The following is a 55,833-nucleotide window of genomic DNA, read 5'->3' as shown; positions in this document are numbered from 1 at the left end:
CGGCGTGTTCGTCGGCGCCCTCGACGTGCTCGTCGGTGAGGGCGGGGGCGACGCCGCCGCCCCGCTGGCCGGCCTCGAGGTGTCCCGCCGGCCGCGCACCGCGACCGTGCGCAAGACCGCACTGGCGGTGATCACCGAGATCGACGAGCGCACCACCCGCATGCTCGGCTGGACCCCGGCGCAGATGGTCGGCCAGCGTTCCTCGGAGTTCGTCCACCCCGACGACCAGGAGCGCGCGATCGCCAACTGGCTGGAGCTGCTGTCCCGCCAGGACGCGCAGCGGGTGCGGCTGCGGCACCGCCGGGCCGACGGCACGTGGGCGTGGCTGGAGCTGGAGAACCAGTACGTCCCGGCCGACGACCCCGCCGACGCCACCGTCGTCACGCAGATGAGCGACGTCTCCGACGAGATGGCCGCCCACGAGGCGCTGCGGCAGCAGGAGCGGCTGCTGCGCCGGCTCACCGAGTCGCTGCCGCAGGGCATCGTGCAGCTGACCGTCGACCGGGAGGTCGTGCACAGCAACTCCCGCCTGCCGGTCGTGCTGGGCCTGCCCGCGGTCCGCGGCTGGGACGACGTCGCCACCGTCCTCGACGAGACCGGCCTCGCGCTGCTCGACGCCGCGCTGACCCGGGCGCTGACCGACGGCGAGGACGGCTCCCTGGAGCTCGCCGTCCGCACACCCGCCGGCGAGGCGCGGGTGTGCGCGGTGAGCCTGGTCGCGCTCGGCGACCGCGAGGGCGCGCCCGGCGCGCTGGTCTGCGTCTCCGACGTCACCGACAGCGCCCGCATGCGCGAGGAGCTGACCGCGAAGGCCACCTTCGACCCGCTCACCGGCTGCCACAACCGCGCCTCGACGATGGCGGTGCTCGAGGCGGCGCTGGCCGCCGACAGCACCGCGGTGGTCTTCGTCGACCTCGACGAGTTCAAGCCGGTCAACGACACCCTCGGCCACGACGCGGGCGACGAGTTGCTGGTCACCACGGCCACCCGGCTGGCCGGCGTGCTGCGCCGCGACGACATCGTCGGGCGCATCGGCGGCGACGAGTTCCTCGTGGTGAGCCGCGGCGTCGACGGCCCGGAGGCGGCGGCCGCGCTCGGCGCCCGCATCCGCGCCGCGCTCGCCGTCCCGGCCGAGATCACCGCCGGCACCGTGCCGCTGCAGGCCAGCCTCGGCATCGCGTGGGCGGGTCCGGGCACCGACCCGGCGGCGCTGACCAAGCGGGCCGACCAGGCCATGTACGTGTCCAAGCAGGGCCGCCGCGGCGAGCCGGTGCTGTGGCGGGAGGAGCCGGTCCCGGTCTGAGCGGCCGCTAGCGTCGTCCGGGTGTCCGTGCGCGACGCCACCCCGGCCGACGCGGCCGCCTGCCGCGACGTCTACGCCCCCTACGTCACCGGCACCGCCGTCTCCTTCGAGACGGATCCGCCGACGGCGGAGGAGATGGCCCGCCGGATCGCCGCCGCCCAGGAGCGGCACGCCTGGCTGGTCCTCGACGACGGCGACCTCGGCGGCGGCGTGCGCGGCTACGCCTACGGCGGCCCGTCCATGGCGCGCGACGCCTACCGCTTCGCGTGCACGGTGAGCGTCTACCTGGAGCCCGGCCGGCGGCGCACCGGCGCGGGCCGGGCGCTCTACACCGCGCTGCTGGACCGGCTGGCGGGGCGGGGGTACCGGCGGGTGCTGGCCGGGGTGACGCTGCCCAACGAGGCGAGCCTCGGCCTGCACCGGGCGCTCGGGTTCACCGACGCCGGCACGTACCGGCGGGTGGGCTGGAAGGACGGCGCCTGGCACGACGTCGCCTGGCTGCAGCGCGACCTCGGCCCGGGGCCCGCCGACGCCCCGCCGTCGGACCCGCCGTCCGCCGAGCCGTCCTGAGTTCGCGCCCCTAGCCTCCCGATCGTCGGACCGGACGGGGAGGGACCGTGCGCACGCTGCTGACCAACTTCAAGAACTTCGCCTTCTCGGGCAGTCTCGTGGACCTGGCCGTGGGGCTCGCCATCGGCGCCGCCTTCGCCACGGTGGTCGAGTCGCTGGTCGGCGACGTGATCCTGCCGCTCGTGGCGGCGGTCTTCGGGCAGCCGGACTTCACCGCCCTGACGCTCACGGTGAACGGCGCGGAGATCCGCTACGGCTCGTTCCTCACCGCGCTGGTGTCGTTCCTGCTCCTCGCCCTGACGATCATGTTCCTGGTGCAGGCCATCCGGCGGGCGACCGGCCGGGAGACCGCGGGCGCCCAGGGGAACCGGGAGTGCGACCACTGCAAGAGCTTCATCCCGGTCGACGCGTCGGTGTGCATGTTCTGCACCCGCGACGTGGAGCCGGTCGTCCCCTGACCGCTCAGCCGCGGTCGACGGTGAGGAACGGCGGCAGGTCGGCCGGGACCGCGCCGGTGCGCGCGACGTGCGCCCACACGCGGCGGACCTCGCGGCCGGCGGCGACGACGTCGTCCCACGGGATGCCGGCCAGCAGCGGCGAGTGCTCCCAGCTGCGCCGGTGCGGGAAGAGCAGCGGCAGGTCGACGGCGTGGGCGCCGGTGAGCGCGCCCGCGCCGAAGGACAGCACGTAGGAGGCGGCGCGGCCGCCCGCGGCCCGGTGCCGTCGCGCGAGGCCGACGGCGTCGCGGGCGTAGATCCGCCGGCTCAGCCCGCGGACCAGCGCCTCGACGGCCCGGCGGGTGCCCGGCAGACGGGCCAGCCGGGCGGCGGGCGGCAGCAGCGCCACGAACAGGGCCACCTCGCGGCTGTTCGTGCCGACCAGCAGGTCGACCTCCGGCGCCCGCTCCGCCCACGCGGCCGCGAGCGCGTCCTCGGCCGGCAGCGGCGCGAACCCGTACTGGGTGCCGAACGGCATGGCGCCGGCGAGGCCGTGGCGCCGCGCCCGGGCCGCCACCCGCGCCTGCGCGCCGACGACGTCGGCCACCGGTGCGGCGGCGTCCAGGGTCCGGGCCGCGGCGGCCATCGCGGCGCTCATGCGGGCGCGACCGCGGGACAGCCCGAGCGGCGCGCTGGAGACCACGGCGCGGCGGAACAGCCCGCGGGCGCCGTCGGCGGCCATGAGGTGGGCGATCGCGTCGCCGCCCGCGGACTCGCCGAACAGCGTGACCGCGTCCGGGTCGCCGCCGAAGGCCGCGACGTTCGCCTGCACCCAGCGCAGCGCCTCGATCAGGTCGAGCAGGCCGAGGTTGGCCGGCCGCCCGCCGTCCCCGGGGACGCCGAGGAACCCGAGCAGCCCGAGCCGGTAGGTGACCGCCACGACGACGACCCGCTGCTCGCGCACCAGGGCGGCCGGGTCGTAGGCGGGCGCGTCCCCGGCGCCGCTGACGTAGGAGCCGCCGTGCACCCACACCATGACCGGCAGGCGATCGGTGTGGGATCCGCTCCCGGGGACGCAGCCCTCCGGCGCGGTCACCGACAGGCGCAGGCAGTCCTCGTCGGCGACCAGCTCGCCCATCGGGTCGGTGACCATCAGCTCGAGCTCCGGCGCCGGCGGCTGCGGGCAGGCCGGCGACCACGCCGTCGCGTCGACCACGCCGTCCGCGGGCGGTTCGGGCACCGGCGGGCGGAACCGCTCCGCGCGGGCGTAGCGGATGCCGGTGGCCCGCACGACGCCGTCGTCCCACCGGCCGAGGACGGTGCCCGCGGGGGCGTCGAACCGCGGCGCGGGGCGGGTGCTCGTCACCGGCGGACGGTACCCGCGGCGGGGGCGGCGCCCGGGCCGGGGGCTACCGTGCGCGCGTGACGAGACACGGTCAGGGGACGCTGCCCACGGGGCAGTACTGGCAGGGTTGGTCGGTGCCCGGCGCGGTCGGCGTCGTCGTGCTGGTGCACGGCGCCCACGAGCACGGCGGCCGCTACGCGCACGTCGCCGAGCGGCTCGGGGCCGCCGGCTACGCCTCCTACGCCCCCGACCACCCCGGCCACGGCCGCTCGCCCGGCCGGCGCGGCGACATCCGGGGCCTCGACGCCGCCGTCGAGGGGGTCGCTGCGACCGTGCGCGCCGCGGGGGACCGGCACCCCGGCGTCCCCGTGTTCGTCTACGGCCACAGCCTCGGCGGCCTCGTGGCGCTGCAGTACCTCACCGGGGAGCCGCACGGGCGGGTCGCCGGCGGAGTCATCTCCGCGCCGGCCCTCGACACGAGCACCGCCACCCCGGTGCAGCGCGCCGTCGCCCCGCTGCTGTCCCGGCTGGCCCCGGGCCTGGGCGTGCTCACCCTCGACCCCGAGACCGTCAGCCGCGACCCCGAGGTGGTGGCCGCCTACCGGGCCGACCCGCTCAACCACACCGGGAAGATGGTCGCCCGCACCGGCTCGTCGATCATGCTCGGCGCGGCGGGGATGCCGGAGCGGCTGCGCGGGCTGCGGCTGCCGCTGCTCGTGATCCACGGCGGCGAGGACCGGCTCATGCCGCCGTCGGCCAGCGAGGTGGTGCGGGAGCACGCCGGCTCGCCCGACCTCACGGTGCGGGTCTACGACGGGCTGTACCACGAGCCGCACAATGAGCCGGAGAAGGACGAGGTCCTCGCCGACGTCGTCGCCTGGCTCGACGCGCACCGCTGAGCGGCGCCCGCACCGCCGTCGTCACCGGCGCCTCCAGCGGCATCGGGGCGGCGGCGGCCCGGCTGCTGGCCGCCGACGGGTGGCGGGTGGTCGTCGTCGGCCGCGACCCCGCGCGCACCCGGGCGGTGGCCGCCGAGGTCGGCGGTGAGCCCGAGGTGGCCGACTTCGCCCGCCTCGACGACGTCCGGGCGCTCGCGTCCCGGCTGCGCGACCGGCACCCGCGCATCGAGGTGCTGGCCAACAACGCCGGCGGGGTGTTCGGCCGACCGCGCACCACCGCCGACGGCAACGAGACGACGCTGCAGGTCAACCACCTCGCGCCGTTCCTGCTCACCGCGCTGCTGCGGGGGCCGCTGGTCGCCGGACGGGCCACCGTCGTCGCCACCTCCAGCGCCGCGGCCCGCATGTACGGCGTCCTCGACCTCGCCGACCTCGACAACGCCCGCCGCCACTCCGCCGACAAGGCGTACGGCGACAGCAAGCTCGCGCAGATCCTGACCACCCGGGAGCTGCAGCGGCGGCTCGGCCCGGCCGGCGTCTCCGCGGTGGCCTTCCACCCCGGGGTGCTCGCCACCCGGCTCACCCGCGGCTCGACCAGCCGGATGCGGGTGGCCTACCGGACGCCGCTGCGCTGGCTGGTCATGGGCCGCCCGTCGGCCGGGGGCGCCGAGCTGGCCCGGCTGGCGACCGGCACGCCCGGCGTCGACTGGGAGCCCGGGGAGTACCACGAGCGCGGCGTCGCCGTGCGGGACAGCCCGCAGGCCTTCGACGACGACCTCGCCGTCGCGCTGTGGGAGGCCAGCGCCGACCGGGTGGGCCTGTCGGGGGCCGACCGGTTCTGACCCTCAGGCGGGCCGGGAGGGCAGCAGGTGCTCCTGGTGGTCGAGCTCGCGCTCGAGCGTGCGCAGCCCCTCGTCGGGCAGCCGGCCGGCGTCGCGCCAGCGCAGCAGCTCCTCCCGCTCGGCGTCGATGACCGCCCGGCGCACCCGCAGCGCCGCCTCGTACTGCGGCGACATCGGGATGTCGCCCTCGGCATCGGTGAGCACCTCCAGGCGCCGCTCGTAGCGGTCCCGCCGGGTGCGCAGCGCGGCCCGGATGGTCTCGATGGCGGCGTCGTCGACGTGGTCGTGCTGCTCGGCCTGCATCTCGTCGAGCCGGGTCAGCCCCGCCTCGACGGCAGCCACCCGCGCCTGGTTGCGCAGCCGGGCGGCGTCGGCGGCATCGGCGCGCAGACCCAGCCGGCGCACCAGCGGCGCGAAGGTGGCGCCCTGCCCGACGAGGGTGACCAGCACGGCGAGGAAGGCGCAGAACAGCAGCAGGTCGCGGTCGGGGAACGGGTCGCCGGCGTCGGTGGTGAGCGGGATGGTGAAGACGGCGGCCAGGCTGATGACGCCGCGGGTGCCGGCCCAGCTGAGCGCGGTGATCTCCCGGCCCGACAGCCGCGGCGCCATCGGCGAGCGACCGCCCGGCGGGCTGGTCTCGGCCTCGATCGGCGAGCCGCCCAGGCGCATGTGCAGGGCCTGCGGGGCGTGCTCGGTGAGCCACAGCCACAGCGGCCGGACCAGCAGCACCGCCCCGACGGTGATGAGCGACGCGATCACGACGGTGGACGGCGCGTACTGGCCGAGCCCCCGGATGACGGCGGGCAGCTGCTGGCCGATGAGCAGGAAGACGACGCCCTCGAGCAGGAAGTCGACGAGCTTCCACACGGCGTCGGTCTGCAGCCGGGTGGCGCCGGACTGCCAGTAGGGCGCGTTGTGGGAGATGACCAGCCCGGCGACGACGACGGCGAGCACGCCGGACACGTGCACCGACTCGGCGAGCAGGTAGGCGACGAACGGGGTGGCCAGCGACACCGCGTTGGACGACAGCGGGTCGCGCCGCAGCCGGCGCAGCGGCCGCACCCCGTAGGCGACGACGAGGCCGGCGGCCACCCCGCCGGCGGCCGACACGGCGAACGAGCCCAGCGCCGACCAGGTGGAGTACCCGTCGCCGACGGCGGCCGCGATCGCGACGCTGAGCAGGGTCAGCGCGGTGGCGTCGTTGAGCAGGCCCTCGCCCTGGATGAGGGTCACCAGCCGCGGCGGCAGCCCCACCCGCCGGCCGACGGCGAGCGCGGCCACGGGGTCGGGCGGCGCGACGGCGGCGCCGAGCGCGATGCCGGCGGCCAGCGTGGCACCGGGCACCCACAGCGCGAAGCCCACCCCGATCACCAGCGCGGTGACCACGACGAGCAGCACCGAGAGCCCCACGACCGTGCGCATGTTCGCGCGGATCGCGATGAGCGAGGAGTCCAGCGCGGCGCTGTAGAGCAGCGGCGGGAGCAGGACGGTGAGCACGATCTCGGGGTCGAGCTCGAGGTTGGGCCCCGGCAGCAGCGCGTAGACCAGCCCGGTGACGGTCAGCAGCGCGGCGGCGGGCAGGCCGGTGCGCCCGGCCAGCCACCGGGCCGCGACGATGACCGCCACCGCGGCGAGGACGAGCAGGAGGACGGTCTCGGCGTGCACCGAGTCATCCTCGCGGACCGCCCCGTGCCGCAGCCCCCCGACGCCCCGGTACCGCCTTCCGCGCGCGACCCGGGGTGGGCCTTTGTAGCGCTGTCGGCCCCTGGGTCGGCCTCGCGCGCGACAGGCGGACCCCGGGGTGGGCCTTTGTCGCGCACATGGCCCGTCAGGCGGGGACGGACTCCATCGCCTCGGCGGCCAGGGTGACCGAGCGCAGCCGGGCCTCGGTCGTGGGCGCCTGGTGGGCGGTGATCAGCTCGTCGGCGTCGGCCAGCCGGGCGAAGGCGGTCAGCTGCTCGCGCACCTCGTCGGGGGTGCCGGCGGCGGTGTGGGTGAGCATCGAGTCCACGTGCCGGCCCGCGCCGGAGGACAGCAGCAGGTCGGCGGCGTCGTCGTCGAGGTCCCGGCCCTGGCCGAACAGGCCGACCGCGAGCCGGCGGCGGGTGGCGGCGAGCATCTCGCGCGCCTCCCCGGTGCTGTCGGCGGCGAGCACGTTGACGCCGGCGATGACGTACGGGGCGTCGAGCTGCTCGGAGGGCCGGAAGTCGCGGCGGTAGGCGGCGACGGCGGGCTCGAGCATCTGCGGCGCGAAGTGCGAGGCGAAGGCGTAGGGCAGGCCGAGCGCGGCGGCGAGGCCGGCGCCGAACATCGAGGAGCCGAGCACGTACAGCGGGACGTCGGTGCCGCGGCCGGGGACGGCCTGCACGCCGGGCACCCGGGAGTTGCCGGTGAGGTAGCCCTGCAGCTCCAGCACGTCCTGCGGGAAGCGGTCGGCGGAGGCGGGGTCGCGGCGCAGCGCGTACATCGTGTTCTGGTCCGAGCCGGGCGCGCGGCCCAGGCCCAGGTCGATGCGGCCGGGGTGCACCGAGGCCAGCGTGCCGAACTGCTCGGCGATGGTCAGCGGGGAGTGGTTGGGCAGCATGACGCCGCCGGCGCCGAGCCGGATGGTGCCGGTGTGCGCGGCGACGTGCGCGATGAGGACGCTGGTGGCCGACGAGGCGATGGTCGGCATGTTGTGGTGCTCGGCGTACCAGACCCGGCGGTAGCCGGCCTCCTCCGCGCGCTGCGCCAGGGCCACGCTCGCGGCGATGCTGTCCCCGACGGTCTCCCCACGGGCGACGGGGGCGAGGTCGAGCACGGACAGCGGGATGCGCACGGGGTTCCTCCAGGGGCGACGACGTCTTCCTCCTGGTTGCCAACGCGGCGGGGACCCGGGTGCTTCCGCCGCTTGGCGGGACGCAAGTCACCGGCAACCGGGCCGGGGGAGCGTCCTCCCGTGACCGCACCGCTGCCCTTCCCCGTCACGCCCCGCCGGCCCGGCGATCCCGAGGCCGACGTGGCGCGCCTGGCGCTGGCACACCGGGCGCTGTGCGACGGCGTCCGGCTCCTCGCCGGCGCCGCCGCCCTGGCGGAGGAGGAACCGCTCCCGCCGCCGCGCCGGCGTGCGCTCGCCGCCGTCGGCCGGGTGGTGCTGCGCGAGGTGCGGGCGCACACCGAGCGGGAGGACGCCGTCCTCTGGCCGGTCCTCGCGGCCTGCGCCGGGGCGCACGCCGCCGACCTGGAGCCGCTCGTGGAGGACCACACGGTGCTGCGGGAGCTGCTGGACCGGGCCGGCTCGGCGCTCGCGGCGTCGGCCGCCGGCGGGTCCGGGCAGGCGGCCGCCGTCCTCGGCGAGCTGGCCGTCGCCCTCGACGAGCACGTCGCCGAGGAGGAGCGGGAGGTGTTCCCGCTGCTGCGCCGGTGTGTCTCGGCGCGCGACCTCGCCCGCTACGAGGCGGTCTGCGTGCGCGGCCCGGGCCTGCGGCACGCGGCCGCCGTCCTGCCGTGGCTCGCCGGCGCCTGCCGCGACGACGCCGAGCGAGCCGGCCTGCGCGCCGTCACCCCCGTGCCGCTGCGGCTGCTCGGCCGGCTGACCGGCCCCGGCTGGCGCCGCCGCACCGCCCTCCTGGCCGGCCCGGGGGGCCACTAGCGCGACGAGGGCCCCTCGGCGACGGTCGGACGGCGGTCCCGGGAGGGCGGGTCAGTCCAGGGCGGCGCGGGCCGCGGCGATCCAGCCGGGGTGGCCGGTACGCCCGGCCACCGCGACGGCGACGTCCCGGTGGGCGCGTGCCGCGGCGTCGTCGCCACGGGCGGCGGCCAGCCGCGCCAGCAGCGTGGCGGTCGGGCCGAGCGCGAGCAGCGCCGTCTCCACCCCGCACACGGTGTCGCGGTAGGGGGCCAGCTCGGCCTCGGCCTCGGCCATGCGCTCCGCGTCGCCCAGGGCGAGGCCGACCTCTCCGCGCACGAAGGCGAAGAAGGGCGTGAACAGGTCGCGGGTCGTGCGCTCCCGGCGCGGGCAGGAGGCCCGCGCCTCGTCCACCCGGCCGGCCAGCACCAGCGTCAGCGCCCAGGTCTCGCCCGCGATCTCGGGCGAGACGGGCACGAGCGCGGCGAACTCCTCGGGGCTGACCGGCCGCGCCTCCGGCGACCCCAGCTGCAGGCACAGCTGGGTGTTCAGGCGCAGCGCGCGGGCCACCGCGGGGTAGTAGCCGGCCGCGAGGAGGGCCTGCTCGGCGGCGTCGTACACCGCCTCCGCCTCGGCGACCCGGCCCACGACGGCGGCGCGCAGCCCGGCGTAGCACCGCGCGATGCCGTGCAGCAGCGGCAGCCCGTGGGCGGCGGCGAGCCGCTCGGCCTCCGCGGCGTGCCCGTCGGCGGCGTCGAGGTCGAGCACGGCGCAGGTGTCCTGCAGCAGCATGAGCCGGGCGACGGCGGCGAACACGCCCCAGCCCTCGCGCTGCGCCAGCTCGAGCAGCTCGGTGCCCAGCGCCAGCGCCTCGGTGCGGTCGACGTCGCGCATGGCGTGGAAGTGCCGCGCGGCCAGCGCGTGGGCCAGCGCGTGCGGGTCGCCGCTGAGCCGGGCCTCGGCCACCGCCCCCGCCGAGGCGGTCACCGCCCGCTCGTCGTGGCGTTCCTCGAGCTCGGTGGCCAGCATCGCGAGCAGGCGCGAGCGCTGGGCGTCGCCGTGCGGCAGCCCCGCGACGGTGCGCTCGGTCCGCGCGACGAACCGGTCGTCGACGGGGTCGACCCAGGCGTTCCAGAAGGTCGGCACGTCCGAGGACAGCAGCACGCCCGCGGTCAGCGTCGGCGGGGCGTCCTCGGGCAGCACCTCCAGGGCGCGGCTGCGCAGGGCGCGGGCCTCCCCGACGGCGCCGGCCAGCGCGGACGCGTGCGCCTGGGCGCCCAGCAGCCAGGCCAGCTCTCCCGGGTCGTCGGGCCGGGCGGTGCGCAGGGCCTCGGCGGCCCGGCCCCACATGACGGCGGCGTCGGCGTAGGCGAACCGCCGCTGCGCCAGCTCCGCCGCCGCCCGCGCCCAGCGCGCCGCCGAGGCCGCCGCGCCGGGCCCGGCCGCGGCCGCGTGGTGGGCGAGCGCCGTCACGTCGTCGGGGCGCAGCCGCTCGAGGACGGCGGCGACCCGCCCGTGCAGCCGGGTGCGGCGCAGGGAGGAGAGGTCCTCGTAGAGGGTGTCGCGCACGAGGGCGTGCACGAAGCGCAGCCGGCCGGGTCCGGGCTCCACGAGCAGGCCGCTGACCAGCGCGGTCTCCAGCGCCTCCACCAGGGCGTCGTCGTCGGCGCCGCCGGGCAGGCTCCCCGGTCCCTCGGCCGGTGCCGCGGCCGCCAGCAGGAGGTCGGCGTCGACGTCGCGGCCGATGACGGCGGCCAGCCGCAGCAGGGTGCCGGTGCGGGCGGGCAGGCCCGCGAGCCGGTGCCGGACGACGTCGCGCACGGTGCCGGGCACGGCGTCGACGTCGGCGCCGGAGTCGACCAGCCGCAGCAGCTCGCGGACGTAGAAGGGGTTGCCGTCGGCGCGCGCGGCGATGGCGGCACGGGTGCGCCGGTCGACGGGGGTGAGCGCCCAGTCACCGACCAGCTCGTCGACGGCGGCGCTGTCCAGCCCGCGCAGCGCCAGGCGCGTGGGCGAGCGGCGGGCCAGCGCGGCCAGCACGTCCGCGAGCCCCGCGCTCTCCTCCGGCCGGTAGCCCGCCACGACCAGCACCGGCGACCCGGCGAGCGCCGGCAGCAGGTCCAGCAGCAGCGCGGTGGTCTCGCGGTCGGCGCGGTGCAGGTCGTCGACCGTCACGACCAGCGGCGCGCGCGAGGCCACCCGCGCCAGCCAGCCCGCGACGGCGCGGTGCAGCCGGAAGCGGCTGCCGAGCGGATCGCCCGCGCCCGACGGGGCGTCGTCGGTGAGCAGCGTCGCCAGGGCGCCGGGGTCGGGAGGCGGGGAGGCCGCGGCCAGCGAGCGCAGCGCCGCCGACCAGGGCCAGGCCGGCGGAGCGCCGTCGGTCTCCGGGCAGGACACCGCCAGGGTCGTCCACCCGCGGCCGGCGGACTCCGCGCGCGCAGGTGGTCGAGGACGGTGGTCTTGCCGCTGCCGGCCTCCCCGGCGAGGAGCACCACCTCGACGCGGCCGCCGGCGGCCCGGCGGGCCGCGGCCTGCAGCGCGCGGAGCTCGGCCTCGCGGCCGACCGGCCGGGGCGCCTCCGGAGCGGGCGACGCGGGGGAGGGAGGAGGGAGAGGCGCGGCGGGCGCCGGGGAGCCGACGACCGGCGCGGGGGTGCGCACCGGCAGCAGCGACGGCGCCTGCGCGAGCACCGCCTCCTCCAGCGCCCGCAGCTCGGGGCCGGGGTCGACGCCGAGCTCCTCGGACAGGCGGGCGCGCACCTCGCGCAGGGCCGCGAGCGCCTCGCCCTGCCGTCCGGCGCGGTAGAGCCCGAGCGCCAGCAGCCGCCAGCCCTCCTCGCGCAGCGGGTGCTCGGCGACGTGCGCGCGCAGCTGCGGCAGCGGGTCGCGGCCGCGCGGGTCCTCGAGGGCCACGGCGGCGCGCCGCTCGACGGCGGTCAGCCGCAGCTCGTCCAGCCGGCTGGCCTCGGGCGCGGCCCACGGCTCGTCGGCGTACTCGGCGTAGGCCGGCCCTCGCCACAGGTCGATGGCCGCGGTGTAGCGCTGCCGCGCGGCCGCCGGGTCGGTCGGCGCCAGCCGGTCGCCCTCGTCGACGAGCTGCCCGGCCAGCCGCGCGTCGACGTCCCCGGCGGCCGGGCGCAGCGCGTAGCCGGGCGGGACGGTGACCAGCAGCCGTGCCGGCGTCCGCGGGGCGCGGCCGGGCTCGAGCACCCGGCGCAGGTGGCTCACGTGCGCCTGCAGCGTGCCGAGCGCGTCGGCCGGTGAGGCACCGCGCCACAGGTCGGCGACCAGCACCTCGGCCGGCACGACGTGGCCGCCGGCGACGAGCAGCCGGGCGACGACGGAGCGCTGGCGCCGGCCGCCGAGGTCGAGGGGTGCGCCGTCGCGGGTCGCCGACACCTCACCCAGCACGCGGAACACGACAGTTCCGGCACCCGCGTCGACCATGGCGGCGAGAGCATAGGCCGCCGTCAGGCCGCCGGTCAGCCCGCTGCGACGAGGCGCACACCCGCGGGTCACGGGCCGGTCACGCGGCGTGCCATGCGGCTCACAAGTCGCCGCCAACCGGCCGGCGCGACCGTCCCGGCATGACCTCGACCAGCCCCGCCCTGCCCTTCCCCGTCACCCCGCGCCGTCCCGGCGACCCCGAGCCCGACCTGTTCGGCTTCTCCCTCGTCCACCGCGCCCTGCGTTCGGGCTGCCGGTTGCTCGCCGACGCCGCCACCGCGATCGCCGCCGGGGACCCGTGCCCGCCGGACCGGCAGCGCGCCGTCGTCCGGTTCGGGGAGGCGGTGCTGCACGAGGTGCACGTGCACCACTCCCGCGAGGACGACGTCCTGTGGCCGGTGATCGTGGCGTCGGCCGGCGACGCCGTCGACCTCGGCCCGCTCTCCGACGACCACACCGCGCTGCAGGGCGTCCTCGACCGGGCGCGGTCAGCGCTGGCCCGATTCGCGGAGGCCGGTCCTGCCTCGGCCGCGCCGCTGGCCGCCGTCCTCACCGAGCTCGCCGACGAGCTCGACGAGCACATCGGGGAGGAGGAGCGCGAGGTGTTCCCGGTGATGCGTCGCTTCGTCTCGGCCGGTGACTTCGCCCGGGTGGAGACGCGCTTCCGGAAGGGGACGAGCCCGCGGCACATGGTGTTCGTGCTGCCGTGGATCGTCGACTCCTGCCGCACGCGCGAGGAGCGCGCGCAGCTGTTCGCCGGGGCGCCGGCGCCGCTGCGCCTGCTGCTGCGCGTGGTCCAGCCGGGCTGGCTGCGCCGCCGCGACCTGGTCCGCGGCGCCTGAGTCAGACCGCGGCGCGGGCGGCGGCCAGCCAGCCGGGGTTGCCCGACGCCGTGGCCACCGCCACGGCCACCCGCTGGTGGGCCGCCGCCGCGGCCCCGTCGCCGCGCGCGGCGGCCAGCCGCGCCAGCAGCGTCGCCGTCGGGCCCAGCGCCACCGACGCCGACTCCGCCGCGCACACCCCCGCGGCCCACGGCGCGAGCCCGGCCTCCGCCTCCGCGGTGCGCGCCCGGTCGCCCAGCGCCAGTCCCACCACGCCCCGGAAGTAGAGGAACACCTGGGTGTAGGGGTCGCGGCCGTAGCGCGGGAGCGCCGGGCCCAGCGCGCGGGCGCCCTCGGCGTCGCCGGCGAGCACCAGCGCCAGCGCCACGCTCTCCCGCAGGTCGTCGGGGGCGGCCGACAGCACCCGCTCGACGTCGGCGCGGCCCACCGGCGGCACGCCCGTGCCGGCGCCGGAGGCGTGCAGGCACAGCCGGCCGATCACCCGCACCGACTCCGCGACGTCGCGGTACCAGCCGGCGTCCAGCAGCTCCTCGACGGCGTCGCCGTAGACCCGGTCGGCGTCGGCCCCGCGGCCCGCGCAGGCCAGCCGCATCCCCCCGTAGGCGCGCGCGATCCCGCGCAGCAGCCGCAGCCCGTGCCGGCCGGCCAGCTCCTCGGCCGCGGCGGCCTGCCCGTCGGCCGCGGCGAGGTCGAAGCGGGCGCAGGCGTCCTGCAGCAACACCAGCCGGGCCACCGCCTCGAAGACGCCCAGGCCGTGTCCGCGGGCCAGGTCGAGCAGTTCGGTGCCCAGCGCGGCGCGCTCGTCGGGCGCGGAGTCGCGGTGGGTGTGCACGGCGCGGGCGGCCAGCGCGTGCGCCCGCGCCACCGGGTCCCCGGCGCGGCGGGCCGCATCCAGGGCCGCGCGCGACACCGGCGCGGCGCGCTCGTCGAGGCGCTCCTCCAACTCGGTGGCCAGCAGCGCCAGCAGGCGGGGCCGCAGCGGGTCGTCGTCGGAGAGGGAGGCGGCCAGCGCCTCGGTGCGCGCGAGGAACCGGTCGTCGACGGGGTCGACCCGCGGGTTCCAGAAGGTGGGGACGTCGGAGGACAGCAGGACCGCGGCGGTCAGCGGGGCGGGCGCGTCGTCGGGCAGCGCCGCCAGCGCCCGTGCCCGCAGGGCCCGCGCCGGCCCGACGGCGCCGGCCAGCGCGGTGGCCGCGGCCTGCGCGGCCAGCAGACGGGCGAGCTCCGCGCCGTCGCCGGGCCGGGCGGTGGCCGTGGCGTCCGCCGCCCGGCCCCACATGACCGCGGCGTCGGCGTGCGCGAACCGCCGCTGCGCCAGCTCCGCCGCCGCCTCCGACCATCGGGCCGCCGCCGCGGCCGACCCGGGCCCGGCCGCGGCCGCGTGGTGGGCGAGCGCGGTCACGTCGTCGGGGCGCAGCCGCTCGAGGACGGCGGCGACCCGCCCGTGCAGCCGGGTGCGGCGCAGGGAGGAGAGGTCCTCGTAGAGGGTGTCGCGCACGAGGGCGTGCACGAAGCGCAGCCGGCCGGGTCCGGGCTCCACGAGCAGGCCGCTGACCAGCGCGGTCTCCAGCGCCTCGACCAGCGCTTCCTCGTCGTCCTCCCCGGCCGCGGCCAGGAGGACCTCCGCGTCGACGTCGCGGCCGATCACCGCGGCCAGCCGCAGCAGCGTGCCGGTGCGGGCGGGCAGCGCGGCGAGCCGGTGGCGGACGACGTCGCGCACGGTGCCCGGCACCGCGGCCACCTCGGCGCCGCCGCCCACCAGCCGGACCAGCTCGCGGACGTGGAACGGGTTGCCGTCGGCGCGCTCGGCGATCGCGGCGCGCGTGCGGCCGTCGACGGGCGTGATCGACCAGCGGGCCACGAGGGCGTCGACGGCGTCGCGGTCCAGGCCGCGCAGCCGCAGCGTCTCCGGGGAGCGGCGGGCGAGCGCGGCGAGGACGTCGGCCAGCGCGGCGCTCTCCTCGGGGCGGTGCCCGGCGACCAGCAGCACCGGCGAGCCGGCCAGGGCGGGCAGCACGTCGAGCAGCAGGGCGGTGGTCTCCCGGTCGGCGCGGTGCAGGTCGTCGACGGTGACCAGCAGGGGCGCGGTGGCGGCTGCCCGCGCGAGCCAGGCGGCGACGGTGCGGTGCAGCCGGAACCGGTCGCCGGCGGGGTCGCCGCCGGCCGGGGTCGGCGCGTCGTCCGTGAGCAGCGCCGCCAGCGGGGCGGGGTCCTCCGGCGGGCAGGTCGCGGCCAGCGCGCGCAGCGCCTCGGCCCACGGCCAGCCGGGCGGGGCGCCGTCGGTCTCCGGGCAGCACACGGCGAGCGTCGTCCAGCCACGGGCGGCGAGGGTGGCGCGCAGCGAGTCCAGCACCGTCGTCTTGCCGCTGCCGGCCTCCCCGGCGAGCAGCGCCACCTCCAGCCGGCCCCCGGCCGCCCGGTCCGCGGCGGCCTCCAGGGCGGCGAGCTCGGCGTCGCGGCCCACCGGGCGGGGCGGTCCCGCGGCGGCCACGGGCGCCGGGCGGCCGGCGGCGCGGGCGGGCGCGCGGACGGGCAGCAGGTGCGGTGCCTGCGCCAGGACGTCGTCCTCCAGCGCCCGCAGCGCCGGCCCGGGGTCGACGCCGAGCTCCTCGGCGAGCCGGGCGCGCACCTCGCGCAGCGCAGCGAGCGCCTCGCCCTGCCGCCCGGCGCGGTAGAGGCCGAGCGCCAGCAGTCGCCAGCCCTCCTCGCGCAGCGGGTGCTCGGCGACGTGCGCGCGCAGCTGCGGCAGCGGGTCCCGGCCGCCGGGGGCGGCGAGGGCGGCGGCCGCGCGGCGCTCGACGGCGGTCAGCCGCAGCTCGTCGAGGCGGGCGGCCTCGGGCGCGGCCCACGGCTCGTCGGCGTACTCGGCGTACGCGGGCCCGCGCCACAGGTCGATGGCCGCGGTGTAGCGCTGCCTGGCGGCGGCGGGGTCGGCCTCCAGGAGGCGGTCGCCCTCGTCGAGCAGCCGGGTGGCCTCGCCGACGTCGGTCGCGTCGCCCTCGGCCCGGATCGCGTAGCCCGGCGGCACCGTGACCAGCAGCCGCGCGGGGGTGCGGGGCGCCCGGCCCGGCTCGAGGACCCGGCGCAGGTGACTGACGTGCGCCTGCAGCGCGCCCGTCGCGTCGGCGGGGGAGGCGCCCTGCCAGAGGTCGGCGACCAGCAGCTCGGCGGGCACCATCCGCCCGCCCGCGACCAGCAGCCGGGCGACGACGGAGCGCTGCCGGCGGCCGCCGAGGTCCAGCGGGGCGCCGTCGCGGTCGGCGCCGACGGAGCCGAGGACCCAGAACCGGACCCGCCCCGTCTCGCCGCTCATGACGGGCGCAGCGTAGGCGGCCGGAGAGGCCCCGACCAGGTCGGATCCGGGGCCGCGCGACGTGGCAGCGGCCCCGGACCCGGGCTCAGGCGCTCTTCGGGCGGCGCGGGCGGGCGGGGGCCTTCGGCGCCGCCGGGGCGGTCGCGACCGGCGCGTCGTCTCCGGGGACGCCGAGGCGCCGCTCGAAGCCGGGCGGGACGACGACGTCGTCGCGGGACAGGTCGGCGGCGGACTCGCGGGCCAGGCCGGTGAGCGCCGAGCCGAGGCCGTCGCGGAGCAGGTCGAGGACGTTCTCGACGCCGGCCTGCCCGTTGGCCGCCAGGCCCCACAGGTAGGCGCGGCCGATCATCACGGCCTTGGCGCCCAGGGCCAGGGACTTGGCGACGTCGGAGCCGCGCCGGATGCCGCCGTCAAGCAGGACCTCGACCTGGTCGCCGACGGCCTCGACGATCGCCGGGAGGGCGCGGATGGAGGCCGGGGTGCCGTCGAGGTTGTTGCCGCCGTGGTTGGACACCGAGATGGCGGTGACGCCGGCGTCCACGGCCCGCTTGGCGTCGTCGACGCGCATGACGCCCTTGAGCATGAACGGCTTGTCCGTGCCCCACAGCTCGCGCAGCCAGGCGACGTCCTCCCACGTGGGCATGGGCGACTGCATCCACGCGCCGTAGGCGCCGAAGAAGGTCGGCGGGGTCTCCGAGGGGTCGCCGACCATGTTCGGCACGCTGAGGTCGGGCAGCTTCATCGTGCGGGCGAACTGCAGCAGCCAGCGCGGCCGGAGCGCCACCTGCGGGGCGTAGCGGCGGACGGCCTCGAGGTCGATCTTCTCGGGGATGAAGGGGGAGCCCCAGTCCCGGCCGTAGGCGAAGGACCAGTCGAGGGTGGCGATCAGCCCGGCGGCGCCGGCGCGGCGGGCGCGCTCGACCTTGGCGGCCATGGTGTCGCGGTCGCCGACCCAGTAGAGCTGGAAGAAGGTCTTCGGGTTGGCGGCGATGACCTCCTCCATCGGCTTGCTGGCCATCGACGACAGGCCCATGGCCACGCCGCGGGCAGCGGCGGCGCGGGCGACGGCGACCTCGCCGTCGGGGTGCACCGCCTGCACGCCGGTGGGGCTGATGAGCACCGGCATGGAGACCTCCTGCCCCATGACGGTGGTGGCCATCTGCCGGGCGTTGGCGAGGCCCGCGGTGTGCGGGGCGAAGCCGAGCTCGTCGAAGGCCCGCAGGTTGTCGTCGACGGTCAGGCCCTTCTCGGAGCCGGCGACCAGGGCGCCGTAGACGCCCTTGGGCAGCCTGCGCCTCGCCCGCCGCTGGGCCTCGGCCACGGTCTCGAACCACGCGTTCGCCACTGTCGTCTCCGTCCGCTCGGCCCCTGACCCACCGCCGGTGGCACTGAGTGCCACCCTAGCGCCGCGGATGTCGCGCAGGCCACACCCCGGGACGACGCGACCCCCCGGCCGGAGGGCCGAGGGGTCGTGGGGAGCGGCCGGCGCGGGGCCGGCCGGGCTCGGTGGCGGGTGCTCGGTGGCGGGGCTCAGCGGCGCGCGGCCAGCGCGGCGATCTCGTGCGCCGACTCCAGCGTCGGGGCGGAGGCGAGGGCGCGGGCGATCTCGCGGTCGTCACGGCGACGGGCGCGGGTGGCGCGGGCGGAGTCCAGGGCGGAGCGCAGGCGGGTCATGACGGGTCCTCCTCGTGCGACGGTCGACGGCGACGGTCGCTCCCGGCCGTTGCCGGCGGGCCCCGCGGTGTCGTCCCGGTCACAGAAAACCGGCTCCGACCTGCTGGGTCTGCAAATCCAACTGTCCTCCTCCCGAGGCCTCCGCGCCAGTCCCCGGGACGTGATCCGCGCGTCACCCGGCCCGGTGGGACGACGGTCACACCCCGGCGCTAGCGTCGGCCGCGCCGCACCGTCCGCGACCCGGGAGGCCGTCCTGCCCAGCACCGTCGTCCCCGGCGGCGTCAGCACGCCGCAGCTGTCCGCGCACCTCGCCGTCCCGCCGGTGGGGGAGGGGCCCTGGCCGGGCGTGGTGGTCGTGCACGAGGTCTTCGGGCTCACCGACGACGTCCGCCAGCACGCCGACCGGCTCGCCGCCGCGGGCTACCTCGCGGTCGCCCCCGACCTGTTCAGCGCCGGCGGGAAGCGCCGCTGCCTGCGCTCCACCTTCCGCGCGCTGAACCGGGGCGAGGGGCCCGCGTTCGGCGACCTCGAGGCCGCCCGCCGCTTCCTCGCTGACCGCGACGACTGCACCGGCCGGATCGGCGTGCTCGGCTTCTGCATGGGCGGCGGCTTCGCGCTCATGGGCGCCACCCGCGGCTTCGACGTCGCCGCGCCCAACTACGGCTTCCTGCCGAAGGACGCCGAGCGGGTGCTCGCCGGCGCCTGCCCGGTCGTCGCCAGCTACGGCCGGCGCGACGTCGCGCTGCGGGGCACCGCCGCCCGGCTGGAGCGGATCCTCACCGACGCCGGCGTCCCGCACGACGTGCACGAGTACCCCGGCGCCGGGCACTCCTTTCTGAACCACCACAACGCGGGGCCGTTCACCGCGTTGGAGAAGGTCGTCGGCGTCGGCTACCACCAGCCCTCGGCCGAGGACGCCTGGGGCCGGATCCTGCGCTTCCTCGACCGGCACCTGCGGAGCGCGGCGTGACCGGCCCGCTCGCGGGCCTGCGCGTCGTCGAGCTCGGCGGCATCGGCCCCGGCCCGCACGCGGCGATGGTGCTCGCCGACCTCGGCGCCGACGTCGTCCGGGTGGAGCGGCCCGCCGGCGGCCTGCGGATGTCCGAGGGCGGCCGCGACGTCGTGATGCGCGGGCGGCGCCCGGTCGCCGCCGACGTCAAGACCGACGAGGGCCGCGAGCTCGTGCTCTCCCTCGCCGCCCACGCCGACGTGCTCGTCGACGTCTTCCGGCCCGGCGTCGCCGAGCGCCTCGGCCTCGGCCCCGACGCCTGCCACGAGCGCAACCCCGGGCTGGTCTATGCGCGGATGACCGGCTGGGGCCAGGACGGGCCGTGGGCGCAGCGGGCCGGCCACGACGTCAACTACCTGTCGCTCACCGGCACCCTGGCGGCCCTCGGCCACCCGGGCGAGACGCCGCGGGCGCCGCTGAACCTCGTCGCCGACTACGCCGGCGGCTCGATGCTGCTGCTGGTCGGCATCCTGTCGGCGCTGCACGAGCGGACCGTGTCCGGCCGCGGGCAGGTGGTCGACGCCGCGATGGTCGACGGCGTCGCGCTGGTCTCGCAGCTCATGTGGTCGATGCGCGGCATGGGCGTGTGGTCCGACCGGCCCGGCACCAACCTGCTCGACGGCGGCGCGCCCTTCTACGACGTCTACCCCTGCGCCGACGGACGGTTCGTCGCGGTCGGGGCGCTGGAGCCGCAGTTCTACGCGCAGCTGCTCGCAGGCCTCGGCCTCGCGGACGCGGGCCTGCCCGCGCAGATGGATCCCGCCGGCTGGCCGCGGCTGCGCGAGGAGTTCACCCGCGCCTTCGCCGCGGAGCCGCGGGAGCACTGGGAGCGGGTGTTCGAGGGCACCGACGCCTGCGTCACCCCGGTGCTCGAGCCCCGCGAGGCGCCGGCGCACCCGCACCTGGCCGCCCGCGGCACGTTCACCGAGGTCGGCGGCGTGGTGCAGGCGGCGCCCGCCCCGCGCTTCTCGCGCACGCCGCCCGGTCCCGCCGCGCCGGTCGCCGACGGCCCGGCCGACGCCGCCGCCGTCGTGGCGGAGTGGTCGCGGCCCCGCTGACGGGGTCGCACGAGCCCGCGGTCCGCCGCGGAGGAGGGGGCACGCCCGTGTCCGAACCGGTCCTGGTCGAGCGCCGCGGCGCCGTGCAGGTCATCATGATCAACCGGCCCGAGGCCAAGAACGCCCTCGACGCCGCCGTGGCGCGGGGCGTGGCCGCCGCCGTCGACGAGCTCGACGCCTCCGACGAGCTGCGGGCCGGGGTCCTCACCGGCGCGGGCGGCACCTTCTCCGCCGGCATGGACCTCAAGGCGTTCCTGCGCGGCGAGCGGCCGGCCATCGAGGGCCGCGGGCTGTGCGGGATCACCCAGACCCCGCCGCGCAGGCCGCTCCTGGCCGCCGTCGAGGGCTGGGCGCTGGCCGGCGGGTTCGAGCTGGTGCTCGCCTGCGACCTCGTCGTCGCCGGCCGGGGCGCCCGCTTCGGCGTGCCGGAGGTGAGCCGCTCGCTGGTGGCCGCCGCCGGCGCCGCGCTGTTCCTGCCGCGGCGGATCCCCCAGGCGATCGCGATGGAGATGCTGCTGACCGGGCAGCCGGTCGACGCGGAGCGCGCGGCCGCGGTCGGGCTGGTCAACCGGGTCGTCGACGACGGCGGCGCGCTGGAGGCCGCCGTCGAGCTGGCCGGCGTGATCGCCGCCAACGGCCCGCTCGCGGTGGCGGCGACCAAGCAGATCGCCCGCTCGACCGCCGACTGGACCGCCGAGGAGGGCTGGGCCCGGCAGCAGGAGCTCATCGAGCCGGTGTTCTCCTCCGAGGACGCGCGCGAGGGCGCGACCGCGTTCGCCGAGCGCCGCGCCCCGGTCTGGCGCGGCCGCTAGTCCTCCCGCGGCGGGCCCGTCGTCGCCCGGGCGACGAGCTCGGTGGGCAGCGTGAGCGGGGGCGGCGCCGGGCGGCCGGCGATCGCGTCGAGCAGCGCGGCCGCCGCCGCCCGGCCCTTCTCGCGCACCGGCTGGCGCACGGTGGTCAGGCCGAGGCCCGCGGCCGGGGCGGCGTCGTCGAACCCGGCGACCGACAGGTCCTCCGGCACCCGCAGCCCGCGGCGGGCGGCCACCGCCAGCGCGCCCTCGGCGAGCCGGTCGCTCAGGCACAGCAGCGCCGTCGGCGCGGGGGAGAGGTCGAGCACCGCCTCCGCGCCGGCGGCGCCGACGTCGGGTGTGCTGTCCTCGCCGTGCCACACCGGCACCGCCGACCAGTCCAGCCCGGCCCGCCCGACGGCGTCGCGGTAGCCGGCCAGCCGGTCGCGGGTCACGGCGTACGTGGCCGCGTCCTGCACGCGTTCGCCGGCCAGGCCGCGCTCGATCGGCTCGGCGTGCATGCCGAAGGAGACGACGGCGATCCGCCGGTGCCCGAGGGCGAGCAGGTGCTCCGCGACCCCGGCCGCGGCGGCCCGGTCGTCGACGCCCACCCACGGCGTCCCGGGCGCCCCGAGCTCCGCCAGCCGGCTGGGCCGGGGCTGGTCGACCACGGCCAGCGGCAGCCCGCGGGCGGCGGCCGCGGCGAGCAGCGGGTCGTCGTCGCCGAGGGAGCAGACCACCAGCCCGTCGACGACGGCGCCGTGCACGGCGGCGAGCCGGCGGCGGGCATCGGTGGACCCCGGCACCAGCAGCAGCCCCGCGCCGGCGGGCTCGGCCACCGCGGAGGCGCCGGCCAGCAGCGCGAGCGCGACCGGGTCGTCGAAGGCGTAGGACAGGCCGTTGTCGTAGGCGACGCCGATCGCGCCGACCCGCCCGCGGCGCAGCCCGGCCGCCAATGGGTTCGGGCCCGGGTAGCCCAGCCGGCGGGCGGTCTCCAGCACCCGCTCGCGCAGCTGCGGGGAGAGCTGGTCGGGCCGGGAGAAGGCGTTGGAGACCGTCTTCGCCGACACGCCGAGCTCGGCGGCGACGTCGCGCAGCGTCCTCGGGCGGTCGGCGGGCACGGTCCCATCCTGCGTGCTTCATCGATGAAGAAGACGGGTAGGGGTCGCGGCATGCCCCCGGGAGCCGCTCCTCCGCGGGCCGCGCGCGGCGCGGTGGCCGTGCTCTGCGCGGTCCAGTTCACCGACGTCCTCGGCACCACGCTGGTGGTGGCCGCCCTGCCGGCGATGCTCGCCGACCTCGGCGCCCCGCCGTCGGCGGCCACGCCCGTCGTCACCGTCTACTCCGTCCTCTTCGGCGCGCTGCTCGTCCTCGGCGCCCGCCTCGGCGACCGGTACGGCGCCGTGCGCGTGCTGCAGGCCGGGCTGGTGCTGTTCGGGCTGGCCTCGCTGGCGGCGGCGACCGCCCCGTCGGTGGGGGTGCTCGTCGCCGCCCGCGGCGTCCTCGGGGCCGCGGCCGCGCTCTCGGTGCCGCCGGCGCTGCGGCTGCTCACCGCCGCCGCCCCGGAGGGGGAGCCGCGACGCCGCGCGCTGGCCGCGTGGAGCGCCGCGGGTGCCGCCGCGGGCGCGGCCGGGCTGGTCCTCGGCGGGGTGCTCACCGACCTCGCCGGCTGGCGGACGCTGTTCTGGCTGTCGGTGCCGCTCGCGGTGGCGCTGCTCGCCGCGGTGCGCGCGACCGCGCCCGCGGCGCCGCGGGAGGCCGCCGGGCGGCTCGACGTCGCCGGCGCGGCGGTGCTCGCGGCGTCGGTGGCCGCCGTCGTCGGCGGGGCCGCGCTGCTCGAGCACGGCGGGCACCGGCCGGCCGGCGGACTGCTCGTGGCGGCCGGCGCCGCCCTGGCCGCGGCGCTGCCCGCGGTCGAGCGCCGGGCCGCGGACCCGCTGCTGCCCCCGGCGGCGCTCCGGCACCCGGGCCTGCGGGCCGGCGCGCTCGCCTCGGCGGCCAACACGGCCGCCACGTCGTCGGCGGTCACCCTCGCGACGCTGCACCTGCAGGAGCACGCCGGGTTCGGGCCGACGGCGGCCGGGCTGGCACTCGTCCCGTTCAGCCTGTGCGTGGTCGCGGGCGCCGCCCTGGCCGCCCGGGTGCTGCGGCGCACCGAGCCCCGCGCCGCCGCCGCGGCGGGCCTCGCCGTCATCGCCCTCGGCGACGCCGGGCTGCTCGGGGCGCTGCTGTCGCCGTGGGCGGTGCCGGTGGCGGCCGCCGTCGCGGGGCTGGGCATCGGGCTGTCGTCGGTGGCGGCCACGTCGCTGGGCACCGCCGTCCCCGAGGAGCTGCAGGGCACCGCGGCCGGGGTGGTCAACACCGCCGCCCAGCTCGGCACCGCGCTGGGCGTCGCCGTCGTCCTGCTCGTCGCCGGTGCGGCCGGCGCGGCGGCGGGCTGGCTCACGGCCGCGGCGGTCGCCCTGGCCGTGGCCGCGGCGCTGCTCCGGTCCCGCGGCCGGGTCGCCGCGGACCGGGGTTAGTGTGCCGGGCACCACACCAGTCGAGGGGAGCAACGATGCGTGACGCGGTGATCGTGGAGGCGGTGCGCGCGCCGGTGGGCAAGCGCAACGGCGGGCTGTCCGGGGTGCACCCGGTGGACCTGTCGGCGCACGTGCTGACGTCGCTGGTCGAGCGGGCGGGCCTGGACCCGGCGCAGGTCGACGACGTCATCTGGGGCTGCGTCTCGCAGGTGGGCGAGCAGACCTTCGACATCGCCCGCACGGCCGTGCTCGCCGCGGGCTGGCCGGAGACCGTGACCGGCGTGACCGTGGACCGGCAGTGCGGCTCCTCGCAGCAGTCGGTGCACTTCGCCGCCGCGGGTCTGGTCTCGGGCCAGTACGACGTCGTCGTGGCGGGCGGGGTGGAGTCGATGTCGCGGGTGCCGATGGGCAGCGCCCGGCAGGACGCCAACCCGTTCGGCAGCCGGTTCGCCGAGCGCTACGGCGGGGTGAAGATCAACCAGGGCCTGGGCGCGGAGGAGATCGCCCGCCGCTGGGGCCTGTCCCGCCAGCAGTGCGACGAGTTCTCCGTCGCCAGCCACGAGAAGGCCGCCGCCGCGCGCGCCGAGGGCCGCTTCGACGCCCAGATCGCCCCGGTCACCACGCCCGACGGCACGGTCGTGAGCCAGGACGAGGGCATCCGCGAGTCCACGGTGGAGAAGCTCGGCTCGCTCAAGCTGGCCTTCAGCGAGGACGGCGTCATCACCGCCGGCAACTCCTCGCAGATCTCCGACGGGTCGGCCGCGCTGCTCATGACCACGTCGGAGAAGGCCGCCGAGCTCGGCCTGCGCCCGATCGCCCGCGTGCACACCGCCGTCCTGGCCGGGGCCGACCCGGTGATCATGCTGACCGCGCCGATCCCGGCCACCCAGAAGGCGCTGGCGAAGTCGGGGCTGTCGATCGACGAGATCGGCGCGTTCGAGGTGAACGAGGCGTTCGCGCCGGTGCCGCTGGCCTGGCTCGCGGAGATGGGCGCCGACACCAAGGCGCTCAACCCCAACGGCGGCGCCATCGCCCTCGGCCACCCGCTCGGCGGTTCCGGCGCGCGGATCATGACGACGCTCGTGCACCACATGCGCGACAACGGGATCCGCTACGGCCTGCAGACGATGTGCGAGGGCGGCGGCCAGGCCAACGCCACCATCCTCGAGCTGCTCTGACCCCGCCGGGTCCGCCTCCCGCGCGCGGGAGGCGGCCCCGGCTCCGCTCGCGCGGATCGCCGGGGTTCCTCGTGCACTGCCGGTCCTGCAGCGCCGTCGATGCGCGAGGAACGCCGGCACTGCCCCGCTCCTGGGGCGTTCCCCGGTCTCCGGGGGCCCTGCAGGACCCCGGGGGTGCGAGAACGACCCCGGCACTGCCGCCCCGCACGAGCCGCGGCCCGGGGTCGCCTGCAGCGGCGGCCCCGGGCCCGGTTACGTTCGGCGGTCGTGAGCGCCGACGCCGGGGACCCCACGCTGCTCGACGTGCTGACGCTCGAGGAGCTGGACCGCGACCTTTACCGCAGCACCCTGCTGTTCGCCGACCCCTTCCCGCTGTACGGCGGCCAGGTCGCGGCGCAGGCGCTGCTCGCCGCCGGCCGCACGGTGGCCCCCGACCGGCTGCCGCACTCGCTGCACGGCTACTTCCTGCGCAGCGGCGACGCCGCCCGGCCGGCGGTCTTCCACGTCGACCGCGACCGCGACGGCGGCTCGTTCTCCGCCCGCCGCGTCGTGGCCGTGCAGGGCGGCGAGGTGGTGCTGTCGATGTCGGCGTCGTTCCAGGCGCCCACCGCCGGACCCGACCTGCAGGTGGCCGCCGCGCCCGCCGCCGAGGATCCCGCCGACGCCGAGCCGGTGCAGCTGCCGCGGCTGTTCTCCTTCGAGGGCCGCCGCCCCTCGCAGCCCTATCCGGACGCCTCGTGGCCCACCCGCTTCTGGGCCCGCGCCACCGTGCCGCTGCCCGACGACCCGCTGCTGCACGCCTGCGCGCTGCTCTACCTCTCCGACATCGGCACCGGCCTGTCGGCGCTGCCGGAGGACGAGGCGGCGCCCGGGCCGACGCTGGACCACGCCGTCTGGTTCCACCGCCCGGCCCGGCTGGACGAGTGGGTGCTCGTGGACCTGGTCCCGCACACGGTGGCCGGCGGCCGCGGCTGGTACACCGGTGCGGTGACCACCGCCGACGGGGTGCTGGCCGCGAGCCTGACGCAGGAGACGCTGTTCCGGCCGGGCCGCAACCCGTTCCGTCCCGGCCGCTGACCGTTCCGCCGGGACACCTGCGAGGATGGTCAGCCAGCGAGGGGGAGGGATCTGACGTGGCGAAGCACCGGGCACCCGATGGTGGCCCCACCGACTTCGACGCGGCCACGGCCGCGCTGGCCGACGTCTCGGGTGACTACGTCATCGACGTCGCGCACACCCGCATCGGCATCCGTGCCCGGCACGCGATGGTGACGACGGTCCGGGGGTCGTTCACCGACTTCGCCGGGGAGGCGCACCTCGACGTCGCCAAGCCCGGCGCGAGCTCGGTGGCCATCCGCATCCGGACGGCGAGCATCGACACCGGCCAGGCCGACCGCGACGCGCACCTGCGCTCGCCGGACTTCCTCGACGTCGAGCGGTGGCCGGAGATCGTGTTCGCCTCCACCGAGGTCGAGCAGCTCGACGACGAGGTCTACGAGGTCACCGGTGACCTGACCATCCGCGACGTGACCCGCCCGGTCACGGTGGAGTTCGCGCTGACCGGCTCGGCGAAGGACCCGTTCGGCAACACCCGGGTCGGCTTCGAGGGCGCGCTGGCGATCAAGCGCAGCGACTGGGGCCTGACCTGGAACACGCCGCTCGACACCGGCGGCGTGCTGGTCAGCGACCGGATCCAGATCGAGTTCGACGTCTCGGTGATCCGCTCCGCCTGACGGCTCCGGGCGGGTCAGCGGCGCGGGCGCTGGCCCGCGGCGGGCAGCGTCCCGGTCCACAGCACGTCCTCGGCGACGTCGCGCAGCTTGCGGTTGGCGTGGCTGCTGGCGGTGCGCAGGGCGTCGAGGGCCTGCTCGGCGGTCAGCCGACGGGAGGCCATGAGGACGCCGATCGCCATGCCGATGCGCCGGTTGGAGCCCAGCGCCGCCCGCAGGCCCTCGTTCTCCGCCTCCAGGTCGCGCAGGCGCGCCCGCAGCACCGCGGTCCCGGCGTCCGGCATCGCCGGGATGCGGAGCACGCCAGGGGCGGGCAACGGGCGCAGCGAGCGGTGCCGCTCGGCGATCCGCTGCAGGGAGGCCCGCGCGCGCTCGCGGCCCTCGGCGGCGTCGGCGCGCACGGCGCGGGCCCAGGCGGCCAGGACGGCGCCGTCGCGCGCAGGATCGGCCGACCGGCCGGCCGCGCTGAGCAGGGTGCCGTCGGGCCCGCCGGCGGTGAGGGCGCCGAGGGGATCGGACGGGGCGACAACCGGCGACCTCCTCGGATCCGGGCCGGCTGACCTCCCCAGTCTGCCGCGCCCGGCGCCGGCGTGCCCGGCTCAGTCCCCGCCGGGACGGACGACGTCGTAGCGGACGACGGCGAACTCGCCGTTCTGCGCCACCTCGCGGGTGACCAGCTCGACGTGCGCCGGCAGCAGCGGCATGCCCGCGCCCAGCGTGACCGGCGCGATCGACACGACCACCTCGTCGAGCAGCCCCGCCTCCGCGAACCGCGCGGCCACCGGCCCGCCGCCGACGATCCACACGTCGAGGTCGCCGGCCGCGGCGACCATCTCGGCGTGCAGCGCCCGCAGCTCCCCGTCGGTGTCGGCGGCGGTGAACCGGATGTCGCGACCCTCGTACGGCGTCAGCTGCCGGTGGGTGAGGACCCAGGCGGGCTGGTCGTAGGCCCAGTCCTCGCCCTGCCGCTGCACCCACTCGTAGGTCGAGGCGCCCATCACCAGCGAGCCGACGGTCTTCTCGAACGCCTTGTAGCCCATGGCGCCCTCGTGGTCGGCCTCGCGGGTGAGCAGCCAGTCCAGCGAGTGCTCGGCGCTCGCGATGAAGCCGTCGAGCGTGGTGGCGGTGTAGTAGACGGTGCGGGTCATCGGTTCCTCCGGGTGAGCCAGTCGAGAGGGTCGCCGGTGTCGACGGCGACACCGGCCGCGCGCAGCCAGGTCCGCGCCAGCAGGCGGCGGTGCGCTGAGTAGGTGAGGACGTGTGCCACGACGCCGGCGAGCACGAAGCTCTCCGGCGGGTCGCAGAGCGCGTCGACGAGCCGGTCGTTCCAGGCGCCGCGCCGGGCGACGTCGCGCACGGCCGCGAGCCACCGGGGCGCGACGGCGGCGTGCCGGTCGAGCAGGGCGGCGACGTCGTCGGCACCGCGGGCCGGGGTGTCGCGGCCCTCGATCGAGGCGACCCAGACCTCCAGCGTCCACACCTCGTGGTCGAGGACGGCGGCCAGCGTCTCCTCCGGCCCGTCCCAGGGCAGCACCTCGGCCCCGGCCGCGCGCACCCGCCGGTACTCCTCGTCCGGCAGGCCCTTCGCCAGCTCGAGGAGGGACCGGGTGTCCTCGACGCCGTGGTGCACCAGCAGCGCGGTCACCTCGTCGCCGCGGCGCACCGGCTCGTCGGACACCCACAGCGACGCCGGCGGGTGGAAGTGCAGGCCGTTGGGCGCCGGCAGCCAGTGCGCGTCGCGCCCGCCGGCCGCCCCACCGGCCCCGTCCCCGGTCACGGCGCTCGGCGGGGACCCATAGGCGCGGGCGAAGGCGCGGCTGAACCCCTCGACCGACTCGTAGCCGGCGGCGAAGGCGGCGTCGGTGACGCTCGCGCCGTGCCGCAGCTGCCAGGCCGCGCGCTCGAGGACCACCCGCCGGCGCAGCGCGACCGGCGACTCGCCGGCCCCGCCGGACACCTGGCGGCTGAAGTGGAACGGGGAGGCGTAGGCGTCGCCGGCCATGTCGGCGAGCGAGCGGTTGTCCTCGTCGAGGACGGCGTCGAGCAGTTCGCGCAGGCGGTCGCGTCCGGGCGGGGTCACGACGACGAGTCTGGCGAGCCAGGGGCCTCCCGCGCCCGACCGATCTTGCGCCGTCTCAGCCGGCCGCCCAGGCGCGCTCGACGGAGGCACGGCAGCGGTCCGGGTCGTCGCCCGCCGCCGTCAGCAGCGCGACGGTGGTGGCGGACGCCTGCGGTGCGAGGACCGCGGCCGGCAGCACGCCCTGCACCACGAGGGAGACCAGCCCGTGCCCGGCCGCCCAGGAGCGGGTGGCCAGCGCCAGGGGGTCGGTGCCGGGGCCGAGCCGGCCCTCGTCGCGGGCGCGGGCGACGGCGTCGACCAGCCGCTGGAAGGTGGCGTCGGCGGCCGCGGCGTCGGCCAGGTCGGCGCGGGCGTCGAACATCGCGCGGTACAGCTCCGGGGCCTCCAGCGCGTTGCGGGCGTAGGCGACACCGTGGGCCGCCACGTCGTGCACCGGGTCGCCGGTGCGGGGCACGGCGGCCAGCCGGGCGGCGAGCCGGGTGAAGCCCTCCTGCCGCACCGCGCTCCACAGCCCCGGCATCCCGCCGAAGTGCGTGTAGACGGCCATGGTCGAGGCGCCCGTCCCCTCGACCAGCGCGCGCAGCGTCACCGGCTCGCGGGCGGCGAGCATCCGTGCCGCCCGCTCGACCAGCAGGGAACGGAGTGCGGGATCGGCTCGTCGGGGCACTGGCGCACCGTAGCATAGCGCTGCTATGTTACGGCTCTCGCCACTCCCCAGGAGGAACCGTGACCGTCCAGCTGATCGACCCGCCCGGCCTGCCCGTCCCCGGCGTCTACCGGCAGATGGCCGTGGCCACCGGCAGCCGCACCGTCTACCTGGCCGGCCAGGTCGCCCGCACCGCCGAGGGAGAGCCGGTCGGCGCCGGCGACCTCGCCGCGCAGACCGAGCAGGCGTTCCTCAACGTGGCCACCGCGCTGGACGCCGCCGGCGGCACGGTCGACGACGTCGCCAAGCTCGTCCTGTACGTCGTCGACTGGAGCCCCGACAAGCTGGCCGCGCTCGGCGAGGGCGTGGCCCGGGCGTCGGCCCGGCTCGGCCGCGACCTGACCCGGCCGGTCACCCTCATCCCGGTGGCCGCGCTGGCCGAACCGGACCTGCTCATCGAGGTCGACGCCACCGCCGTCCTCGACTGACCGCCGTCACCGGCCCCGGAGTGCCCGCCAGACGGTCTCCGGTGTCAGTGGCATGTCCACGGAGTCGACGTCGAGGGCGTCGCACACGGCGTTGACCACCGCCGGCGGCACCCCGATGCACCCCGCCTCGCCGGCGCCCTTCGCGCCGAACGGCTGGTTCGGGTTGGGCACCGCGGTCTCCTCCAGCTGAACCGGCGGCACGTCGGCGGCGGTGGGCAGCAGGTGGTCGAGCAGCGAGGTGGCCGCCGGGCGGCCGTCGGGCGCGGTGACCGCCTCCTCGGTGAGCGCCTGCCCGAGCCCCTGCGTGATCGAGCCGTAGCCCTGCCCGTCGACGAGCAGCGGGTTGACCACGACGCCGTGGTCGTCGACGGCGACCAGCCGCTGCACGTCGACGACGCCCAGGTCGGGGTCGACCTCCACCACCGCGGCGTAGGCGCCGTACGGGAAGGCCTGTGGCGGGGTGAAGGACTCCTCGCCGGTGAGCGGGCCGGTGGCCGCCGCGACCTCGGCCAGCGTCATCGGCTCCGCGCCCGGCGCCGACAGGACCCCGGCGGCGTAGGTGACGGCGTCGTCGGCCGTGCCGCGGTGCACGGCGAACCGGCGGCGGGCCTCCTCCACCAGCCGCTGCGCGGCGAGCCACAGCGCGCCGCCACCGACCTGCATCGACCGGCTGCCGAAGCTGCCGAACCCGTCGGGCACCTCGGCGGTGTCGCCCTGCACGACCCGGACGGCGTCGAGGTCGACGTCCAGCGCCGCCGCGACCACCTGCGCGAACGCGGTGAGGTGCCCCTGCCCGGTCGACTGCGAGCCGGTGCGCGCCACCACGGTGCCGTCCGGACAGGCCTCGACCGCGCCGTACTCGGGGCTGTGCGGCGCCGCCCCGGACCGCTCGACGTAGGTGGCCAGCCCGATGCCCAGCGGCCGCCCGCCGTCCGCGCGGCGGCGGGTCTGCTCGGCGCGGACGTCGTCGTACCCCACCTCCGCGAGCACCTTCTCCAGCGCCGCGCCGTAGTCACCGGAGTCGTAGGTGCGGCCGGTCGGCGTCTCGTACGGGAGCTCGTCGGGGCGGAGGAGGTTGCGCCGGCGGAGCTCGGCGGGGTCCATCCCGAGCCGGCGGGCGAGCAGGTCCACCGTCCGCTCCACCGCGTAGGCCGCCTCCGGGCGCCCGGCGCCGCGGTAGGAGGAGCTGGGCGGCGTCGTGGTGAGCACGCAGGTGGCCCGGGCGCCCACCCGCGGCGTCCGGTACGCGCCGGTGGCCATGCCGACGGTGAAGGACGGCACCTGGGCGCCGGTGTGCGGATACGCGCCGAGGTCGGCGAGCACGTCGAGGGAGTAGGCGAGGATCCGGCCGTCGGCGTCGGCGGCCATGCGCGTGACCTGGTCCTGGCCGCGCCCGCGGGTGGCCGCCGTCATCGCCTCGATGCGGTCCTCCGACCAGCGCACCGGCCGCCCGGTCAGCCGGGCGAGCGCCACCGCGACGACGTACTCGGGACAGCCCTGGCTCTTCGCGCCGAACGCGCCGCCGGTGGCCGGCACGACCACCCGCACCTGCCGCGGGTCCAGCGCGAACGCCTCGGCCAGCGCCCCGCGCAGGCTGTGCGGCGCCTGGTGGGACACCCACACGGTCACCCCGCCGCCGTCGTCGGGGCGGGCCAGTACCGCCCGGCCCTCCAGCGAGGTGGGCAGCAGCCGCGGCTGCCGGAACCGGCCCTCGACGACGACCGGCGCGCCGACGAACACGTCCGCGAGGTCCTCGGGCGTCTCGTCGGAGGTGTGCACCTGCGCCACGTCGTCGCGGCCGTCCCAGAGCCGCGGGGCGTCGTCGGCGAGCGCCGCGCGGACGCCCAGCACCGGGGGCAGCTCCTCGACGTCGAGGACGACCCGGCGGGCGCCGTCCTCGGCGTGCGCCCGGCTGTCGGCGGCGACCACGGCCACCGGCTGGCCGACGAAGCGCACCCGGTCGGCGGCCAGCGCGGCCCAGTCCCGGCCGGCCAGCGCGCCCCGGCCGGCCGGCGGCACCGGGGTGGGCGGCAGGCCGGGCAGGTCGGCGGCGGCCCAGGCGCCGGCGACGCCGGGCACCTCCCGCGCGGCGGTCACGTCGGCGCCGCGCAGCCGCCCATGTGCCACCGGGCTCCGGACGAACGCGAGCTCCAGCACCGGGGCGCCGACGTCCGCGGCGGTCAGGTCGGCGACGGTGCGGGCTCGGCCGGTCAGGAGGTCGGCGTCCTCCCGGCGCGGCAGCGGATCGCCGAGACGGCGCATGACCCGACCCCTTCCGTGGGCACTGTTGCCCGGTGCACCTACCCGATCGCCGGCCGGGGAAGCCGTGAAGCTCCCGCCGATCACGTATCGCCGGGCCGGCTCCGCCGACGAGGCGGTGGCGCTGCTGGCCGAGGCCGGCGACGACGCGGCGGTGCTCGCCGGCGGGCAGAGCCTGCTGCTGGAGCTGCGGTACGGCGACGTGCGCCGCGGCGTCCTGGTCGACCTCGCGGGCGCGGCGGACCTCGCCGGCCTGGCCGTGGCCGATGGCGAGCTGCGCCTGGGTGCGCTGGTGCGGCACGCCGCCGTCGAGCGGCTGGAGCTCGACGACCCGCTCGCGCGGCTGCTGCGCCGCGCGGCCGCCTACGTGGCGCACCCGCCGATCCGTGCCCGGGGCACCTTCGCCGGGTCGCTGGCCTGGGCGCACCCGGCCGCCGAGTGGTGCGCGCTGGCCCGGGCGCTGGACGCGCGGATGACCGTGCGCGGACCGGCGGGGGAGCGGGAGGTCGCCGCCGCCGACTGGTTCCGCGGGCCGCACCGCACGCGGCGCGCCCCGGACGAGGTGCTCACCGCGGTGACGCTCCCGCTGCTCGGCGCGGGCGCCGGCGTCGGGTTCGCCGAGCTGCGCCGCACCTCGGGCAGCTTCGCGCTGGCCGCCGCCGGCTGCGCCGTGCACGTCGCGGCCGGCCGGGTGACGCGGGCCCGCATCGGGCTGGCCAACGCCGCCGGCGTCCCCGTCCGCGCGGCGGAGGCCGAGGCGGCCCTGGTCGGCAGCGACGGGTCCCCGGAGGCGGTGCGCGCGGCCGCCGACGCCGCGGCCGCCGCGGCCGACCCGGCGTCCGAGCCGCACTGCTCGGCGGACTACCGGCGGCACGCGCTCGGCGTGCTCACCGCGCGGGCGCTCACCGAGGCGCTGGGGGAGGCGGCCTGATGGACGTGCGGATGACCGTGAACGGGCAGCCGCGGCGGGTCGCCGTCGAGGCCCGCGACTCCCTCGCCGACGCCCTCCGCGACGGCCTCGGCCTCACCGGCACCAACCTCGCCTGCGAGCACGGGGTGTGCGGCTCGTGCACCGTCTCCGTCGACGGCGAGGCGGTGCGCTCCTGCCTCGTGCTCGCGCTGCAGTGCGAGGGGTCCGAGGTGCGCACCGTGGAGGGGCTGGCCGACGGTGACCGGCTCTCCCCGCTGCAGGAGGCGTTCTCCGCCGAGCACGGGCTGCAGTGCGGCTTCTGCACGCCGGGCTTCCTCACGCTGCTGCAGCAGGCCCTCGACGACGACCCCTTCCTCGACCGGGACGAGGAGAAGCTGACCGAGCTGCTGGCCTCGAACCTCTGCCGCTGCACCGGCTACGTCGGCATCCGCCGCGCCGTCGTGCGCGCGGCCCGGGCCGGCCGCGGCGAGCCGCCCGCGGCCGACTGACCCGGCACCCGCCCGATCCCGCCACCCGCACCCGCACCGCCCCCGGAAGGACCCCCGTGCCACCCCGAGCCCAGACCGACGCGCCCCCCGGCGCCGCCCCCGGCGACGAGTTCCGCCCCGACCCGAGGCGCTGGTCGGCACTGTCGGTGACGCTCGTCGTCGGTTTCATGACCCTGCTCGACGTCAGCATCGTGTCGGTGGCCCTGCCCTCGCTGCAGACCGACCTCGGCGCCACGCCGGCGACCGTGCAGTGGGTGGTCTCGGGCTACGCGCTCACCTTCGGCCTGGTGCTCGTGCCCGCGGGCCGGCTCGGCGACGCCCTGGGCCGGCGCCGGCTGTTCCTCGTCGGCCTCGCCGGGTTCGTGCTCTCCAGCGCCGCCGCGGGCGCGGCGCCGTCGGTGGGCTGGCTGATCGCCGCCCGGCTGGTGCAGGGCCTGGCCGCGGGCTGCCTCGCGCCGCAGAACTCCGCGCTCATCCAGCAGCTGTTCCGCGGGCCCGAGCGCGGGCGGGCGTTCGGCCTGTTCGGCGCCACGGTCGGCATCTCGACCGCCGTCGGGCCCATCGCCGGCGGCGCGATCCTCGGCCTCGCGTCGGGCCCCGACGGCTGGCGGTGGCTGTTCTACGTCAACGTGCCGATCGGCGTCGTCGCCTTCGCCCTGGCGCTGCGGCTGCTCCCGCGCGGCGGCAGCGGCGGGCGCGGGCACATCGACGGCGTCGGCGTCGCCCTGCTCGGCGCCGGGGCGCTCGCGGTGCTGTTCCCGCTGGTGCAGGCCGAGGCCGGCGGGCTGTCGCGGCTGTGGTGGCTGTTCCCCGTCGGCGCGCTGCTGCTGGCGCTGTTCGTGGCGTGGGAGCGGCGGGTGGTCGCCCGCGACGGGCAGCCGGTGTTCGACCCGCGGCTGGTCACGCAGACCCGCGGCTACGGCATCGGCGCGGCGCTGGGCACCGTGTACTTCGTCGGGTTCAGCGGCATCTGGCTGGTCTTCGCCCTGTTCTTCCAGACCGGCCTGGGCTACACGCCGCTGCAGTCCGGCCTGGCGGTCACCCCGTTCGCCATCGGCTCGGCGTCGTCGGCCGTGGTCGCCGGGCGCCTGGTCGAGCGGTACGGGCGCCGGCTCACCGTGATCGGCCTGTCCGTCGTCATGGTGGGCCTGGCCGCGGCCGCCGTCGTGCTGCTGCTCGTCCCGCCGTCGGCGGCCGGCTGGGCGGTCGCGCCGGCGCTGCTGCTGAGCGGCATCGGTGGCGGGTTCGTCATCTCGCCCAACATCACGATGACCCTGCGCGACGTGCCGGTGTCGATGGCCGGGTCGGCCGGCGGCGGGCTGCAGACCGCGCAGCGCTTCGGCGCCGCGATCGGCACCGCGGCGCTGCCCGGCCTCTTCTACCTGGTGCTGTCCGCGACCGGCGACCACCCGGCAGCGGCCGCCGCGGGGCTGGCCGTGTCGGTGCTCGGCGCCGGCGCCGCGCTCGTGCTCGGCGTCGTCGACCTGCGCCGGTCGCGGGCGGAGGACGCCGCCGCTGCCGCGGAGCAACCCGACGAGCGGCACGGCCCCGACGGCGTGCACAGCCACGGCCACGCCGCCCACCACTGACCCGCACGAGACCGAGGAGACCCGCATGACCGGACCGACGGTGGCCGTGCTCGGCACCGGCACGATGGGCGCGGGGATGGTGGGCTCGCTGCGGCGGGCCGGCCTGCCCGTGCGGATGTGGAACCGCGACGCGGCGAAGGCGCGGGCGCTCACCGACACCGGCGCGGAGGCCCTCGGGTCACCGCGCGAGGCCGCCGACGGCGCCGACGTCGTGCTCACCATGCTGCTCGACGCCGACGCGGTGCTCGACGTCGTCCGGCAGGCCGCGCCGGCCGCCGGCACCACCTGGCTGCAGTGCTCCACGGTCGGCGTCGAGGGCGCCGACCGCACCGTCGCGGCGGCCCGCGAGCTCGACCTGGTGCTGGTCGACTGCCCGGTGCTCGGCACGAAGGAGCCGGCCGCGAAGGGGGCGCTCACGCTGCTCGCCTCCGGGCCGGAGGAGGCCCGGGAGGCGCTGGCCCCGGTGCTGGACGCGCTGGGGTCGAGGACGCTGTGGCTCGGCGAGGCCGGGCAGGGCAGCCGGCTCAAGATGGCGTGCAACTCGTGGCTGTTCATGCTCACCGCCGGCACCGCGCAGGCCGTCGCGCTCACCCGCGCGCTCGGCCTGGACCCGCGGCGCTTCCTCGACGCCATCGACGGCGGCCCGGTCGACTCGCCCTACGCCCACCTCAAGGGCGGGCTGATGATCGACGGCGACTTCCCGCCGAGCTTCGGCCTGACCGGCGCGGCCAAGGACGCCCGGCTCATCCGCACCGCGCTGCGCGACTCCGGCGTCGACGACCGGCTCACCGCCGCGGTGCTCGAGACGATGGAGGCGGCCGCCGGCCGCCTCGAGGACCCGGGCGCCGTGGACATGGCCGCGGTCATCGAGGGCCTGCGCGCCTGATCCCGGTCACACCTCCGGGAACTCTCCGGTGTCGACGAGACGCTCGGCCACCTCGCGCAGCTTCGTGTTGGTCCGGTTCGACACCCGGGCCAGGGCCGCGAACGCCTGTTCGGGGGTGAGGCGGAAGCGCTCGACGAGGATGCCCTTGGCCTGGTCGATGACCGCGCGGGAGTCGAGGGCCTGCTGCAGGTTGACGGCCTGCTCGGACAGGCGCGCGAACCGGTGGCTGTCGGCGACGCGGACCGCGCCGTGCCGGGCGAGGAGCTCCGCGCGGGCCCGCAGCGCCTCGTCGGCCGCGACGGGTGCCTGCAGGTACACGTTCAGCCCCCCGGACGCCGGCAGGGCGCCGGGGAAGGGCACCGAGACGACCGACCGCAGGCCGAGCGCCGCCGCGGCGCGCGACAGGTGCGGCCAGCGCGGCTCGCGCGCGGTGTCCCCGATGACGAGCACCCGCTCGCCCGCGATGGCGTCCAGGCAGGGGCCGGAGCCGGCGCGGTACTGGACCTCGTCCAGCTCGGCCGCCACCTGGGAGCTCGTGCCGACGGTGGCGGCGCCGTCGACGCCGAGGACGGTCACCGAGAGCGCGGCCTCGCTGCCGACCAGGTCCGCGGCCAGGCCGGCGACCTGCTCGAGGACGAGGGGCAGGGGACGGTCCGAGGGGACTAGGGCGAGGTCGAGGAGCGCGGCCGGGAGCCGGTCGTCCGCGGGGTACACGTGGTCACTCCGAGCAGGGCGGTGCCGGGCGCGCCGGCGGACAGGTGCCGGGGTCCGGACTGCTGCAGACCCTCGGGGTGCGGGGAGGTCCCCGCGCACGCCGGCTGTGTGACGCGCGGGAGCGAGGATACCGCCGGGACCGGCGCTCCGGCCGCCGGCCCCGGGGCTTCCGCTCGCCCGGTCAGCGGTCGCCGTAGCGGGCGGCGAACTCGCCGGGTGTCATGCCGGTGACCCGGGCGAAGTCGCGGGTCAGGTGCGGCTGGTCGGCGTACCCGAGCGCGGCGGCCACCTCGGCCACCGTCGTCGTCCGCTCGCGCAGCCGCCCGGCGGCCTCCTGCAGCCGGCGGCGCTGCACCAGCCACTTCGGCGTCAGGCCGAGGCGCCGGGAGCACAGCCGCTGCAGCGCACGCTCCGACAGCCCCGTCTCCGCGCACAGCTGGTCGACGCGGGTCAGGTCCGGCCGGGACTCCACCAGCGCCACCACCCGGTCGACCAGCCGCCCCTCGTCGTCCACGGGCAGGAACCGGGCGAGGACGTCGGTGTAGGCGGCCATCGCGGCCGCGTGCGCGCCGGGCGAGGACGGGTCGCCGGCCATCGCGGACCGCACCGCCGCGGTCAGCCGGGCGCCGTCGTCGCCGAGCACCTCACCGACGTCGACGTGCCGGTCGGTGAACGCCGACACCGGCCCGCCGGCCACCAGCGCCCCGGCGGCGGGGGTGAGCATCACGCCGGCCGCCCAGCCGTCGCCGGCCAGCGTCGTCGTCGACAGACCCTGGACGACGCCGTGGAAGCGGGCGTAGCCGGGGGCGACCACCAGCAGGCAGCACGGGTACTGCAGCACCCGCTGCACCGACTCCTGTCCCGGCGGCACCGACCACACCGGGATCCAGAACCGCTGCACCAGGGCGGCGAGCGGCCCCTCGGCCTCGTACCGGTGGACGACGGCGGTGACGTCGCGCGGGTCGCGCAGGTGGGCCCGCTCGATCGCGTCCAGCCGGCGCGGGCGGGGTGCGGTGTCGGGTTCCATCAAGACCCAGGCTGCCGCACCGGCCAGGCTGGCGTCATGGACACGCTCACCACCCCGGTCGCCACCGCCTACGCCGCCGCCCTCGAGCCGCTGCTCGCCGTCGCCGACGCCGTCCCGGCCGCGGGCTGGGATGCGCCCACCCCGTGCGAGGGCTGGAGCGCCCGCGACGTCGTGACCCATCTGGTCGACACCCAGCGCGAGTTCCTCACCGGCCGCGGGATCGACCTCGGCCCCGCGCCCGACGTGACCGCCGACCCGGCGGGCGCCCTGCGCGCCCACGCCGGCCGCGTGCTCACCGCCGTCGGCGACCCGGCCGTCGCGGACGCCGCCTACGACGGCTTCTTCGGCCCGACGACGGTGGGCGCCACGCTCGAGCAGTTCTACGTCTGGGACCTCGTCGTCCACCGCTGGGACCTCGCGACCGCCACCGGCCAGGACGCCGCGCTCTCCGGCGCCGAGCTGGACCGGATCGAGACCGGGGCGGCCTCCTGGGGCGACGCCCTCTACATGGAGGGCATCTGCCAGAGGGCCGAGGCGCCCGCGGACGCCGGCCGGCAGGCGCGGGTGCTGGCGCTGCTCGGCCGCCGCGCCTGATCGCCGTCCCGGCTGGGTAGCCGTGGCGCGTGCCCAGCCCCGACTCCGCCGACGGCCCCCGCGAGGGCCGGCTCCAGCTACGCGACGGCCGCACCCTCGCCTACGCCGAGTGGGGCGACCCCGCCGGGCGGCCGGTGCTCGGCTGCCACGGCTCGCCCAGCTCCCGCCTGGAGCGGCACGTCGAGGACCCCGGCGCCTACCGCCGCTGGGGGATCCGGCTCGTCGTCCCCGACCGGCCCGGCTTCGGCCGGTCCGACCCGCAGCCGGGCCGGCGGGTGACCGACTGGCCGGGCGACGTCGCCCAGCTGCTCGACACCCTCGGCATCGAGCGCACTGCCGTCCTCAGCCTCTCCGGCGGCGCGGCCTACGCCCTGGCCTGCGCGCACGGCATGCCCGACCGGGTCACGGCGGTGGGCGTCCTCGGCGGGGCGCCGCCGCCGGACGTCCCGTGGGCCTGGTCCGACGTGCTGCCGGGCCGGCTGTCGCCCGCCGTGCGCGCCGCCGTCCACCGGCCGTCCCGGGCGACGACGGCGCTGCTGCGGCCGGTGTTCGCGCCGCTGACCGTCCGCCCCGCCCTGCTCCCGCGCTACCTGCAGGTGCGGCTCAACCCGGCCGACCGCCGCGTGCTCGGCCGCCCCGCCGTCCGCCGGGCGATGGCCGCGACCTTCACCGAGGGGCTGCGGCAGGGCGCCGGCCCGCTGGCGGAGGACCGGGCGCTGCTGTTCCGGCCGTGGGGCTTCCCGCTCGCCGAGGTGACCCAGCACGTGCACGTCTGGCACGGCACCCAGGACTGGCAGGTCCCGGTCGGCCTGGGCCGGGTGCTGGCCGCGATGCTGCCGCGGTGCACCGCGCACTGGTACGCCGGCGAGGGCCACTTCCTCGTCTTCGACCACGCGCGCGAGGTCTACGGTGCGCTCGCGCCGGGAGTGGGTAGCCGCGCGCCATGACCGACCTCCGCGGCCGCGCCGTGCCGCCCACCTACGTCAACGCCAACCGCCTGTGGGTGGACTCGCGCCTCCGCTACGAGATCGGCCTGCGGGTGGAGGGCGCGATCCTGCGGCGGCTGGGCGCCCGCGGGTCCCGTGCGGTGGAGATCGGCACCGGCCGGCGGGGGCTCGGCGCGCGGGTCGCCGTCGAGTGCCTGGGCGCCACCGAGGTGACCGCCTTCGACGTGCACGCCGCGTCGGTGGGCCGCGCGCGGATGCGCTGCGCCGACCTCGCCGACCGGGTGACCTTCCGGGTCGGCGACGCCACGGCGCTGCCGGTCGGCGACGCGAGCGCCGACCTCGTCGTCGACTTCCACGCCCTGCACCACATCGTCGACTGGCGGGCCGCCGTCGCCGAAGCCGCGCGGGTGCTGCGCCCCGGCGGGCAGCTGGCGCTCACCGAGATGACCGCCCGGTTCGTCGACGCCCCGGCGCTGCGGGCGGTCTCCCGCCACCCCGCCGACCGGTTCTCCACCGACCAGCTGGTCGCCGAGCTCGCCGCGCACGGGCTCGAGGTGCCGCCGGGCCGGCTGCGCCGCGCCGCCGGTGACCGGTGGATCCAGGCCGTGGCGACCCGGGCGTGACCGCCGGCGACGCCGTCCGGGGCGCCCTCGCCCTCCTGCGCCGGCACGCGGGCCGCGTCTACGCGCTGTCGCTGGCGGTCACGCTGGTCAACACCGTGCCCGACGTGCTGCGGCAGCTGCTCGTCCACGACGACCCGAGCGTCGCGCACGCGCTGCTGGTCGACGTCGTCGGCTTCGGCACGGGCCTGCTGGCGCAGCTGTGGCTCACCGGCGCGCTCACCGGGCTGCCCGACGACGGCCGGGTGCGCCCGCGCGGCGCCCTCGGCCGGGGGACGGCGACCGCGCTGCGGGCGGTGCGCACCTCCCCGGCCGCGGTGCTGGCCGGCGTCGTCCTCGGCGGGGCGGTGTCGGCGTGCCTGACGCTGCCGGCGTCGATCGCCGCGCTCGGGCTCGACGGCGTCCTGGGCCCGCTCGGCGCCCCGTCGGCGGCCGCGTTCACCGTGGCCACGGTCAGCGACGTCGTCGCGAGCTGGGTCACGCTGCCCTTCCTCGCCGTCGTGCTGGTGCTCACCGCCGGTTCGGCTCGGCGGTTCGCGGGCAAGGGCGGCTCGTGAGCAGCCTGAGCAGCAGGGACTGGGACGTCACCCGCAAGACCGTCGGGTCGCTGTCGATGTGGATCGGCACGGCGGCGCTGTTCGCGCCGCGCTGGATCGCCGGTTCTCTCGGCGTGCGGCCCGACGCGGCGCGGGACGACGTCGCGCTGCCGCTGCTGGTCCGCCTGGGCGCGGCCCGCAACATCGCGATGGGCGCCGCGCTGCTCGTGACGCCGGCGCCGCAGGCCCGCCGCACCACCGAGGTGACGCTGCTGCTCACCGCCCTGGACGCGGCCGCGGTGTGGACCTCGCGCGCCACCGGCGACGTGCGGACCCGCAGCGCGGTGCTGTCGGGGATCGTGCTGGCGCTGTCGGGCTACGGCGCGGCCCGCTGGCACCGGCAGTAGGGCTCAGCGCCGGGCTCCCTCAGCGCCAGGCGAAGACCGGCTGCTCGAGGTGCGCCACCCGCACCAGCTCGCCGCGGCAGGCGATCCGGCAGAACTGCAGCACCACCGCGGCGGTGGGCGCGTGCAGCCAGCCGTCGAACAGCGGCAGCCGCACCACCGGGGCGTCGGACTCCGGGATGGTCACCAGCTCCGGGTCGACGTCGAGGTCGGCCAGCGGCACCTGGTACGCCGCGGCCACCTCGGCCTCGGCGGGCACCAGCGGCCCGGTCTCGCCGGCCCACACGACCACCGGCGTCATCACGTAGCCGGAGCGGGTGACGTAGTCGTCGAGGACGCCGAGCACGTCGCCCGGCTCGCGGACCAGCCCGACCTCTTCGGCCAGCTCGCGCAGCGCGCCCTGCACGGGCGTCTCGCCGTCGTCGAGGCGGCCGCCGGGGAGCGCCCACTGCCCGGCGTGCGCCCGCAGGCCCGGCGCGCGGCGGGTGAGCAGCAGGGCGGGGACGCCGCCGTCGCAGGTGACGCAGACGGCGACCCCGGCCTGCCGCAGCTCGGGGCGGGCGGCCGCGCGGCGGGGGAGGTCCCGCAGCCGCGCGGCCACCGTGTCCCGGGTCAGCACCCGGTCAGGGTCGGTCAGAGCCAGCCGCGCCGCGAGCCGAGCTGGCGGACGGCGGCGTCGAGCTGCGCGGCCACCGCGGACACGTCGGTGTCGGAGTGCGACAGGTGCAGCCGGCCACCGACGTCGCGGCCCTCGGTGAACAGCCCGCCGCGGCGGTCGACCTCGAGCACGACCTCGACGCCGTGCGGCGAGGTCAGGAAGGTCACCTCGAGCTCGTTGACCCGGCCGCGCAGCGCGGGCGGCGGGGTGAACTCGACCTCCTGGTAGAAGGGCAGGTCGCTGCCGGCGAGGCGGCCCTTCTCGACGTCGGCGCCGCGGAAGCCGAAGCCCAGCCCCCCGAGCGCCTGCAGGACGGTGCGCTGCACCGGCAGCGGCTGCACGGTGACCGCGTCGAGGTCGCCGGGGTCGCTGCCGCCGGGGATGTCGACGCGGGTGCGCAGGCCGATGGAGACCCCGCGCAGCGTCCAGCCGTCGACGGCGGTGAACGGGCACTGCCAGGGCACCGGGAAGCTGAACGGCACGGCGGCGCGGGCGCCCGGCTCGATCCGGCCGGCGCCGGCCACGACGGCGGTGCCGAAGGTGACGTTCTCCCGCCACTCGTGGTCGCCGCTCTCCACCTCGACCGCGGCCTGCAGCGAGACGCGGCACTCGGCGATGTCCTGCGCGACGGAGCCACCGGTCAGGTGCACGGTGCCGGTGACGGTGCCGCCGGGCTGGGTGACGGGGGAGTCGAGGACGGTGTCGACGGTGGCGTTGCCGGCGCCGAGCTTCGCCATCAGGTTGCGGAAGGCCATGGGGGAGGTGCTCCGTTCGGTTCGGGGACGGCGCGGATGCTGACACCACGCCCGGTGGCTGGCGAGGGGTTCCCGCGCGGTCCGTCGGGAGGCTCCCGCGCCCTACCGGCGAGTAGTTGGACGTCCTACTAAATCCGGCCTACCGTGCCCGGCATGGCGTCCGCGGAGCTGCACGTCCCCGTCCACCCCGTCCGGTTCGTCACCGCGGCGAGCCTGTTCGACGGGCACGACGCGGCGATCAACGTCATGCGCCGGCTGCTGCAGAGCCAGGGCGCGGAGGTCGTGCACCTGGGCCACGACCGGTCGGTCGACGCCGTCGTCCGGGCCGCGCTCGAGGAGGACGCGCAGGGCGTCGCGATCTCCTCCTACCAGGGCGGGCACGTCGAGTACTTCGGCTACCTGGTCGACCGGCTGCGCGAGGCCGGGGCGGGTCACGTGCAGGTGTTCGGCGGCGGCGGGGGCGTGATCGTGCCCGACGAGATCGCCGCGCTGCGCGAGCGGGGCGTGCGCATCTTCAGCCCCGAGGACGGCGCCCGCCTGGGCCTGCCCGGGATGATCAACGAGCTGATCGCGTCCTGCGACGTCGACCTCACCGAGCAGCGGCCCGACGTCGACGCGCTGCTCACCGGCGACCCGCGGGCGCTGGCCCGGGCGATCACCGTGCTGGAGGCCGGCGCCGACGACGAGCTGGCCGCCCGCGTCCGCGAGGCCGCCGCCGGGCGCACCGTGCCGGTCCTCGGCATCACCGGCACCGGCGGCTCGGGCAAGTCCTCGCTCACCGACGAGCTGCTGCGCCGGCTGCGCCGCGACCAGGAGGACAAGCTGCGGGTCGCCGTCGTCGCGGTCGACCCCACCCGGCGGCGCGGCGGCGGCGCGCTGCTCGGCGACCGGATCCGGATGAACGCGCTGGAGTCCGGCGAGGGCTCGCACACCTTCTTCCGCTCGATGGCCACCCGCACGGCCGGCGCGCAGGTGCCGGGGCACCTGGACGACGTGCTCGCCGCGGTGAAGGCGGCCGGGTTCGACCTGGTGATCGTCGAGACGCCGGGCATCGGGCAGGGCGACGCCGCGATCGTGCCGTTCAGCGACGTCTCGCTCTACGTCATGACGCCGGAGTTCGGCGCCGCGTCGCAGCTCGAGAAGATCGACATGCTCGACCTCGCCGACGTCGTCGCGATCAACAAGTTCGAGCGCCGCGGCGCGGAGGACGCCCGCCGCGACGTCGCCCGGCAGATGGTGCGCAACCGCGAGGCCTTCGGGCAGCCGTGGGAGTCGATGCCGGTGTTCGGCACCAGCGCCGCCCGCTTCGACGACGACGGCGTCACCGCGCTGTACCAGGAGCTGCTGCGCCTGCTGGTCGACGAGGGCCTGCCCGCGGGCGCCGGCGTCCTGCCGCGGGTCGACGTCCGGGCCTCGACGGGGCTGTCGAGCGTGGTGCCGTCGTCGCGAGCGCGGTATCTCGCCGAGGTGGCCGACGCGGTGCGCGGCCACCACCGGGTGACCGAGGAGCAGGCCGCCGTCGTCCGGCGGCGCCAGCACCTGACCACCGCGGCCGAGGTGCTGGAGGGGGAGGCGGCGGACGCCGCCCGGGCGGCCGCCGAGGCCGCCGACCGGGAGCTGCTGCCCGAGGTGCGCACGCTGCTGGAGGAGTGGCCCGCGCGGGTGGAGCAGTACTCCGGCGACGAGTACGTCTACACGGTGCGCGGGAAGGAGATCCGCACGCCGCTGACCCGCGAGACCCTGTCCGGCACGAAGGTGCCGCGGGTGGCGCTGCCGCGCACGCAGGACTCCGCCGAGCTGCTGCGCTTCCTGCGGCGGGAGAACCTGCCCGGCGCGTTCCCGTACACGGCCGGCGTCTTCCCGTTCAAGCGGTCCGGTGAGGCCCCGGCGCGCATGTTCGCCGGCGAGGGCGACGCGTTCCGCACCAACCGCCGGTTCCGCGTGCTGTCGGCCGGCAACGAGGCCACCCGGCTGTCGACGGCGTTCGACTCGGTCACCCTCTACGGCCGCGACCCCGACCCGCGCCCCGACGTCTACGGCAAGGTCGGCACGTCCGGCGTCTCGATCGCGACGCTCGACGACATGCGGGTGCTCTACGACGGCTTCGACCTGTGCGCGCCCACGACGTCGGTGTCGATGACGATCAACGGGCCGGCGCCCGCGGTGCTCGCGATGTTCCTCAACACCGCGATCGAGCAGCGCCTGGACCGGTTCCGTGAGGAGGAGGGCCGCGAGCCCGACGCGGCCGAGGCCGACGAGATCCGCGCGTGGGTGCTGGCCAACGTCCGCGGCACGGTGCAGGCCGACATCCTCAAGGAGGACCAGGGCCAGAACACCTGCATCTTCTCCACCGAGTTCGCGCTGCGCTGCATGGCCGACATCCAGGCCTGGTTCATCGAGCACCGGGTGCGGAACTTCTACTCGGTCTCGATCTCCGGCTACCACATCGCCGAGGCCGGGGCGAACCCCATCAGCCAGCTCGCCTTCACCCTCGCGAACGGGTTCACCTACGTCGAGGCGTACCTGGCGCGGGGGATGTCGATCGACGACTTCGCGCCGAACCTGTCGTTCTTCTTCAGCAACGGCATGGACGCCGAGTACACGGTGATCGGCCGGGTGGCGCGGCGGATCTGGGCGGTGGCGATGCGCGACCGCTACGGCGCCAACGCCCGCTCCCAGCAGCTGAAGTACCACGTGCAGACCTCGGGCCGGTCGCTGCACGCGCAGGAGATGGACTTCAACGACATCCGGACGACGCTGCAGGCGCTGTGCGCGATCTACGACAACGCCAACTCGCTGCACACCAACGCCTACGACGAGGCCGTGACGACGCCGTCGGAGCACTCGGTGCGCCGGGCGCTGGCGATCCAGATGATCATCGACCGGGAGTGGGGCCTCGCCGGCAACGAGAACCCGCTGCAGGGCGCGGCCGTCGTCGACGAGCTCACCGACCTCGTGGAGGAGGCCGTGCTCGCGGAGTTCGACCGGATCGCCGAGCGCGGCGGCGTGCTCGGCGCCATGGAGACCGGCTACCAGCGCGGCAAGATCCAGGACGAGTCGATGCTCTACGAGCACCGCAAGCACGACGGCTCGCTGCCGATCGTCGGCGTCAACACCTTCCTCGACCCGCACCGGGACTCCGCGCCGCCGAAGCCGGTCGAGCTCGCCCGGGCCACCGAGGACGAGAAGCAGTCGCAGCTGCAGCGGCTCGCGGACTTCCAGGCCCGGCACGCCGGCGAGGCGCCCGCCGCGCTGGCCGCGCTGCAGGAGGCGGCGACGTCGGGCGGCAACGTGTTCGCCGCGCTGATGGACGCCGTCCGGGTGTGCTCGCTCGGGCAGATCAGCGAGGCGTTCTTCGAGGTGGGTGGCCAGTACCGGCGCAATGTCTGATCGCGTGGGCCTCTCGCACGCGGGAGGCGCCCGGGACGACCTGGGCGAGCCGGTCCCGCTGACGGGGCCGGCGCGCCGGATCGTGTCGCTGGTGCCGTCGCTGACCGAGGCGTTCGCGGTGACGGTGCCCGACCGGCTCGTCGGCGCCACCGACTGGTGCACCCACCCCGCCGGCCTCGACGTGCCGCGGGTGCGGGGCACGAAGAACCCCGACCGGGCGGCGATCGCGGCACTGGAGCCCGACCTCGTCGTCTGCAACCGGGAGGAGAACCGACGCCTGGACGTCGACCGGCTGCGGGCGGCCGGCATCGCGGTGTGGGTGACGGTGATCGAGTCGGTGGACGAGGCGCTGGCGTCGATGCGCCGGCTGTTCACCGAGGCGCTGCGGGTGCCGGAGCCCGGGTGGCTGACGATCGCCGCGGCCGAGTGGGCGCGGCCGGTGCCGTCGCCGGCGCTGCGGTGCGCGGTGCCGGTGTGGCGGGACCCGTGGATGGTCGTGGGCCCGCGGACCTTCACCGGCGACGTGCTGGCCCGCCTCGGCCTGGTCAACGCGTTCGGGGAGGGGGAGGACCGCTACCCGCACGTGTCGGTGGACGACGTCCTCGCCGCGTGGCCCGACGTCGTCCTGCTGCCCGACGAGCCCTACGTGTTCACCGCGGACGACGGGCCGGAGGCGTTCCCGGGCGTGCGGTCGGTGCTGGTGTCGGGGCGGGCGCTGACCTGGTACGGGCCGTCGCTGGCGACCGCCCGCGCGGACCTGCTGGACGCCCTCGGCGACCGCTGATCCTGCGCGAGGCGCTCACGGCGCCCGGTACGGCGCGTAGCGGACCTCCCGGCCCCAGCGCCGCCAGCCGGGGAGCGGCAGCAGTCCCGGCAGGCAGCCCGCGTACCCGGTCTCGCCCACGACCTGCCCGTCCTCGAGGATCACCTCGACGCGGGACCGGGCCGGCGCGGACACCTCGCGCACCCTGCCGGCGACCGCGGCACGGACGACCCGCTCGAGGAACCCGACGTCCTCGGCCGTGCGGTCCAGCTCGAAGCGACCACCCCGGCCGAGCCGGCCGACCCACAGCAGGACCTCGTCCGCGAGCAGCAGCCACTGCACCGGCGTCGACCGCGGGTCGAGCGGGCGCAGGGTCCAGCTCGTCCCCGAGACGCCGGGGAGCTCCGCGGTCTCGACGGTCGCCCGGCCGGCGAGGTCGGTGGCCAGCCGGTCCGCCAGTGCGGTCAGCCGCGGGGCCACGCCGTCGTCACGGCCGGCGTCGTCCTGCACCGGGCCATCCTGCGTGAGGCGATGACAGCGTGCGCCGACGTGCAGCTCCGGGCGCTCCTGTTGCACCTCGGCGCACGGTGTCGGTCAGCACTCCAGGCCGCCCTCCGCGACTCCCACGTCGATGCAGTCCAGCCTGCCCGCGAAGGCGACCCGCTCGTCGGCGGTCAGGGCGCCCGGCTCGAACCGCACGACCATCCAGCCCGACACGTAGGCGTCGCCGGCGAAGCTGCGCCCGACGGCGAGGGCGTCGTCACGGTCGGGAAAGCGGTACAGGGTCAGGTCGTCGGCCCGCACCGCCTGGAAACAGGGCACCTCGTCGTCACAGAGCTCGTCGGTGGCCCAGCGCCCACCGGGGAGCGCGGGGTCGCCGACGAAGGACGCGAGGTCCACGTTCCGCCGGCTGCCGTTCTCGTCGAGCCAGTGCCACGCCTCGGAGCCGAGGACGCCGGCCGTGAGGCCGAGCGTCAGGCCGACGACGAGCCAGGTGGTCCGCTCGGTCACCGTGCCGGGAAGCCCGTCAGCCGAGGGCCCGGCGCATGAGCACCCGGGGGAAGCCGCCGGCGACGGCGTCGGTGTCGGCGGCCTTCGTGAAGCCGGCCGCCTCGAACAGCCTGCGGGTGCCGACGAAGGCCATCGTCGTGTCGACCCTCCGGTCGCCGCTGTCGGCCGGGTAGCCCTCGACGGCGGGCGCGCCGTGCGACGCCGCGTGGTCGACGGCGCCGCGCAGCAGCGCGTGGGCGATGCCCTGACCGCGGTGGCCCGGGCGCACGCGGACGCACCACAGCGACCACACCGGCAGGTCGTCGACGTGCGGGATCAGCCGGGAGCGCTGGAACGGCAGCTCGGACCGGGGCGCGACGGCGGCCCACCCGACCACCTCGCCGCCGTCGTAGGCGAGCACCCCGGGCGCGACCGGGCGGGTGGTCAGCTCGCGGACGTACTCGCGCCGGGCGGGCCCGACGAGCTCGCGGTTGGTGCGCGAGTCGACCCGGTGGCTCAGGCACCAGCAGACGCTGGAGTCCGGGTTCTTGGGCCCCAGCATCGTCGCGACGTCGTCGAACCGCTCGGCCGTCGCCGGCAGGACCTCGATGCCCACCGCGCCACGCTAGCGGCCGGCGCCGGGTCACCGGGTCCTGCGGAGGGTGAGTGTCAGGTCCTCCTCCCAGTCGCCCCCGTCGCGGGAGTAGGCGCCGCGCAGCGTGAGCTCGTCGCCGGTGAGGGAGCCGGTCGTCCGCTGCGCGAAGGCGGGGTCGTCGAGCCGGAGGTGCCACTCCCGCTCGTCGGCGTCGACGGCGTAGAGCCGGTGGACGCCGCGGGCGTCGAAGTAGTGCATCGCCAGCCGCCCGTCCACGACGCCGATGACGGCCAGGGCGTCGGGGACCTGCGGGTGCTCGGAGGAGGAGCGCCAGGTGAGGAAGTGCCCGCTCTCCAGCCACGCGAACTCCGCCCGCCCGCGGACGACCTCACCGGGCAGCAGCGGATGGGTGCCCTCGGTCGTCCACGTCCCGGTGAGCGCCTGCAGGTGCTGCAGCCGCTCCTCCGGCGTCGCGTCGTGCATGCCGCCTCCTCCCGCTCAGCGTCCCGGCGCGACGCCCGCCAGGAACCGCTCGACGATCGCCGTCCACCGCTCGCGGGCGGCGTCGTTGTCCTCGAGCGTCGCCAGTCCCATCTGGGTGGCCACGAGCGACGCCGTCCCGTTCTTCTTCGGCTCGCTGGTGACGACGACCGACGAGCCGTCGACGGCCCGCGTCCGCCAGGTGATGCGCCGGTCGGTGCCGCTGACCTTGAGGTCGCCGCCCGCGACGATCTCCTGCACCGCCGCGTCGGCGTCGGCGAAGGCGCGCCAGCGCTCCATGAGGTCGGCCATGGGCAGCGGCGTCGCGCGGCTGACGCTGGTCTGGAAGGTGCCGTCGGAGCGCTGCCCCGGGACGCGCCGGCCGATGTGGTGCTCGTAGGCGACGGTCACCGACTGCGTCCACCAGCCGCGCTGCGCGAACCCGTCGCCGAGCTCCTCGTAGACGTGCAGCGCGATGGCCCCGTGGTCGAGACCGGGCGCGCCGATGCCGTCCATGAACGCCAGCCACTCGTCCCAGGTGCGCCCGGTGGTCCGCTCGATCGGCCCGATGCGGGGGTTGACCGCCATGCCGGCGATCCTGCCGGACGTCGCGGTGTGCGCCGCGTGTCGACGTGCTGCTGTCTCCCGGCCACCGAGACGACGACAGGTCGACGACGGGCGCCGCGCCTGCTTCTGCGGTGTTCTTCGTGCTCCTGCGGTGCTGCAGGGCCGCAGGACCACGGGCAACACCGCAGGAGTGGGCGTCAGGCGGCGACCGGGCCGCCGCCGAGGCCGACCTCGTTGCCGTCGGGGTCGCGGTAGGTCACCTTCCGCACGCCGTTGTCGTAGGTCTCGCGCTGCGCCGGCTCGAGACCGCGGTCGGCGATCGCGGCCACCCGCTCGTCGAGGTCGTAGACGAACAGCGTGACCATCGAGTGGCCGGCGTCCTCCGGCTCCAGCTCGACGTAGACGTAGCGGTGCTCGGCGACCTCCCACACCGCCTCGACGTCGTTGGGCAGGAACGAGGGCTCCGCGCCGAACAGCCGCCCGTACCAGTCGAGGGCGCGCGGCAGGTCGCTGACGGGGACGCCCGCGAAGAGCTCGACGGTCATGCCGGGACGCTAGGCGACCGCGGGCCTCGCCGGACGGCAGAGGCGCAGGATGGGCGGCATGCCGCGGCTGCTCGTCGTCCACCACACGCCCTCACCGAACCTGCAGGCCGTGCTCGAGGCGGCCCGGGAGGGCGTGGCGATGGTCGAGGAGGCCGAGCTCGTCGAGCGCCCGGCGCTGTCGGCCGGGCCCGCCGACCTGCTCGCCGCCGACGGCGTCCTGCTCGGCACCCCGGCCAACATCGGCTACATGAGCGGCGCGCTCAAGCACTTCTTCGACACCGTCTACTACCCGTGCCTCGACGCCACCGTCGGCCTGCCCTTCGGCGTCTGGGTGCACGGCGGCGACGACACCGCCGGCGCGCTCCGGGCCATCACCACGATCACCGGCGCGCTGCGGTGGAAGCAGGTCGCCGCGCCGCTGAGCCTCACCGGCGCCCCGTCGAAGGACGACCTGGAGGCGGTCCGCGAGCTCGCCGCCACCGTGGCGGTGAGCCTGGAGGAGCGCTGAGTCCTAGCCTGCGACGGTGAGCACCCGTCTCGTCGTCATCGGGGGCGACGCCGCCGGCGGCAGCGCCGCGTCCCAGGCCAAGAAGCGGCGCCCCGACCTCGACGTCGTCATGTTCGAGCGCGGCCGCGCCACCTCCTACTCCGCCTGCGGGATCCCGTACTGGATCTCCGGCACCGTCGACAGCGAGGCGCAGCTGATCGCGCGCACGCCCGAGCAGCACCGCGCCGCCGGCCTCGACGTCCGCATGCGCACCGAGGTCGTCGGCATCGATCCCGACAAGGGCGTCGTGCACTGGCGGGACCTCGACGGCGGCGCCGAGGGCACCGAGCCCTACGACGACCTCGTCTACGCCACCGGCAGCGTGCCGATGCGCCCGCCGGTCGAGGGCATCGACGCGAAGGGCGTCTACGGCGTCCAGGTGCTCGACGACGGCGTCGCGCTGCGCGCCGAGCTCGACGGCGGGCGGGTGCAGAGGGTGGTCGTCGTCGGCGGCGGCTACATCGGCCTGGAGATCGCGGAGGCCTGCCGGGTGCGCGGCCTCGACGTCACCGTGGTCGACCGGTCGCCGCAGCCGGTGGGCACCTTCGACCCCGACGTCGGCCGGTTCATCGCCGACGCCGTCCGCGGCGAGGGCATCGAGCTCGTCCTCGGCGACGGCGTCTCGGGCATCGACGTCGGCCCCGACGGGCGGGCGCGGGCGGTGGTGACGGCGAGCGGCCGGGAGCTGCCCGCCGACCTCGTCGTCCTCGGGCTCGGGGTGCGGCCCGACGTGCGGCTGGCGGAGGAGGCGGGCATCCCGCTCGGCACCTCCGGCGGCATCGCCGTCGACCAGCGCATGCGCACCCAGGTGCCCGGCGTCTGGGCGGCCGGCGACTGCGTCGAGTCGGTGCACCGGCTCTCGCGGCAGCGGGTCGTCGTCGCGCTGGGCACGCACGCCAACAAGCAGGGGCGGGTGGCCGGCATCAACATCGGCGGCGGCTACGCCACGTTCCCCGGCGTCATCGGGACGGCGGTCACCAAGATCTGCGCCGTCGAGGCCGCCCGCACCGGGCTGGCCGAGGCGGAAGCCGAGCTGGCCGGCTACTCGTTCGTCACCGCCGCCGTCGACTCGACCACCACCGCCGGGTACATGCCGAACGCGGCGCCGATCCGGGTCAAGATGATCGCCGAGCGGCGCAGCGGGCGGCTGCTCGGCGCCCAGGTGGTCGGGCAGAACGGCGCGGCCAAGCGCATCGACGCCCTGGCCATCTGCATCTGGAACGAGATGACCGTCGACGAGGTGCTCTCCCTCGACCTGTCCTACGCGCCGCCGTTCGCCCCGGTGTGGGACCCGGTGCTCATCGCCGCGCGCAAGGCGTTCGAGGCGGTGGAGGCCGACACCCGCGGCTGACTCACCGGGGCAGGGCGGCGGCGATCCGCTCGACGAGGGCGGTGAGCACCGGCTCGGGCGTCGCCAGGTTCACCCGGACGGCGCCCACCCCGGCCTGCCCGCAGCAGCCGCCGTCGACCACCGCGACCCCGGCCCGCTCCAGCAGCAGGTCGCCGGCCCCGGGCACCCCGAGCTCCAGCCAGGCGAGGTAGGTGCCCTCCGGCGGCCGGTGCCGGGCGTGCGGGAGCGACGCGGCCACCAGGTCCGCGAACAGCCGGCGGTGCCGGTCGAGAACGGCGATCGTGTCGTCGAGCCAGCCGACGCCGTCGCGGTAGGCGGCGGTGTTGGCGACGGCGCCCGGCGTCGAGCAGCCGTGCTCCACCGGGTAGCCGACCTCTGCCCACAGCCGCGCGTCCGCCTCGTTCGACAGCACCAGCTGCGCGCACTTGAGTCCGGCGAGGTCCCACGCCTTCGACGCGCTGGTGGCGGTGAACGCCTGCGCGGCCGTGGTCTCCGACAGCGACGCGTAGGGCACGTGCCGGTGCCCGGGGAAGACCAGCGGCGCGTGCACCTCGTCGGCGAACACCCGGCCACCGTGCCGGTCGACCACCTCGGCGATCGCCAGCATCTCCGCGGGCTCCAGCACGCGGCCGACCGGGTTGTGCGGGTTGCACAGCACCAGCAGGTGCCCGCCGGCGCGGAAGGCGGCGTCGAGCGCGTCGAGGTCGTACACGAACCGGTCGCCGTCGCGGGCCATGGGCACCTCGAGCACCTCGCGGCCCAGCGCCGGCGGCACCTCCAGGAAGGGCATGTAGGCCGGCGTCGGCAGCACCACCGGCGAGCCGGCCGGCGTCAGGTGGGTGATCGCCGCCGACAGCGCCGCCAGCACGTCGGGCAGCGGCCGCACCCGCTCCGGCGGGACGGTCCAGCCGTGCCGGTCGGCCAGGAACCCGGCGGTGGCCCGCGCCATGTCGTCGGCCAGCCAGTCGGGCAGGTAGCCGAACAGCCCGCGGTCGACGGCGTCGCGCAGCGCCTCGGTCACCGCAGGCGCCGTCCCGAGGTCGGACTCGGCCACCCACGCGCCGAGCGCCTCCGGGTAGCGCGTCCACTTCAGGCTGCCGCGCCCGCGCAGGCGCTCGACCAGGGCGTCGTCCACGGCGTCGTCCACGGCGTCGTCCACGGCGTCGTCCACCCGGTGATCGTGCCCCGGCTCAGCGCTCCATGCTCGGGTCGCGCGCCAGGTGCGGGTCCGGGGGCCCGGTCGGATCCTCGGCCAGCCAGCGCGCGGTGCCCCCGGGGTCGCGGTCGGCGAAGGCGTCGAGCAGCGCCTCGCGGAGACGCACCTCGCGCAGGCCCGCGGGGGCACCCTCGTCGAGCCGGTCCTGCACGGCGTGCCACTCGGCCAGCAGCCGGTCGGTCGGCGCCGAAGCCAGCGCCCGCCGCAGCGCGGCCTCGCCGGTGGGCAGCCCGCCGCGCCCGGCCTCCTCGCCGGCCAGCCAGCTGCTGAAGACCGCCGTCCCGAGGACGAGCAGGAGCAGGGTCAGCAGGCCGCCGACCTCGCGCAGCGCCGCGGCGCCGGCGACGACCGCCGGGCCCAGCCCCGCGAGCGCCGCGCCGGGCACGGGGTGCGGCAGCTCGGGCAGGACGTCGCCGCACGCCCGGTGCAGCCAGACCAGGACCAGGCCGGCCATCGCGGCGAGCACGGCGCCCCACCCGAGCACCGGCAGGCCCCCGGCGAGGGCCCCGGCGGCGACGAGCGGCACGCAGGCGACGGCGGCGGCGGCGCGGGCGGTCCCGCGCAGCAGCCGGTCGCGGGTCGGACGGGACACGGGGGACCTCCTCGTCGGCGGCGTCCCCTCCGACCTTCCCGCGCCGGCGGGCCCCCTCCCACCGGGGGAGCCATCCGTCACGGGATCGTCACGTGCGCCGTCCGCGGCGGGCCGACCTGGCAGGGTGCGGGGCGTGGAGCTGCTGGTCGTGGTCAACCGGGGTGCCGGGAGCGCCGGCGAGGAACGGCTCGCCCGGGCGCTGGAGGTGCTGCGCCGCGGGGCCGGCGTGGAGGTCGCCGTCACCGGCAGCCCCAGCGAACTCGACGACGTCGTCGCCGCCCGGGGCACCCGCCGGCTGGTGGTGGCCGGCGGTGACGGGTCGGTGTCGGCGGTCGTCGCCGCGCTCGACCGGGCCGGGGACCTCGGCGACCCGCTCGGCGTCGTCCCGCTGGGCACCGGCAACGACCTGGCCGGGGCCCTCGGGCTGCCCGACGACCCGGGCGCGGCCGCACGGGTGGTCCTCGAGGGCACCCCGCGCCACCTCGACCTGCTCCGGGACGACGCCGGCGGCGTGGTGGTCAACGCCGTGCACGCGGGCATCGGGGTGCGGGCCGCCGGCGAGGCCGCGCGGCTCAAGGACCGCCTCGGCGCGCTGGCCTACCCCGTCGGTGCGGCGCTGGCCGGCACCGGCCCGGGGGAGGCGCTGCGGGTCGCCGTCGACGGCGCCGTGGTCACCGTGCCCGACGGCCGCGCCGCCGACGGGGACACCCCGCTGCTCATGGTCGGCGTCTGCAACGGCCCGACGATCGGCGGCGGCACCGCGCTCGCCCCCGGCGCCGACCCGGGCGACGGCCTGGCCGACGTCGTCGTCAGCGCCGCCACCGGCCCGGCCGCCCGGGTGGCGTTCGCCGCCGCGCTGCTGGCCGGCCGGCACGGCGACCGCGACGACGTCGTGGTCGTGCGCGGGCGGGAGGTCACGGTGTCGGGCGGCCCGGTGGGGCTCGACGCCGACGGCGACCTGCTCGACCCGGTGCCGTCCCGCACCTGGCGGGTGCAGCCCGGCGCCTGGTCCGTCCCGCTGCCGGTCGCGCTGCCGGGGTCAGCCGGCCGGTGACCAGCCGAGCAGCGGGCCCAGGCGCTGCACCATGTCGGTGAGCACCTGCTCGTAGTCGGCCTCGCCGAAGCTGAACGGCAGCGCGAAGACCACCTCGGTCACCTCGCGGAACCCGGCGTGCGCGTACAGCGCCTCGGCGATCTGCTCCGAGGTGCCCAGCAGGTCGGGGGCGAACAGCATCCCGGCCGGGCCCTGCGGGCTGCGGGTGCGCGGCGTGCGGGCCTCGACGTAGGCGGCGTACCGCGCGCGCTGCTCGCCGGTGGCGGAGTCGGTGGGGATCACGACCAGGCCCTGCGACACCCGGCCGGTGCCGCCGGCGTCACGGTAGGCGCGGATCTGCGCGGCCTGGACCTCGGCGAAGTCGGTCGAGCCGCCCTCGGCCCGGGTGACGCTGCTGGTCAGCAGGTTCATCCCGGCCTGCCCGGCCCACTGCGCCGAGCGGGTGCTGCCGCCGCCGTACCAGAGCCGGCCGCGCAGGCCGGGGGAGTGCGGCTGCACCCGGTCGGACCACTCCTCGACGACGCCCTCGCGGCCGGCGAACGACGCCGCGGGTTCCCCGGCGACCAGCCGCAGCAGCCGCTCGACGCGGCCGTAGCCGAGGTCCTCGACGTCGGCGGTGTCCGGGTAGAGCGCGCCCCTCACGTCGTCCCAGTGCATCGGCGGGCCCACGCTGACGCCGGGGTTCAGCCGGCCGCCGGCGAGGACGTCGACGGTGGCGAGGTCCTCGGCCAGCCGCAGCGGGTTCTCCCACGCCAGCGGCGTGACCGCGGTGCCGAGCGCGATGCGGGAGGTGCGCTGGCTCAGCGCCGCCAGGACGGCGACCGGCGAGGAGATGCCGTACTGCAGGTGCCGGTGCCGCAGCCAGGCGCTGTCGAAGCCGAGCCGCTCCCCGAGCTCGACCATCCGCAGCGTCGCCTCGTGCCCGGCGGCCGGGTCGGCCGGGTCGAACGTGCCGAGGGTCAGGAAGCCGAGGTGCTCGAGCGGGGTGCCGGGGGCGGGCATGGGGCCGATCCTGCCCGCCCCCGGCGTGCCCTCAGACGGCGGGCTTGTCGGGATCGGTCAGCCAGTCGCGGAAGAGGTCGTCGAGCTGCCGGCCGCTGACCTCCTCGGCGAGGGCCAGCAGGTCGGCCGTGGTGACGTTCGAGTCGGCGTTGTCGCGGACCCAGCTCCGCAGCAGCTCGCCGAAGGCCGCGTCGCCGATGGTCCGCTGGAGGGCGACGAGGAACGCCGCGCCGCGGTCGTAGACGGCCTCGGCGAAGAGGTTCTCCGCGCCGGGGTCGGTGAGCGACACGGTCCAGAACTCGTCGCCCGCCGGGATGGCCGCGACCCGCGCGTATTGCTGCGCCAGGTAGCCCGCCCTGCGGCTCTCGCTCCACCGCCACTGCAGGTAGGTGGCGAAGCCCTCGTTGAGCCAGATGTCGGCCCACGTCGTCGGGCTGACGCTGTTGCCGACCCACTGGTGGGCCAGCTCGTGCGCCACGGTGGTCTGGCTCGCCACGCCGGAGTACACCGGCCGGGTCTGGGTCTCCAGGGCGTACCCGACGCTGTCCTCGTCGAC

General features: G+C 77.4%; 56 protein-coding genes (2 of these 56 only partly in view). 29 read left to right on the top strand and 27 right to left on the bottom strand.

Annotation, left to right across the window (positions count from 1 at the left end):
- The 3 genes in view from WA616_RS03025 to mscL are tightly spaced (at most 47 nt apart) and all read left to right on the top strand, a layout consistent with a single transcriptional unit that may run on beyond the window.
- Window positions 1-1,303, top strand: partial view of a sensor domain-containing protein gene (locus WA616_RS03025; protein WP_336027190.1) — the 3' portion only. 326 nt of this gene lie to the left of the window's left edge; 1,303 of the gene's 1,629 nt are visible here — the last part of the coding sequence; its start codon lies off the left edge, out of view; the stop codon is at window positions 1,301-1,303.
- 21 nt (window positions 1,304-1,324) lie between these two features.
- Entirely contained in the window at window positions 1,325-1,873 is a 549-nt protein-coding gene (locus WA616_RS03020) for a GNAT family N-acetyltransferase (protein ID WP_336027189.1), read from the top strand.
- Window positions 1,874-1,920: 47 nt separating this feature from the next.
- Window positions 1,921-2,331, top strand: a complete 411-nt coding sequence (mscL, locus tag WA616_RS03015) for a large conductance mechanosensitive channel protein MscL (protein ID WP_336027188.1) — start codon at window positions 1,921-1,923, stop codon at window positions 2,329-2,331.
- A 4-nt stretch (window positions 2,332-2,335) separates the two neighbouring features.
- Here mscL and WA616_RS03010 read toward each other — a convergent pair whose 3' ends face one another.
- Window positions 2,336-3,676, bottom strand: a complete 1,341-nt coding sequence (locus WA616_RS03010; RefSeq protein WP_336027187.1) for a carboxylesterase family protein — start codon at window positions 3,674-3,676, stop codon at window positions 2,336-2,338.
- Window positions 3,677-3,732: 56 nt separating this feature from the next.
- On the opposite strand from WA616_RS03010, the gene WA616_RS03005 reads away from it, so the two are divergent.
- A complete protein-coding gene (locus WA616_RS03005; RefSeq protein ID WP_336027184.1) occupies window positions 3,733-4,554 on the top strand; it encodes an alpha/beta hydrolase in 822 nt (273 codons plus the stop codon).
- Window positions 4,533-5,396 (top strand): SDR family NAD(P)-dependent oxidoreductase, encoded by an 864-nt coding sequence (locus WA616_RS03000; protein WP_336027576.1) that lies wholly within the window; start codon window positions 4,533-4,535, stop codon window positions 5,394-5,396. The genes WA616_RS03005 and WA616_RS03000 overlap by 22 nt, the downstream gene beginning before the upstream one ends.
- A 3-nt stretch (window positions 5,397-5,399) precedes the next feature.
- Here WA616_RS03000 and WA616_RS02995 read toward each other — a convergent pair whose 3' ends face one another.
- Complete coding sequence (locus tag WA616_RS02995) at window positions 5,400-7,061, bottom strand: Na+/H+ antiporter (RefSeq protein WP_336027183.1); 1,662 nt, start codon at window positions 7,059-7,061, stop codon at window positions 5,400-5,402.
- Window positions 7,062-7,224: 163 nt separating this feature from the next.
- Window positions 7,225-8,214, bottom strand: a complete 990-nt coding sequence (locus WA616_RS02990; protein WP_336027182.1) for an LLM class flavin-dependent oxidoreductase — start codon at window positions 8,212-8,214, stop codon at window positions 7,225-7,227.
- Between the two features lie 120 nt (window positions 8,215-8,334).
- Here WA616_RS02990 and WA616_RS02985 point away from each other — a divergent pair, with 120 nt between their 5' ends.
- Complete coding sequence (locus WA616_RS02985; RefSeq protein ID WP_336027181.1) at window positions 8,335-9,027, top strand: hemerythrin domain-containing protein; 693 nt, start codon at window positions 8,335-8,337, stop codon at window positions 9,025-9,027.
- 2,147 nt (window positions 9,028-11,174) lie between these two features.
- Here the strand turns inward: WA616_RS02985 and WA616_RS02975 are convergent.
- The gene (locus tag WA616_RS02975) at window positions 11,175-12,449 is read right to left on the bottom strand and encodes an AfsR/SARP family transcriptional regulator (RefSeq protein ID WP_442901966.1); all 1,275 of its coding nucleotides are present in this window, start codon (window positions 12,447-12,449) and stop codon (window positions 11,175-11,177) included.
- Between the two features lie 140 nt (window positions 12,450-12,589).
- On the opposite strand from WA616_RS02975, the gene WA616_RS02970 reads away from it, so the two are divergent.
- Window positions 12,590-13,291: a hemerythrin domain-containing protein gene (locus WA616_RS02970; RefSeq protein WP_083628540.1), complete on the top strand. Its 702-nt coding sequence runs from the start codon at window positions 12,590-12,592 to the stop codon at window positions 13,289-13,291.
- A gap of 1 nt (window position 13,292) precedes the next feature.
- On the opposite strand, the gene WA616_RS02965 is transcribed toward WA616_RS02970, so the two are convergent.
- The 3 genes from WA616_RS02965 to WA616_RS02955 form a co-directional block, all read right to left on the bottom strand.
- Window positions 13,293-16,604, bottom strand: coding sequence for a BTAD domain-containing putative transcriptional regulator (locus WA616_RS02965; RefSeq protein WP_336027175.1), 3,312 nt, complete (start codon window positions 16,602-16,604; stop codon window positions 13,293-13,295).
- An 85-nt stretch (window positions 16,605-16,689) separates the two neighbouring features.
- Window positions 16,690-17,949 (bottom strand): pre-mycofactocin synthase MftD, encoded by a 1,260-nt coding sequence (gene mftD / locus WA616_RS02960; protein WP_336027173.1) that lies wholly within the window; start codon window positions 17,947-17,949, stop codon window positions 16,690-16,692.
- 185 nt (window positions 17,950-18,134) lie between these two features.
- Window positions 18,135-18,278 carry a hypothetical protein gene (locus WA616_RS02955; RefSeq protein WP_175562841.1) on the bottom strand — a complete coding sequence of 48 codons (144 nt, stop codon included), beginning with the start codon at window positions 18,276-18,278 and terminating at the stop codon, window positions 18,135-18,137.
- A 184-nt stretch (window positions 18,279-18,462) separates the two neighbouring features.
- On the opposite strand from WA616_RS02955, the gene WA616_RS02950 reads away from it, so the two are divergent.
- From WA616_RS02950 to WA616_RS02940, 3 genes are read left to right on the top strand one after another with little or no spacing between them, the layout of a single operon-like run.
- On the top strand, window positions 18,463-19,248 hold the full coding sequence (locus WA616_RS02950) for a dienelactone hydrolase family protein (protein ID WP_336027171.1): 786 nt from the start codon (window positions 18,463-18,465) through the stop codon (window positions 19,246-19,248).
- Window positions 19,245-20,345, top strand: coding sequence for a CaiB/BaiF CoA transferase family protein (locus tag WA616_RS02945; RefSeq protein WP_336027170.1), 1,101 nt, complete (start codon window positions 19,245-19,247; stop codon window positions 20,343-20,345). Before WA616_RS02950 ends, WA616_RS02945 begins: the two co-directional genes overlap by 4 nt.
- Window positions 20,346-20,392: 47 nt before the next feature.
- The gene (locus WA616_RS02940) at window positions 20,393-21,157 is read left to right on the top strand and encodes a crotonase/enoyl-CoA hydratase family protein (RefSeq protein ID WP_336027169.1); all 765 of its coding nucleotides are present in this window, start codon (window positions 20,393-20,395) and stop codon (window positions 21,155-21,157) included.
- Here the strand turns inward: WA616_RS02940 and WA616_RS02935 are convergent.
- Window positions 21,154-22,254, bottom strand: coding sequence for a LacI family DNA-binding transcriptional regulator (locus tag WA616_RS02935; RefSeq protein WP_336027167.1), 1,101 nt, complete (start codon window positions 22,252-22,254; stop codon window positions 21,154-21,156). The genes WA616_RS02940 and WA616_RS02935 overlap by 4 nt on opposite strands.
- 51 nt (window positions 22,255-22,305) lie before the next feature.
- Here WA616_RS02935 and WA616_RS02930 point away from each other — a divergent pair, with 51 nt between their 5' ends.
- From WA616_RS02930 to WA616_RS02915, 4 genes are all read left to right on the top strand, one after another.
- Window positions 22,306-23,655: an MFS transporter gene (locus tag WA616_RS02930; protein WP_336027165.1), complete on the top strand. Its 1,350-nt coding sequence runs from the start codon at window positions 22,306-22,308 to the stop codon at window positions 23,653-23,655.
- Window positions 23,656-23,690: 35 nt separating this feature from the next.
- A complete protein-coding gene (locus WA616_RS02925) occupies window positions 23,691-24,833 on the top strand; it encodes a thiolase family protein (protein WP_336027163.1) in 1,143 nt (380 codons plus the stop codon).
- A gap of 267 nt (window positions 24,834-25,100) precedes the next feature.
- Window positions 25,101-25,910: an acyl-CoA thioesterase gene (locus WA616_RS02920; RefSeq protein WP_336027161.1), complete on the top strand. Its 810-nt coding sequence runs from the start codon at window positions 25,101-25,103 to the stop codon at window positions 25,908-25,910.
- A gap of 56 nt (window positions 25,911-25,966) precedes the next feature.
- Window positions 25,967-26,566: a YceI family protein gene (locus WA616_RS02915; protein WP_336027159.1), complete on the top strand. Its 600-nt coding sequence runs from the start codon at window positions 25,967-25,969 to the stop codon at window positions 26,564-26,566.
- A 14-nt stretch (window positions 26,567-26,580) separates the two neighbouring features.
- On the opposite strand, the gene WA616_RS02910 is transcribed toward WA616_RS02915, so the two are convergent.
- The 4 genes from WA616_RS02910 to WA616_RS02895 all read right to left on the bottom strand — a co-directional run bounded on the left by WA616_RS02910 (window position 26,581) and on the right by WA616_RS02895 (window position 29,310).
- On the bottom strand, window positions 26,581-26,964 hold the full coding sequence (locus tag WA616_RS02910) for an ANTAR domain-containing protein (RefSeq protein ID WP_336027156.1): 384 nt from the start codon (window positions 26,962-26,964) through the stop codon (window positions 26,581-26,583).
- Window positions 26,965-27,162: 198 nt separating this feature from the next.
- Entirely contained in the window at window positions 27,163-27,711 is a 549-nt protein-coding gene (locus WA616_RS02905) for a dihydrofolate reductase family protein (protein WP_336027154.1), read from the bottom strand.
- Complete coding sequence (locus WA616_RS02900) at window positions 27,708-28,643, bottom strand: helix-turn-helix domain-containing protein (protein ID WP_336027151.1); 936 nt, start codon at window positions 28,641-28,643, stop codon at window positions 27,708-27,710. The genes WA616_RS02905 and WA616_RS02900 overlap by 4 nt, the downstream gene beginning before the upstream one ends.
- Window positions 28,644-28,698: 55 nt before the next feature.
- A complete protein-coding gene (locus tag WA616_RS02895; RefSeq protein ID WP_336027149.1) occupies window positions 28,699-29,310 on the bottom strand; it encodes a TetR/AcrR family transcriptional regulator in 612 nt (203 codons plus the stop codon).
- 59 nt (window positions 29,311-29,369) lie between these two features.
- Between WA616_RS02895 and WA616_RS02890 the strand changes: the two genes are divergently transcribed.
- Complete coding sequence (locus WA616_RS02890) at window positions 29,370-29,777, top strand: RidA family protein (protein WP_073420097.1); 408 nt, start codon at window positions 29,370-29,372, stop codon at window positions 29,775-29,777.
- 6 nt (window positions 29,778-29,783) lie between these two features.
- On the opposite strand, the gene WA616_RS02885 is transcribed toward WA616_RS02890, so the two are convergent.
- On the bottom strand, window positions 29,784-32,039 hold the full coding sequence (locus tag WA616_RS02885) for a xanthine dehydrogenase family protein molybdopterin-binding subunit (protein WP_336027148.1): 2,256 nt from the start codon (window positions 32,037-32,039) through the stop codon (window positions 29,784-29,786).
- Between the two features lie 64 nt (window positions 32,040-32,103).
- Between WA616_RS02885 and WA616_RS02880 the strand changes: the two genes are divergently transcribed.
- Genes WA616_RS02880 through WA616_RS02865 form a run of 4 tightly spaced genes read left to right on the top strand, consistent with a single transcriptional unit; the run spans window position 32,104 to window position 35,930 of the window.
- Window positions 32,104-32,967, top strand: coding sequence for an FAD binding domain-containing protein (locus tag WA616_RS02880; protein ID WP_336027147.1), 864 nt, complete (start codon window positions 32,104-32,106; stop codon window positions 32,965-32,967).
- Window positions 32,967-33,455, top strand: a complete 489-nt coding sequence (locus WA616_RS02875; protein ID WP_336027146.1) for a (2Fe-2S)-binding protein — start codon at window positions 32,967-32,969, stop codon at window positions 33,453-33,455. The genes WA616_RS02880 and WA616_RS02875 overlap by 1 nt, the downstream gene beginning before the upstream one ends.
- Window positions 33,456-33,511: 56 nt before the next feature.
- Window positions 33,512-35,044 (top strand): MFS transporter, encoded by a 1,533-nt coding sequence (locus WA616_RS02870; protein WP_336027145.1) that lies wholly within the window; start codon window positions 33,512-33,514, stop codon window positions 35,042-35,044.
- 25 nt (window positions 35,045-35,069) lie between these two features.
- Entirely contained in the window at window positions 35,070-35,930 is an 861-nt protein-coding gene (locus WA616_RS02865) for an NAD(P)-dependent oxidoreductase (RefSeq protein ID WP_336027144.1), read from the top strand.
- A gap of 6 nt (window positions 35,931-35,936) precedes the next feature.
- On the opposite strand, the gene WA616_RS02860 is transcribed toward WA616_RS02865, so the two are convergent.
- Together WA616_RS02860 and WA616_RS02855 are read right to left on the bottom strand one after the other, a co-directional pair.
- Entirely contained in the window at window positions 35,937-36,644 is a 708-nt protein-coding gene (locus tag WA616_RS02860; RefSeq protein ID WP_336027143.1) for a GAF and ANTAR domain-containing protein, read from the bottom strand.
- A 181-nt stretch (window positions 36,645-36,825) separates the two neighbouring features.
- Window positions 36,826-37,671, bottom strand: a complete 846-nt coding sequence (locus WA616_RS02855) for a helix-turn-helix domain-containing protein (protein ID WP_336027142.1) — start codon at window positions 37,669-37,671, stop codon at window positions 36,826-36,828.
- Window positions 37,672-37,707: 36 nt separating this feature from the next.
- Here WA616_RS02855 and WA616_RS02850 point away from each other — a divergent pair, with 36 nt between their 5' ends.
- From WA616_RS02850 to WA616_RS02830, 5 genes are read left to right on the top strand one after another with little or no spacing between them, the layout of a single operon-like run.
- Entirely contained in the window at window positions 37,708-38,265 is a 558-nt protein-coding gene (locus WA616_RS02850) for a TIGR03086 family metal-binding protein (RefSeq protein ID WP_336027140.1), read from the top strand.
- A gap of 29 nt (window positions 38,266-38,294) precedes the next feature.
- Window positions 38,295-39,212 (top strand): alpha/beta fold hydrolase, encoded by a 918-nt coding sequence (locus tag WA616_RS02845; RefSeq protein WP_336027139.1) that lies wholly within the window; start codon window positions 38,295-38,297, stop codon window positions 39,210-39,212.
- Window positions 39,209-39,835 carry a class I SAM-dependent methyltransferase gene (locus tag WA616_RS02840; protein ID WP_336027137.1) on the top strand — a complete coding sequence of 209 codons (627 nt, stop codon included), beginning with the start codon at window positions 39,209-39,211 and terminating at the stop codon, window positions 39,833-39,835. The genes WA616_RS02845 and WA616_RS02840 overlap by 4 nt, the downstream gene beginning before the upstream one ends.
- Window positions 39,832-40,389, top strand: a complete 558-nt coding sequence (locus WA616_RS02835) for a hypothetical protein (RefSeq protein ID WP_336027135.1) — start codon at window positions 39,832-39,834, stop codon at window positions 40,387-40,389. The genes WA616_RS02840 and WA616_RS02835 overlap by 4 nt, the downstream gene beginning before the upstream one ends.
- Entirely contained in the window at window positions 40,386-40,775 is a 390-nt protein-coding gene (locus tag WA616_RS02830; protein WP_336027133.1) for a DUF4267 domain-containing protein, read from the top strand. The genes WA616_RS02835 and WA616_RS02830 overlap by 4 nt, the downstream gene beginning before the upstream one ends.
- Window positions 40,776-40,794: 19 nt before the next feature.
- On the opposite strand, the gene WA616_RS02825 is transcribed toward WA616_RS02830, so the two are convergent.
- Window positions 40,795-41,391 carry an NUDIX hydrolase gene (locus WA616_RS02825; protein ID WP_336027131.1) on the bottom strand — a complete coding sequence of 199 codons (597 nt, stop codon included), beginning with the start codon at window positions 41,389-41,391 and terminating at the stop codon, window positions 40,795-40,797.
- A 14-nt stretch (window positions 41,392-41,405) separates the two neighbouring features.
- The gene (locus WA616_RS02820; protein ID WP_336027129.1) at window positions 41,406-42,185 is read right to left on the bottom strand and encodes a sporulation protein; all 780 of its coding nucleotides are present in this window, start codon (window positions 42,183-42,185) and stop codon (window positions 41,406-41,408) included.
- A 153-nt stretch (window positions 42,186-42,338) separates the two neighbouring features.
- Here WA616_RS02820 and icmF point away from each other — a divergent pair, with 153 nt between their 5' ends.
- Both icmF and WA616_RS02810 read left to right on the top strand, forming a co-directional pair.
- Window positions 42,339-45,575: a fused isobutyryl-CoA mutase/GTPase IcmF gene (gene icmF / locus WA616_RS02815; protein ID WP_336027127.1), complete on the top strand. Its 3,237-nt coding sequence runs from the start codon at window positions 42,339-42,341 to the stop codon at window positions 45,573-45,575.
- Between the two features lie 4 nt (window positions 45,576-45,579).
- Window positions 45,580-46,359 carry a helical backbone metal receptor gene (locus tag WA616_RS02810; RefSeq protein WP_442901965.1) on the top strand — a complete coding sequence of 260 codons (780 nt, stop codon included), beginning with the start codon at window positions 45,580-45,582 and terminating at the stop codon, window positions 46,357-46,359.
- Between the two features lie 15 nt (window positions 46,360-46,374).
- Here the strand turns inward: WA616_RS02810 and WA616_RS02805 are convergent, their stop codons facing one another.
- The 6 genes from WA616_RS02805 to WA616_RS02780 all read right to left on the bottom strand — a co-directional run bounded on the left by WA616_RS02805 (window position 46,375) and on the right by WA616_RS02780 (window position 49,515).
- Window positions 46,375-46,848 (bottom strand): hypothetical protein, encoded by a 474-nt coding sequence (locus WA616_RS02805; RefSeq protein WP_336027125.1) that lies wholly within the window; start codon window positions 46,846-46,848, stop codon window positions 46,375-46,377.
- Window positions 46,849-46,932: 84 nt separating this feature from the next.
- Window positions 46,933-47,349, bottom strand: a complete 417-nt coding sequence (locus WA616_RS02800; RefSeq protein WP_336027124.1) for a hypothetical protein — start codon at window positions 47,347-47,349, stop codon at window positions 46,933-46,935.
- A gap of 16 nt (window positions 47,350-47,365) precedes the next feature.
- Window positions 47,366-47,944, bottom strand: a complete 579-nt coding sequence (locus WA616_RS02795) for a GNAT family N-acetyltransferase (protein ID WP_336027122.1) — start codon at window positions 47,942-47,944, stop codon at window positions 47,366-47,368.
- A 27-nt stretch (window positions 47,945-47,971) separates the two neighbouring features.
- Complete coding sequence (locus tag WA616_RS02790; RefSeq protein WP_336027120.1) at window positions 47,972-48,406, bottom strand: hypothetical protein; 435 nt, start codon at window positions 48,404-48,406, stop codon at window positions 47,972-47,974.
- 15 nt (window positions 48,407-48,421) lie between these two features.
- A complete protein-coding gene (locus tag WA616_RS02785; protein ID WP_336027119.1) occupies window positions 48,422-48,991 on the bottom strand; it encodes a hypothetical protein in 570 nt (189 codons plus the stop codon).
- A gap of 176 nt (window positions 48,992-49,167) precedes the next feature.
- Entirely contained in the window at window positions 49,168-49,515 is a 348-nt protein-coding gene (locus tag WA616_RS02780; RefSeq protein ID WP_336027118.1) for a VOC family protein, read from the bottom strand.
- Between the two features lie 58 nt (window positions 49,516-49,573).
- Between WA616_RS02780 and WA616_RS02775 the strand changes: the two genes are divergently transcribed.
- A complete protein-coding gene (locus WA616_RS02775; protein WP_336027116.1) occupies window positions 49,574-50,023 on the top strand; it encodes a flavodoxin family protein in 450 nt (149 codons plus the stop codon).
- Between the two features lie 16 nt (window positions 50,024-50,039).
- Complete coding sequence (locus WA616_RS02770) at window positions 50,040-51,413, top strand: FAD-dependent oxidoreductase (protein WP_336027113.1); 1,374 nt, start codon at window positions 50,040-50,042, stop codon at window positions 51,411-51,413.
- Between the two features lies 1 nt (window position 51,414).
- Here WA616_RS02770 and WA616_RS02765 read toward each other — a convergent pair whose 3' ends face one another.
- Together WA616_RS02765 and WA616_RS02760 are read right to left on the bottom strand one after the other, a co-directional pair.
- Window positions 51,415-52,584, bottom strand: coding sequence for a MalY/PatB family protein (locus tag WA616_RS02765; RefSeq protein ID WP_336027110.1), 1,170 nt, complete (start codon window positions 52,582-52,584; stop codon window positions 51,415-51,417).
- A 19-nt stretch (window positions 52,585-52,603) separates the two neighbouring features.
- Entirely contained in the window at window positions 52,604-53,221 is a 618-nt protein-coding gene (locus WA616_RS02760; protein ID WP_336027109.1) for a hypothetical protein, read from the bottom strand.
- Window positions 53,222-53,354: 133 nt separating this feature from the next.
- Between WA616_RS02760 and WA616_RS02755 the strand changes: the two genes are divergently transcribed.
- On the top strand, window positions 53,355-54,275 hold the full coding sequence (locus WA616_RS02755) for a diacylglycerol/lipid kinase family protein (protein WP_336027107.1): 921 nt from the start codon (window positions 53,355-53,357) through the stop codon (window positions 54,273-54,275).
- On the opposite strand, the gene WA616_RS02750 is transcribed toward WA616_RS02755, so the two are convergent.
- Window positions 54,261-55,277: an LLM class flavin-dependent oxidoreductase gene (locus tag WA616_RS02750; protein WP_336027104.1), complete on the bottom strand. Its 1,017-nt coding sequence runs from the start codon at window positions 55,275-55,277 to the stop codon at window positions 54,261-54,263. The two genes, WA616_RS02755 and WA616_RS02750, sit on opposite strands and share 15 nt — an antisense overlap.
- A 31-nt stretch (window positions 55,278-55,308) precedes the next feature.
- Window positions 55,309-55,833, bottom strand: the 3' end of a protein-coding gene (locus WA616_RS02745; protein WP_336027102.1) for a M1 family metallopeptidase. The gene runs 915 nt beyond the window's last position; 525 of the gene's 1,440 nt are visible here — the last part of the coding sequence; its start codon lies off the right edge, out of view; the stop codon is at window positions 55,309-55,311.

It is taken from the genome of Geodermatophilus sp. FMUSA9-8 (genome assembly GCF_037034165.1).
GTDB classification, from domain to species: Bacteria; Actinomycetota; Actinomycetes; order Mycobacteriales; family Geodermatophilaceae; genus Geodermatophilus; species Geodermatophilus nigrescens.
The sequence above is the reverse complement of the archived record's forward strand: the minus strand, read 5'-3'. Positions and strand labels throughout refer to the sequence as shown.

Excerpts from the sequence above, each read along its gene's own strand:
- WA616_RS02975 (WP_442901966.1), bottom strand. The coding sequence starts at position 12,449 with ATGGTCGACGCGGGTGCCGGAACTGTCGTGTTCCGCGTGCTGGGTGAG.
- WA616_RS02970 (WP_083628540.1), top strand. The coding sequence starts at position 12,590 with ATGACCTCGACCAGCCCCGCCCTGCCCTTCCCCGTCACCCCGCGCCGT.
- WA616_RS02965 (WP_336027175.1), bottom strand. The coding sequence starts at position 16,604 with ATGAGCGGCGAGACGGGGCGGGTCCGGTTCTGGGTCCTCGGCTCCGTC.
- WA616_RS02955 (WP_175562841.1), bottom strand. The coding sequence starts at position 18,278 with ATGACCCGCCTGCGCTCCGCCCTGGACTCCGCCCGCGCCACCCGCGCC.
- WA616_RS02930 (WP_336027165.1), top strand. The coding sequence starts at position 22,306 with ATGCCCCCGGGAGCCGCTCCTCCGCGGGCCGCGCGCGGCGCGGTGGCC.
- WA616_RS02925 (WP_336027163.1), top strand. The coding sequence starts at position 23,691 with ATGCGTGACGCGGTGATCGTGGAGGCGGTGCGCGCGCCGGTGGGCAAG.
- WA616_RS02905 (WP_336027154.1), bottom strand. The coding sequence starts at position 27,711 with ATGACCCGCACCGTCTACTACACCGCCACCACGCTCGACGGCTTCATC.
- WA616_RS02885 (WP_336027148.1), bottom strand. The coding sequence starts at position 32,039 with ATGCGCCGTCTCGGCGATCCGCTGCCGCGCCGGGAGGACGCCGACCTC.
- WA616_RS02875 (WP_336027146.1), top strand. The coding sequence starts at position 32,967 with ATGGACGTGCGGATGACCGTGAACGGGCAGCCGCGGCGGGTCGCCGTC.
- WA616_RS02865 (WP_336027144.1), top strand. The coding sequence starts at position 35,070 with ATGACCGGACCGACGGTGGCCGTGCTCGGCACCGGCACGATGGGCGCG.
- WA616_RS02855 (WP_336027142.1), bottom strand. The coding sequence starts at position 37,671 with ATGGAACCCGACACCGCACCCCGCCCGCGCCGGCTGGACGCGATCGAG.
- WA616_RS02850 (WP_336027140.1), top strand. The coding sequence starts at position 37,708 with ATGGACACGCTCACCACCCCGGTCGCCACCGCCTACGCCGCCGCCCTC.
- WA616_RS02840 (WP_336027137.1), top strand. The coding sequence starts at position 39,209 with ATGACCGACCTCCGCGGCCGCGCCGTGCCGCCCACCTACGTCAACGCC.
- WA616_RS02820 (WP_336027129.1), bottom strand. The coding sequence starts at position 42,185 with ATGGCCTTCCGCAACCTGATGGCGAAGCTCGGCGCCGGCAACGCCACC.
- icmF (WP_336027127.1), top strand. The coding sequence starts at position 42,339 with ATGGCGTCCGCGGAGCTGCACGTCCCCGTCCACCCCGTCCGGTTCGTC.
- WA616_RS02790 (WP_336027120.1), bottom strand. The coding sequence starts at position 48,406 with ATGCACGACGCGACGCCGGAGGAGCGGCTGCAGCACCTGCAGGCGCTC.
- WA616_RS02785 (WP_336027119.1), bottom strand. The coding sequence starts at position 48,991 with ATGGCGGTCAACCCCCGCATCGGGCCGATCGAGCGGACCACCGGGCGC.
- WA616_RS02780 (WP_336027118.1), bottom strand. The coding sequence starts at position 49,515 with ATGACCGTCGAGCTCTTCGCGGGCGTCCCCGTCAGCGACCTGCCGCGC.
- WA616_RS02775 (WP_336027116.1), top strand. The coding sequence starts at position 49,574 with ATGCCGCGGCTGCTCGTCGTCCACCACACGCCCTCACCGAACCTGCAG.
- WA616_RS02750 (WP_336027104.1), bottom strand. The coding sequence starts at position 55,277 with ATGCCCGCCCCCGGCACCCCGCTCGAGCACCTCGGCTTCCTGACCCTC.